Source organism: Bacillus sp. AY2-1 (assembly GCF_008368965.1).
Taxonomy (GTDB): Bacteria; Bacillota; Bacilli; order Bacillales; family Bacillaceae_G; genus Bacillus_A; species Bacillus_A thuringiensis_S.
In genome coordinates this window covers 1-47,773 of sequence record NZ_QPEL01000123.1, presented here as the reverse complement: position 1 = coordinate 47,773, position 47,773 = coordinate 1, and the positions used below count along the sequence as shown (strand labels likewise).

Sequence of the window (47,773 nt, the reverse complement as noted above, 5' to 3'; positions counted from 1 at the left end):
GTTTATCACATGGAACATCCAGTTGGAAAAAATAGAATTGAAAATTTGTCTAAAAATATGCACTATTTCTGTGAAATATATTCTGAGCACTTAGATCCCAAATTATTTGTAAAATTTCTAAATAATCAAATATCATTAGAGGAATTTTATAACTCAAATAATGCTTTAAAGCTACACATTAAAAATAGTTCACAAACCTATTTTAAAATGATTAGGTAATGAAGAACTGGAGAGTAGGAGGAAAATAAAATGAGGGTTTTAGGATTGGGTGGATCTTTACATGATTTTTCAGCATGTTTAGTTGATAATAGTGAAATTAAGGTTGCTGTAGAAGAGGAAAGGTTAGTACGGGTTAAATATGCATATAAGCTAGGTGAACGTGTTTCGAGGTGTAAGGCTGCAAAATATTGTTTAGATTCGGAAGGAATTTCTATTGATGATGTAGATTTAATAGTGGCAAATGATTATCTAACACCTGGTTATTACCTTAAATATAGAAAAAAAGTTAAGTTAATTAGTCATCATCTTAGTCATGCAGCTAGTGTATTTTATCCATCGAAATTTGAAAAATCAGCTATTTTAGTTTTAGATGGTGGAGGGAGCCAAATAAATAGTAAGAATCAAATATTTGGAGAAACAATAACATATTATTTAGGAGAAGGATCTCAGATTTCTACTTTAAAGGATATTAAAGGCGAAGTAGTAGGTGAGGATTATGAACAGGTTTATACAAATTCATTAGGATTTTTTTATGGAATAGTTACTAATAGCATAGGATTTAACTCACAGGGTTATATTGAACCTGGTAAAACAATGGGCTTAGCTCCTTATGGTACGGACAAATATGTGAAGGAATTTTATAAATTCTATAATTGTGATATAAATGGGAATTTCAATCAAAGCTTAGAGCAACAGAGAGAAATGGAACAGTACATAAATCACGTATTGGAAAATATGAAAACGCTTAAGAGATTGGAGCAAGCAAAAGCTGATTTTGCTTTTGCAGTTCAATATCATACTGAGGATATTGTAATTAAACTTTGCAATTATTTATATGAAAAAACTCAAATAAAAAACTTATGTATTTCTGGAGGTGTAGCTTTAAATAGTGTTGTAAACTATAAAGTTTTAGAGAATACTCCTTTTGAAAATGTATTTGTAATGCCTGCAACAGGTGATACCGGTACTGGAATTGGAGCGGCCCTTTATGGGTATTATGCTTTAGGAGGAAAGCATAGGAATCCCTCTAAAACAGATTTTTCTCCGTACTTAGGAAAGGAATACACTGAAATAGAAATAAAACAGTCTCTAGAACAATATAAAGAATCAATAATAGTATCAGAACCAAAAAATTTGCATAAAACGGTTGCTAAATTAATTAGTGATAAAAATATTATAGGGTGGTTTCAGGGGAAATCAGAAGTAGGTCCAAGAGCATTAGGAAATCGTAGTATATTAGCAGATCCTAGATATAATGATATGAAGGACCTTATAAATACAAGAATTAAGCATAGAGAACCGTTTCGACCATTTGCACCTGCTGTTTTAGAAGAAGAACAAGATAAATATTTTTCTATGAAAGAAAGTTCTTACTATATGTTGTTTGTTCCGAAAATCCATAATTCTAAACAAAAGGATGTACCTTCAATTACTCATATTGATGGGACTGGAAGAATGCAAACAGTATCAAAGGATATGAATCTGAATTTTCATAAATTAATTTCTGAGTTTAAAAATTTAACAGGTATTCCAATTCTTTTGAATACTTCATTTAATGATAATGGAGAACCGATAGTTGAATCACCAAATGATGCTATTAAATGCTTTTTAAATATAGATTTGGATTATTTAGTAATCGGAAAGTATTTAATTCAAAAAAATAAAAATTAGGAGAGAATGCCGTGTGCATATAAAAGAATACGAACTAAGTAGTTATGGGCGACTAGTGACATATACTAAATCTTCGATGACTGAATTACTAGAAATATACCATAATACTATTATAAAAGTGAATTTAATACGGCAGAATACAGATCTGCCTATACTAAAAGTATTTAATACAAAATTACCTGATTATTTCCTAGTTAGAGAAGCAACTTTAGAAAGTGAAGAAACAGGCGAAATATTCTTATATGCCATTTCTATTGTATTTATAGAAAAGTTTCAAAAAGAAGTTATGGAAGATTTGATAAAAGGGGTTGAGCCAATCGGAAAAATTTTAGATAAGTATAAGCTAGATACCAGTAGGAAAATTGAAAATGTAAATATATATCAAGAAGAGGGGATGGCTAAACATCTTCAAATAGGGTGTGAAGACAAAATTTTAGGGAAAACCTATACTATTAACAGTGAAAAAGAACCACTGTTTCTAATTTCTGAATTTTTCCCTTTAAAAAAACTAATTGAATAGGAGAAAATAATGGGTAAAAAAAAGTTGCCAATAGAAAAACCACCAGTTTATGGATATCAATTTTACGCCTATCCATTAGCCATTATCTTAAATCACGAAGAAGCGTATCCATGGTTCTATAGTAATTACATTCAAGTAGCATTTGATAAGGAATTTAAATCACCGGTACCATTTTGTTTTTATATGTATGATCATACTATTTGTCCATGGTTAAAAGTACAGAAGCTACAAAGAGATTTAATTAAATTTACAAATCAGGACATAATAGATTTTGTAATAAAGTCCCTGAATGAAAATTATTATGTGTATTTGAATGTAGATGAATATTATATTCCGGATAGACGTACCTATAAAAAGAGACATTTTTCTCATGATATATTAGTATATGGTTATGACATAAATTCAGAGACGTTTGATGTATTAGGGTTTAATAAGAATGTTTCTTTTAAGAGTTCAAAAGTAAGTTTTTCTGAATTTAGAAAATCCTATTTATACCTAGAGAATATAGAGAATGAATGTAATCAAGTTTACTTATATAAGTTTAATCCAGAAGGAGAATATGAATTTAATAAAAAATTAGTGATTGAATCTTTGGAAGATTATCTTCATTCGAGAAATACTTCTGAGAAGTTTAGTATGTTATTGGAACCCTGGGAAAGATTTTATGGTATGGAATCTTATAAGCAACTTTATAATTACTTCGAAGCATTAATCCAGGGAGAGGTATATATAGATATAAGAAATACACATATTTTGTGGGAGCATAAAAAGGTTATGGCCTCCCGGATTAACTTTATGTTAGAAAATCAAATAATAGAAACGAAAATATATCAAGATGCAAAGAAAATTGAAGATCGAGCATTAATTATACGCAATATGTTTGTTAAATATAGCTTAGTAAAAGATAATGATATTATTTTGAAAATTGTAGATAGGCTAGAAGAATTAAAAAATGATGAGGAAAAATTGATAAAAGATTTGATTAATGCATTAAAAATATAGATAAATTTCATTATTTCATTAGGTAGCTTCTTGGGCATGAATCCGATATTGTATCGGACTCATGCCTTTTAGTTTTGCCTTAATTCTTTTATGATTATAGTACGCTATGTACTTTGTTAGTTCGTGTTTAAAGTGGTCTATATTTTTAAATTCTTTTCGGTATAGAAATTCAGACTTCATGATTCCAAAGAGATTTTCAATTACTGCGTTATCGTAACAGCTGATGCATCCATATCAAAATTAAAATTGGTTATTAAATATTTAGGCATTAATTTATGAAATACAGTAGAATTTGAAGGTGCTTCAGCTCTTATGTGCAGTTGAGATAACTAACTCAATTGGGAAATCAATAACACAGCTGTAATTACAACTATACTCCATTTTTTGAATAGATTTTGGCTCGTTTCTAGGATTCACATCGTTAAATAATCCATCAATTTTCTGAAAATAGATAAATCAGAAATTCATTAATAAGAATATTTGTAATTAATAAATGATTAACTTGAATTCATTTTACATACCTTCACAAATGTAATTAGCCGTACATAAGGATATTGTAGTAGATAGGATAAGGGTATAACCAGTGTTATATTACGCTATAAGAGTGATTATGAATATTCATTTTTTAGTTTTTTACATTTATTCAATAATTATTTATTATTTTCATACCCTAAAATCTACAAAGATATCAGAGTGTTAGGAAACCTAAAGGGTTTATCTAAGCACTCTTGTTTGTTTATTGGTGATTCAGGAGTTATATAGATTGGTTTAGTGGATACGTAATATAATGTCGAATACTTTTTCACTTGCATTACCATCACTTGAGTGGTAAAGTGATAGTAAGATGAACGCTAGGAAGTGATGAAACATGCGTGATAATACGATAGGATCATTAATATGGTTACGTTTAATACGATTTACGAACCAAAGTAATCAAATGTCAAATGAGTTTTTAAAACGTTTTGATTTAACGACAGCTCAATTTGATGTGCTTTTGCAAATACGTACGTATCAACCACTAACACAAATGGAGTTAGCTGAAAAGGTAACTGTTACACAAGGTGGCATTTCTCGAATGTTAACTCGTCTTGAAAAAGAAGGATATATTGTACGAAAACAAGATTGGAAAACGAAAACAATTAGTCTTACAGAGCAAGGAGAAGCAGCTTTAGAGAGAGCATTGCCAGAGCAACTTGCATTTCAATCTTCGTTTTTTGATGATGTATTAAATGAAGAAGAGCAGAAAATATTATACGAGCTGATGACGAAAGTTCATAAGCATAGCGAAAAAAAAGAATTACCGCAAGAGTAATTTTTTTTACATCATCAATTGACTAATCAAGTGATGAGATAGGTAATACGGAGATATACTTGACTTACCAACGTTTTTAGAAGAAAAACTAATACTACTTTATTAAAGGGGAGAGTAACTATGGAAAAATACCGTATAGATACAAGAAAAGGAATTGAGTTTGGGTTATATTCAATTGGCGATCATGTATTAAATCCACATAATGGGGAGAAAGTTACGCCAGAAAAAAGAATTCACGAACTAATTGAAACAGCTAAGTTAGCAGATGAGGCAGGGCTTGATGTGTTTGCTGTAGGTGAAAGTCATCAAACGCATTTTACAACGCAAGCTCATACAGTTATTTTAGGTGCGGTCGCGCAAGCTACGAAAAATATAAAAATTGCAAGTTCCGCAACGATATTAAGTACATCTGACCCAGTTCGAGTATATGAGGATTTCGCTACCATTGACTTGATTTCTAATGGTCGTGCTGAAATCGTAGCTGGTCGTGGATCTCGTATTGGAGGATATAGTTTACTTGGTTATGACGTGAATGATTATGAAGAATTATTTGAAGAGAAGATGGATCTTTTATTAAAAATTAATAACGAGGAACATGTAACATGGAATGGACAGTTCAGAGCACCGCTCGCACATGCATCGGTTATTCCAAGAGCGAAAAATAATAACTTACCAATTTGGCGTGCAGTTGGAGGTCCACCAGCTAGTGCAATTAAAGCAGGACGTGCAGGTGTGCCAATGATGATAACAACACTTGGTGGTCCAGCAATTAACTTTAAAGTGTCAGTAGATGCTTACCGCGAGGCTGCTCAGCAAAGTGGATTTGATCCAGCTAGTTTACCAGTTGCGACAACGAGTTTATTTTATACGGCAAAAAATTCACAAGATGCACTTAGTGAATATTATCCTCACATTAATGCTGGTATGCTTACACTGCGCGGTGGTGGGTATCCGAAACAGCAATTTACAAATGCAATAGATTACCGTGATGCTTTAATGGTTGGTAGCCCACAACAAATCATTGAGAAAATGCTTTACCAATATGAATTGTTTGGCCAACAACGCTTTATGGCACAAATTGATTTTGGCGGTGTACCATTTGATAAAATTGAGAAAAATATTGAATTAATTGCTACTGAAATATTACCAGCCGTTAGAAAACATACAGCAAAACAAATAAAAAAGCTGAGAGTCTAATTGACTATCAGCTTTTTTATTTGTTATGGAAAAATGACAAAAGAATGAACTTTTAGTCGAGGAAGAGGGAAGCTATTTTCTATTTTTGAATAACATTATTTCGAGTTTGAATTTTGGAAATATATTTTTCTCTTGACAAAAAATAAGCATTTATCGAGGGTGGTTGTGAGGACATTTTTTCGGGTGAAAGTCAAGTGTATGAAGAAAAAACGATTGTTTTATAGATATAAAAGTAAGCCGTATATTGAAAAAACATATTTTGCTAATGAGGAAAATATGATTCAAAAAAATGACAAAAGACATATTTCAGACAAAATGATGTCAATAATACGTCAAAAATAACCTGAATTTACTATGCAGGTATATTATACAATTCGATTAACGAATAAAACACTACAGAAATAGTGAAAAGGTAAAAATTAGCATTGAAATAGTTTGAAAAACTGAAACTTCGTATTTTTCGACAATACATACAAAATGTTTTTGTCTTTTCGTATTTCTTAATAATTGAGTTTGATAAGATTGCTCAATTAACTTTGATTATAAAAACTATGAAGGAAGTGATTTTAGTATGGAAACGCTCGAATTGGCACGAATACAGTTCGCATCAACAACGATTTTCCATTACTTTTTTGTTCCGCTGTCAATTGGTTTAGCTTTTATTATTGCGATAATGCAAACGTTGTATGTGGTAAAAGGGCAAGAAGTATATAAGAAGATGGCAAAGTTTTGGACGCAATTATTCCTTATTAACTTTGCAGTAGGTGTAGTAACAGGTATTTTACAAGAATTTCAGTTTGGTATGAACTGGTCAACGTATTCACGTTTTGTAGGTGATGTATTTGGTCCCTCACTTGCAATTGAAGGATTACTGGCATTTTTCATTGAGTCTACATTCCTAGGTTTATGGGTATTCGGTGAGGATAAATTACCGAAGCGAATTCACTTAATGTGTATTTGGCTCCTTTCAATTGGAACGATGTTATCAGCATTCTGGATTTTAACTGCAAGTGCATTTATGCAGTCACCTGTCGGGTATGAAATGGCAGCTGATGGTCGTGCACAAATGAATGATTTCTTAGCCATTATTCAAAACCCACAACTATGGGTGCAATTCCCGCATACAATTACAGCAGCAATTGCAACAGGTGCATTCTTTATTGCGGGTGTAAGTGCATGGAAAATTACAAAAGGACAAGAAACTGTAGTATTTAAAAAATCTTTCCGAATTTCTATCATTGTTGGAACAATTACAACGGCGCTTGTATTATTCTTCGGTCATGCACAAGCGCAACAATTAATTAAGACACATCCAATGAAGATGGCGGCAGCTGAAGCACTATGGAATACAAGTGAGGATCCAGCGCCATTTACAGTATTTTCGAAAATTGATACAGAGAAGAAAGAAAATTCGTTTGAAATTCAAATCCCTTATATGCTAAGTCTATTATCGTATGATAAGTTTAGCGGTCAAGTTGAAGGGATGAATCAAATTCAAAAACAATATGAAGAAAAATATGGACCTGGGGATTATATTCCTCCAGTGCATACAATGTTTTGGAGTTTTAGAGCGATGGTAATGAGTGGAACATTCATGCTTCTTCTAGGAGCTTACGGATGGTTCTTATCAAGAAAAGATCGTTTAGCTGAAAAAACGTGGTATTTAAAATTAATGGTGTATGCAATTTCTCTTCCATTCATCGGTAATACAGTAGGGTGGATTATGACTGAAATGGGTCGTCAACCTTGGGTTGTATTTGGTGTAATGAAAACAGAAGATGCTGTATCACCAAATGTAACATTCGGTGAAGTATTATTCTCACTTATTTCATTCACATCAATGTATTTAATTATGGGTGGAATTTGTGTGTACTTATTTGTTCGTACCATTAAGGGCCACACGAATAAGAAAACGAAAAAGGATTATCAAAGCCATGATCCATTTGATAAGGAGGAAGAGTATGTTATCTCTTAATGAGTTATGGTTTTTAGTTATTGCAATCTTATTTGTTGGATTCTTCGTACTGGAAGGTTTCGACTTTGGGGTAGGAATGGTTTCGAGGTTTTTAGGAAAGAATGATTTTGAAAAACGAGTTTACTTAAATACAATAGGACCGTTCTGGCACGCGAATGAAGTATGGCTTGTTTGTGCTGGTGGAGCCATGTTTGCGGCATTTCCGCACTGGTATGCAACTTTATTTAGTGGTTTTTATATTCCGTTTGTATTTATGCTTCTTGCTTTAATTTTAAGAGGTGTTTCCTTTAAATTTCGTGCGAAAATAGATAATCATAAATGGAAGAGTGCGTGGGATTGGGGGATGTTTATTGGAAGTATGTTACCTCCTATCCTTTGGGGAGTTGCGATTGCAAACTTTATGGTAGGTGTACCTATTGATGAGAGTAAAAATGTTGTAGGTGGATTCCTGCAATTACTTCATCCATTTGCGTTACTTGGGGGAGTAATGTTTCTCCTACTATGTATTGTTCACGGATTACAATTTCTTACGATACGTACAACTGGTAAATTGAGAGAACGTGCACGAATTGCTGCAATAAAAATTGCACCATTTTCATTAATTACACTTCTTGTTTTTGCTGGTGTGGGGTTATGGAAAACCGACATTTTCACTGCTCATGGAACAGAATGGATTATGGTACCAATCGGAGCTTTTGTAGCACTATTAGTGTCCACTTTATTAAATAAAAGAAGAAGAGATGGTTGGGCTTTCTTTATGACGAGTTTAACAATCATTTTACTAAGTGCGAGTGTATTTATCGGTATGTTCCCACGTGTTATGATTAGCTCTTTAGGAGCAATGAATGATTTGACAATTTACAACGCAGCATCAGGAGCTTATGCATTAAAACTTATGACTTACTTTGCGATTGCTATTTTGCCTTTCGTTATCGGAAGTCAAATATGGAGTTATTATGTATTTAGACAACCTGTTAAGTCAGACAACGATTTGGAGTACTAATGAAAAGAAAAAGAGGACTTCCGTCTTATCCCGGTAGCCGTATTTTATATGTAGCGTTAACGATTATTAGTATTTTAGAAGCTTTTAGTATTATTGCGCAAACAATCTTTTTAGCACGAGCTATTACGTTTTTATTTCATGGAGAGACAGTACAAACAATATTAAGTGAAATTGTTTATTTTGGTATCGCGTTTGCAGCGCGTAACATAGTAGTTCGAACATCACAAATATTAGTGGAACGTTTTGCCGAAAAAACAGGGTCGTTACTAAGAAAACAATTGATAGAGGCATATTTCACATTAGGTCCAAGGTATGTTCAAACGGTTGGAACTGGTCATCTGGTTACCTTATCAATTGAGGGGATTGAGAAATTTAAAACATATATTGAATTAACGATTCCTAAAATGATTAGAAGCAGTATCGTTCCAGGTCTAATTGTACTATATGTTTTTACGCTAGATATTGAGTCTGGAATCATTTTAGTTGTAACGATTCCTATCGTGATCATATTTATGATTCTTCTCGGATTAGCAGCGCAAAAAATGGCAGATAGTCAGTATGAGATATATCGTGTACTTTCGAACCATTTTGTAGATACGTTAAAAGGTTTAGAAACATTAAAGTATTTAGGGAAAAGTGAACAGCACGAAGGAAAGATTGAAAAAGTAAGTAAAAGATATAGAAAAGCAACGATGCGTACTTTGCGAGTTGCTTTTCTTTCTTCTTTTGCATTAGATTTCTTTACGAGTTTATCAATCGCGTTTGTGGCAGTTGGATTAGGGATACGCTTAATAGATGGAACGATTATACTATTACCAGCCCTTACAATTTTGATTTTAGCTCCGGAATATTTTCTGCCGATTAAACAAGTGGGAGCAAATTATCATGCGACATTAGATGGACAAATTGCGATGGAGCAAATAGAAGAGATTTTGCAACAACAAAAAGGAATAGAAAAGAAAGATTTAAATGAAGATATAGTATGGAATGCCTCTAGTAGCTTGAAATTACAAGATATCAAAGTTAATAATACTGAATCTGAGAAGGCTATATTAGAAAGGATTAATGTTACTTGGGAAGGTAACGGTGCTATTGGTGTTATTGGTGAAAGTGGTGCGGGGAAATCGACGTTAATCGACGTATTAGCCGGGTTTTTATCTCCTTCGAGTGGAAAGATGTTAGTAAATGGTCTAGAAGTTGATGGATCTACTCGTGAAGATTGGCAAAAAAATATTGCTTACATTCCGCAGCAACCTTATATTTTTCCGCTTTCATTAAAGGATAACATTCGTTTTTATGAAACAAATGCAACAGATGAAGAAGTTGAAAGAGTTATTAATGAAGTCGGCCTTCGTTCACTCGTTACATCACTTCCAAATGGGATGCACGAAAGAATTGGAGAAGGTGGACGTATGCTAAGTGGCGGACAAGAACAGCGTGTTGCTATGGCGCGTGCACTTTTAAGTAAAAAACCAATCATTTTATTAGATGAGCCTACGGCACATCTTGATATTGAAACCGAATTTGAAATAAAGCAAGCGATGTTACGTCTATTTAATGGAAAATTAGTATTTTTAGCAACCCACCGTCTACATTGGATGAAACAAATGGACCATATCCTTATTTTAAATAAAGGGGAAATGAAAGAAAGTGGGACGTATGAAGAACTTTTAGAGAATGAGACATTACATTTTCATAGGGAAGAGAGGGGAGAGAAATGAGCAACTGGGTTAAACCTTATATAAAACAAAATAAAGGTAGAATGACTTTAACTATTTTCCTTGGTCTTCTTGGAGTTAGTTCAGGAGCGATGTTACTTTTTATTTCAGGTTATTTGATCTCAAAATCTGCCCTTAGACCAGAAAATGTAATGGCTGTATATGTTCCTATTGTTGCAACAAGAGCGTTTAGTATAGGGCAAGCTGTGTTTCATTATATAGAGCGCTTAGTCGGACATGATGTCGTACTACGTATATTAGAAAAAATGAGAACGAAACTATATAGAATAGTAGAACCACAGGCGTTATTTTTTCGTTCTCGATTTCAAACGGGTGATATGTTAGGAGTGTTATCCGAAGATATAGAGCATTTGCAAAACCTATATTTACGTACAATATTCCCTAGCATATTAGCGCTAGTTGTTTATAGTATCTTCGTACTTGTTATCGGTGCATTTGACCTTGTGTTTGCACTTATTGTAGGTTGTATGTTAGCTATTATCGTGTTTCTTCTTCCGTTTGTATCATTACTTTTAATGAAGAAACACCATGTTACTTTGAAGCAAGGTAGAAGCCGTTTGTATCAACAACTGACGGATGCTGTTTTTGGATTATCTGATTGGCAGGCGAGTGGTCGTAAAGGTGAATTTATTAATGAGTATGTAAAACAAAATGATCAGTTGTTAAAAATAGAAAAGAGAGTGAAACGCTGGTATCATATTCGGGACAGTATCATTCAATTAGTAGTAGGTATTGTAGTTATTTCGATGATTATATGGACTGGGAATGAAGCGGCAAGCGAACAAATTGCTCCAACCGTAATCGCAGCTTTCGTATTAATGACTTTATCTGTAACGAACGCGCTTATTCCTATTGCAGATGCCATCGATCGAATCCCGTCGTATGTAGAATCTACTCATCGTCTTAATCGCGTAGAAAGTGATAGTGTTTTACATGATGAAATGGATTTGCAGGAGGAGAAAGATTACATTGAACCAAAACATGTAGATATTGAACTGAATCACGTATCGTATAGTTATCCAGATAGTAACGAGATTGTATTAAAAGACGTATCATTACAAATAAAAGCAGGGAAGAAAATTGCTATTTTAGGCAGGAGTGGGACAGGGAAATCTACTTTACTAAAATTATTAACAGGTGCGTTAAGCCCAGTAAATGGCAAAGTTGTATTGAATGGTAAACGAGCTCATACGAATCTTTTATCTAAATATATTTCTGTATTAAATCAAAAGCCACATTTGTTTGATACGACAATTGGAAATAATGTGAGAATCGGCAAACCAGAGGCGACGGATGAAGAGATATGGAAAGCTTTAGAGAAGGCACAATTAGCTTCACATATTACTTCTCTTCCAGCCGGATTACAAACAAAAATGCATGAAATGGGAAAACGGTTTTCTGGTGGGGAAAGACAAAGGGTTGCTTTTGCTAGAACTCTTATGCAAGAAACACCAATTATTGTACTTGATGAACCGACTATCGGTTTAGATCCAAAAACAGAATTGTCTTTAATTGAAACAATGTTTTCTGCAACGGAAGAAAAGACGGTTATTTGGATTACGCACCATCTTGTAGGAATAGAACATGTAGACGAAGTAATATTCCTTGATCGTGGCCAAATTGTCATGCAAGGTAGCCATAAACAACTTCTGAAAGAAAATGAAAAGTATCGTAAACTTTATGAGTTAGATAAAGGAATATGATTTGAATAAGCAATAATTGTAAAAATAGCTACGCCTAATGGTGGAGCTATTTTTTTGTTAGATTGCAGGTGTATATGATTGTTACGAATTAAAAATGAATTTCATATTATACATATAATGGAGGGGATGTACATGAAGGAGCAATTTAAAATCATTGTTTTAAGTGATGAATTATCAGGGGATAGGATTCGAAATACGTTAGACAAAAATAAATGTAAAACAATAGTTCATGTTGTAGACGTTTCAAATGTTGTTCGTATAGAAAGTTCTTTTCAATATATAGTCATTTGGAGAGGGGACGCAGAAAAACTTACAAATGACTTGATAAATAGGGGCGTACAAAGTTCAAAAATTATTAATTTAACAAAATACATGTATGAATGGAAGGATAAATTAATTTCTATCTATCAAATAAATCCGGATCTTATGTCTTTATACATTTCTATAAAAAAAGCAAAGAGTGATCCGACGTATGAATTGTTTGCTACCGGTTTGTCTTATCCACATTGTGGCATAAGTACGGAGCTCCTCTCAAAAAAGTCAATAAAATTAACACTTCCATCTCAAGATCTATACTATGATTATTTAATAGCGTCACAACTTCTATCAAACACTCATTCATTTCAATATTGTTTAATAGGAATAGCTTATTTCTCGTTTTACTTTGATATGTCGTTATCATCTGAATCATATAGAATTCACAAAGTATATTATCCATTGTTTCAAGATGGTCATCATACTGTAGTTTATTCTCCTTTACCCACGGATGGATTCTTACATCTAAATACTCCGAAACCACTTTTTTCTATTTTTAATTTGCATTTTGAATATATTTTATTAGACGAACTAAAAGATGAATCATTGATACTGCCTTGGATAAATGCTGAGTGGAATACCACTCCTCTTCACATTCCTTTTGAAGAACACGGGAAAATAAGAGCAGCTTCACACGCTAAATTGGCGTATCCTCATACTTTAGTTGAAAATAAAATGATTTTTAAGAAATATTTAGAATTACTATTAAAAAACGATATAAAGCCATTAATTGTTGTATTCCCTGTTACTTCACATTATTTCAATTGTAGTAGTAAGAAATTAAAAGAAGATTTTTATAAAGTTATAAATGAGTTTCAAACTCAATATTCTTTTCAAATCATAGATCTATTTGATTCGCCATTATTTTGTGAGGATGATTTTTATGATAGTGATCATATGAATAAAAAAGGTGCAAATAAAATGTCCGCGTTATTAAATATGTTTATTCAGGAACGAAAAGTATGATATTTTGTTTCATGTTTGCATAAAAGTATATAGGCTCCATACAGTTAAAGTAATGTGATTTTTGTGTCGCGTATATAAATAATATGCGAAGAGGTGAGAGAGTTAAAATGAGAAATCGTATTGAAAGAATTGAAGAGGTCGTAGAGCAACTTCCGTTGGTAAGTGTGTTAATTCCTACGTATAATCGTCCTCGCTACTTTGAAAAGGCGTTATGTAGTGTGTTAGAACAAACGTACCCTAATATAGAAATTATAGTTGGAGATGACAGCACGAATGACGAAACAGAAAAGGTGTTACAAAAATATTTATGTGATCATTTAAATATTATTTATATAAAAAACAGATCAACTCTCGGACAATTTGAAAATGCGCTAATGTTATTTCATGAAGCGAACGGTGAGTATATAAATTTTTTAATGGATGATGATATATTTCATGTGAATAAAATTGAAAAGATGATGAAGTATTTTTTCAATGATCTAGATAATGAAATTAAGCTAGTAACATCTCATCGTCAAGTAATTGATGATAAAGGGAAAGAACTACGACATATTTATTCAACTGTCCGTTTATTTGAAGAGGATACGATTATAGAGGGAATAGAATTAGGAAATAAGGTAATTGTGGATCAAAAAAATTATATTGGAGAACCAACAACAGTTTTATTTCGTAAAAATGAGTTACAAGAACCGTATGGGATTTTTGATAAGAGGCGGTATTTATGTAATGTAGATATAGCTTCATGGTTATCTTTATTAAGTGAAGGAAAAGCAGTATATATAGCAGAGACACTTAGTTACTTTCGATTACATCCAGATCAACAGTTAAATGAATCTAATAAAATGATGGATGGGTTAGAAGATTTTTCACACAGTATTATAGCGGGAGAAAAATATGGTTTCTTATCCAACGAAAAAGATTTAGACAAAGCGATAACTAATTTTCTAGATTATGCAAGAAGGATAGTTCCATCATCGATATTATATACATTAGACTATTACCAAAAAATTAGAGGAAAGAAAATAAATATAGAAAAGAAAAAACAGCATATAAATAATAATTCTTCTTTACCGAAAGTAAGTATACTTATTCCTGCATACAATAGACCTTATTACTTGGAATTAGCGCTCAACAGTGCTCTGAATCAAACATATGAAAATATAGAAATTATTATTTCTGACGACAGTACAAATAATGAAGTCAATGTTATGATTCAACCGTACTTACGTGAATATGAGTGTATTACATATGTTAAAAATGAAACGCCATTAGTTGCTGAAAACTTTAATAAGTGTATAGAACTTGCGAATGGGGATTATATAAACTTTTTATTAGATGATGACTTATTTCATCATGAAAAGATCGAGAGAATGATGAAATACTTTTTGGCATTAGAAAACATTTCATTTGTGACGTCATATCGTGAACTGATTGATGAGAATGGAGAGATATTACCACCTTCAACATTGAATATGAAAATCGCGAAAGAAACAACACTTTTTGAAGGAAAAGAATTAGGGAATTATATGTTAAAAAACTTAAAAAATATAGTTGGTGAGCCGACAACTGTTTTGTTTAATCGGGATTTGTTTGAAGGTAAGTTTGGGTATTTTAAAGGAAAGGCTTATTCTGCTATTAATGATATTGCAACTTGGATAGATATGATGAGAAAAGGAAAAGTAGTTTATATACAAGAACCTCTTAGTTATTTTAGACAACATAGTGGACAAAATCAAAAACAAATGCATTTTATGTTAATGACAATTGAAGAGTGGATTGAATTAATTATAGATGCATATAATAGTGGATTTTTAAGTTCTGAAAGTGAGTATAAAGAGAGTTTATCTTATTGTTTAGAAAATGCGGGATTTATAGTTAAGGATGCAGTAAGAAACGGCGAAATAGATCAAATTTATAATGAAAAGATAAAAAAAGGGTTACACAAATTAGTTGCTCACATGTTTGAGAAAGAATTCTGTTATTGTCAATATTGCAATCAACAATTTGAAAAATTTTCACCTTGGCCAGCACATTATGATTTTCCGAAATATAAATTTGAGATGTGGAATAAAGATACAGGGATATGTCCAGTTTGTAATTCGATGGATCGTGAAAGATTGTATCGTACATACATTGAAACGGAAACAGACTTGTTAAATAGAAACTATACTATGCTTCATATTGCACCTGAAGCGAAGTTAAGAGATTGGTTTAACGAGTATAAAAATATTACGTACGTATGTGGTGACTTAGAACCAAAGGATCCATTAATGAAGGAAATTGATGTTACAAGGATTACATATGATAGTAATACCTTTGATGTAATATTATGTAGCCATGTGTTAGAACACGTTCCTGATGATGACAAAGCAATGCGAGAGTTATATAGAGTGTTAAAGCCAAATGGATGGGGAATTATTCAAGTACCAATCGTAATGAATGTAGATTTTATTGTAGAGAATGAATTAATTGTAACACCACAATTGAGGAAATTAGCTTTTGGTCAAGAAGATCATGTGAGAATTTATAATCAATCGGGATTTATTCAACGATTAATGAATGCAGGATTTAAGGTGGAATTATATAACATAGCGGAAAAACAAGGAATGAAAAGTGCTAGGAAATTTGGATTATCTGAAACAGATATGCTCTATATTGTCCGAAAATGATAGGAAGGAATAGATAGATATGGAGAATATTCCTTTTTTACGTGCTTCAACTGTACCTGTAATTGAGTATTTGGACGAATTGAAGGAAATTGATACATCTCACATATATACGAATTATGGACCTATAAATCAACGTTTTGAGGAAACAATTATGTCGGTATTTTTTCAAAACAGGGGAGCTGTTACAACAGTAGCAAACGCAACGTTAGGGTTAATGGCGGCTATTCAACTAAAGAAAAGAAGAAAGGGAAAGTATGCTCTCATGCCTAGCTTTACATTCCCTGCGACTGCCTTAGCCGCTATTTGGTGTGGATTGGAACCTTACTTTATTGATATTTCAATAGATGATTGGTATATGGATAAAACGGTACTTTTGGATAAGATAGAAGAATTAAAAGAAGAGGTTGCGATTGTTGTCCCGTACGCCACTTTTGGATCATGGATGAACTTAGAAGAATATGAAGAATTAGAGAAGAAGGGGATTCCGGTTGTCGTAGATGCGGCACCGGGATTTGGATTAATGAATAGAGGGATGCATTACGGTCAAGATTTTAGTGGAATGATCGTATATAGCTTTCATGCAACAAAGCCGTTCGGAATTGGTGAAGGAGGGCTCATATATAGTAAAAACGAAGAAGATATACAACGTATTAAAAGAATGGGGAATTTCGGATTTGATAAAAATCGTGAATGCACGATGATGGGGTTTAATTGTAAAATGTCTGAATACGCAGCAGCTATTGGGATTGCGACTATAAAAAAGTGGGATCAAAAATTAAAAGAACGCACCCGTATTTCTGAATGGTATAAACAGTTGTTACAAAATACTGGGTTAATGAAAAAAGGGTGGAAAGTCCAAAAGACAGAAGCAGTTATTCACCAATTTATGCCTATCATTTGTCCAGAAGAAGTTCGCAACATACAAGTAATAGAAGAACTGAAAAAACAGAAAATAGAAGCTAGATTATACTTTTCACCATCTTGCCACCAACAAGTTCTTTTTAAAAACTATAAGTCTACAGATTTAACAAAAACGAATAAAATAGCTAAACGAATCGTAAGTTTACCTTTATGGGAAGGAATGACGAAAGAACTAGTAGAGCAAATTGTAATCTGTTTAGAGCAGAAGGTGGTGTTGGTAGATGAATAGTTTTTATAGTCAAGAAGAACTAAAGAAAATTGGGTTTTTATCTGTTGGGAAAAATGTATTGATTAGTAAAAAAGCAAGTATATATAATCCGGGTGCTATATCAATTGGTAATCATGTAAGAATTGATGATTTTTGCATTTTAAGTGGCAAAATCACAATTGGAAGTTATTCGCACATATCAGCGTATACAGCGTTATATGGAGGGGAAGTTGGGATTGAAATGCATGATTTTGCAAACATCTCAGCTAAAACAATTGTATATGCAGTACTTGATGATTTCAGTGGAAATACATTAATGGGGCCAACCGTCCCGAATCAATATAGGGATGTGAAAGCAGAAAAAGTTATTTTAAAAAAACATGTGATTATTGGTGCTAATTCTATTGTTTTTCCAAATGTAACTGTAGGAGAAGGTACGGCAGTCGGCGCGATGAGTATGGTAAAAGAGAGTTTAGATGATTGGTATATTTACGCTGGAGTTCCCGTAAGGAAAGTAAAACCTCGTCAAAAAAAGATGCTAGAGTTAGAAATTGATTTTTTAAAAAGCATTCATTCTTAACAAAAAAGAATGAATGCTTTTTATTTTTATCCCGCTATTTGCCGGTAAAGATTCGACTGGTGAGGGCTAATTAAAGTTTCACTTTATGATAGAGCAGAGTGTATCTTAACTTATTATGTTTTAAATTTTGCTGACCAAGGCAATACTGAGCCATAGTGAATGTAAAGTTGGAGGGCGAGCGTATATGTTTGATGAGGATGGGATTGTATTAATTATGGAACCAGCTGATGAAAGAAACTTGAGGAGATTTATTTTTTCAGTGCCAAAGTCAGTGTATGAAAAGAAGGGGCTTACATTACACTATGGAACAGCTATAGGACAAGGATATATGGATATAATTGAAGATATTATAAGCGTACATATAGAAATAGATGTTGTAACGATAATAGGGCATGTAAGAGGATAAATAGCTATTTGAAAAAGGTTATAAACAATTTAGCTAGAAGTTATGTATAGAGAAAACTACAGACAATTATAAAGACGAAGGGAGTCTAAAATGAAAATAAAATCAATTTTATTAGTATTTATAGTTTCAATTGGTTTAATGGGATGTTCAATAGTGGAGGAAGGAAAGAACTCGATAGATTATGCTCAAAAGGCGACAGACTATGTAAATGAAATAAGTGCATTTGCAAATGATGCACCAGCATTAGCAGAAAAGGCCGTTAATGATAGTGAGGCTCGAAAAGAATTAGAAACGAAGCTTAGTGAAATTAAACAAGATATACCCGCATTCAATGAATTAACGCCACCTGATGTAGCAAAGGATCTTCATCAACAAATCGTCGGATATAACGAAAAGTTAAATACGTTAATTGATACGGCGATGACAAAGATAGAAGAAGGGAAAGTGGATGTAGAGCAATTTAAAAACTCAGAGCTTATGCAGACGGTAGATCAAGTTCGAGATTTGAAAGATAAGGTGCAAAATTTAGGTCAATAGTAAAAAGCTCCGTTTGTGATAAACGGAGCTTTTTACTATTGGATACAATAAACGGTTAGATAAGGTGCAAAATTTAGGTCAATAGTAAAAAGCTCCGTTAACGGAGCTTTTTACTATTGGATACAATAAACGATTACACCAAAGATAATAATCATGTTACCGATGAGTTTACGTTTCGTTATTTTTTCCCCTAGGAAATACCAACCGAAAATTAATATGATGATATAACTTAAGGATTCTAATGCTGATGCTTGTTTTAATTCCATGCCCTTCATGGCGATTACATTTAATCCAGCGTTAAGTACAAATAAAGAGTAGCCGATAATAACATAAGGATTCACATATTCTTTTATTCTAGAATCGTATTGTTGTAAAGTAGCTTTTTTTAATAATATTTGTGAGTAATTAGCTAAAATTATCCCGAAAATAAATAATAACATATAACTATTCATCTTTTGTCACCACCACAATTCCGACGATAATAATAGCTGCACCAAGTAAATGATTCCACTGAATCGTATCTCCAAATAGAAATACTGACCAAAGCATTGACCATAGTATAATAATCCCGCGATGTGAATATGCTTTTGAAATTTCGAAATGTTTAATTACTTGTTGCCATAAAATTGCATATCCGAATAAAAGTACAACTAGTCCGAAATAAGCAATAAAAAATGAGATTGAAGCAATTGGAAATTGAGCTGCCCATTTCATGTAAACCATAATGATAGAATATATCAAAAAAGCTACATGTAAAAATACATAATTTTTAATAGTTGGTTTCATTTATTCACTCTCTTTTGCATATAAATATATATTTATACCTAATTTTTCTAATGATAGATATTGGAACGTATTTTGTTTAATCTTTCACATTCCAAAGTATATAGTATCATGGCTTTTATTGTAAAACAATAGAAGCCATGCATTCATTTTTTCCAAGGTTCTACAATATGTATCGTTTTATTTGTTGCATCTAACTCTACTTGAACACCGATAGGCATGGTAATCATTGGATGTGTATGACAACAATCGAAGTCGGCTAGAAAAGGAATTCTTTGATTTTGAAGTACTTCTAATAGTATTTCAAAAGGTTTTCGATTTGTACCACAATCATCAAATTGCTCATGTTTTCCAAGAATGATACCTGAAATTTTATCGAATACACCGTTAATTTTAAGGAATGAAAAGCTTCTTTCGATAGTAGCTGCATCTTTTGAACTGTCCTCAATAAAGAGAATATCGCCCTCTTGAATATGTGGCATATAGGGGCTACCAAAAATTCCTTGTATCGTGTTTAAATTCCCGCCAATAATACGCCCAGTAGCTTTTCCATCAATTACTGAAATCCAATTGTTTGGTCGAAGTTCTTTCTCCTTCGTCTTTTTTTCCCAATTAATAAATTCATCTGACCAAAATAATGGTTGTTTTATATGATAAGGAAGAGATTGATCATGTAGTAAAGTTTCTGCAAAATATTTGTATGTGCAATTAACAAAAGGTTCAAATTCGCCAAAGGAAGGGACGAGAGCTGGCCCATAAAATGTAGGAATTCCTGTTTTAACATAAATTCCTAGTAATAAAGCAGTTGCATCTGAATATCCAATCATTATTTTAGGGTTATTTAGAAAAGCATCATAATCAATATAAGGTAATAGTGAATTTGAATTCATCCCACCAATTGTTGACATAATACAAGAAATATTAGGATTTCTTATCAAGGCATTTAGTTCCTCAGCGCGCTCTTGTATACTACCAGAACGATAAAAATCATATCGACCTGTTAATGAACCTTCTAATATATGAAACCCTTTCTGTTGTAAGTAAGATTTTGCTCGTTCAAATCTTTTTAGAGAAGTGTAAGTTACTGGTGAAGAAGGGGAATAGATCCCAATTGTGTCTCCGTATTGCAATGATTTTGGAAGTAGCATTTGAATGAATCCCTTCTATTAAATAGTTTATCCCGCTATTTGCTGTGCAGTAAGATCCCCACCTCAAAATTCAGTGAAAGCGAAGAAGTTAGGTGGGGGGCGGGCTGCCCGTAAAAGCCCGATTGGTGGGGCTGATTAAAGTTTCCTTTATTTACGAGAATTTATTATTGAATATTCTTACGTTTCAATATTGTAAGTTTACCATAAATAAATTAAAATAATCATTGCTGTATATGAATAAACATACCTTTTTGCCTTGACTGTATAAAGGAATTGTTGTTAAGGTTAAATGTGAGTGTATAAAAGGTTTGCTAAAGGAGTTTTGAAATGAATCGGTTAAAATGGGGAAGGATGACAGTCCTATTAGTCATTATTTTAGGGGTATGTTGGTTCTTATTCCAAGGAAATCAAAAGAGCGTAGCAAATGTAGAGGGACAACCTTTGCAAGTGGCAGAACTACCTAAAGCAGGATTTTCTGAAAAAGTAGTCCCGCCAAAGTACATCCCACCAGAAATTAATGCAAAAGCAGCTATGATTATCGATGCGAGTGATGGAGATATTATTTATCAATATAATGAAAATGAAGCTTTTGCACCGGCTAGTATGTCTAAGATGATGACAGCGTATCTCCTACTAGAGAGTATACATAACGGGAAAGTTCGCTGGGAAGATCCAGTTAAAATGAGTGCGAAGGCGGCACAAACAGAGGGAGCGAGAATCCCAGTACAAGTTAATGACACATTAACTGTTAAAGATTTATATCATGCATTAATGATTGAGTCAGCTAATAATTCAGCTGTGGCTTTAGCAGAACATATGGCAAAATCGGAGAAAGATTTCGTTCAGCTTATGGATGCAAAAGCGAAACAGTTAAAAATGTCGGAACATGCTAAATTTGCAAATGCTTCTGGATTACAAGAGCCAGATGGAAGTGAAACAAAAATGACGGCTGCTGATGTAGCACAATTGGCGTATCATCTTATAAAAGATTACCCGGAAATATTAGAAGTGACTCACTTACGCCAAAGTCAGCTAGCATTTAATAATATTAATGTTATAAGCACAAACGACATGTTAAACAAAAATAATAAAAGTTTATATATAGAAGGAATGGACGGACTAAAGACTGGATTTACAGATAGTGCAGGATACTGTTTTACTGGGACTGCCAAGCAAGGTGATAATCGAATTATTACAGTGGTCATGGGGACATCAAGTAAAACAAAACGTTTTACAGAGACGAATAAGTTAATGTCGTATGCATTTGGATTAGTTAATTAAGTAAGTAAAATACCAATCTAGATCGCTACATAAGTAAGACTGTTTGTTGTTACTAATTTTAGATAACAACAAACAGTCTTTTTATTTTAACTTTAAAAAGGGAAAAGATTCTAAATACAAGTGTTATCATTTGAGTTTATTTATTGCTGTGATATTATAAAGTTATAAGCTTATTAATAATAAGCTTGAGGGGCGTAATATGATGTATACATATGAAATAGCCTCAATTGAAAATTGGAGGGAATTATGATGGCAAAAGATTTTTACTCAGCAATTGAAGACAGAAGATCTATTTATGCAATTAGTAAAGAGCAAGTAGTTTCTGATGAGAAAATTCAAGAAGTGATTTATCATGCTGTAAAACATACACCTTCAGCTTTTAATTCTCAAAGTGCTCGTGTTGTTGTTTTATTAGGAGAACAACATGATAAATTATGGGATATTACGAAAGAAACGTTAAGAAAAATTGTACCTGAAAATAACTTTGCACCTACTGAAGAAAAAATGAATGCATTTAAAAGTGGTTATGGAACGGTTTTATATTTTGAAGACAGTGAAGTAGTGGAAGGCCTTCAAGCAAACTTTGCATTATATAAAGATAATTTCCCAACTTGGTCTCAGCAATCATCAGGAATGTTACAATTTGCAATTTGGACAGCTTTAGAAATTGAAGGGTTTGGTGCTACGTTACAGCATTACAATCCGCTAATTGATGAAGAAGTGAGAAAAGAGTGGGATGTTCCAGAAAATTGGAAACTCACTGCGCAAATGCCATTTGGTAAACCGGTAGTACAAGCTGGTGAAAAAGAATTCCAACCGTTAGAAAACCGTGTGAAAATTTATAAATAATTTGATAAAAGGTGAACAGGAATATAACCTGTTCGCCTTTTTTTATAAGTAATAAGGGTTTTTTTGTCCTTCATTTTTTATCTGATTTTTCAATTCATCTTTACGTGTTTCAACAACTGATACTTTTTGTAATGTTATCATTGAAACGAATTGAATAAAAGCATAGTACATCTCTATATTTTTTTGTATAGAATCATCTATTATATGTCTCACAAATATGCCTCCTCTTTTTATTAGGATATGTATATAATACTATGGTTATCCTATAAATTCTATAATTAGAAAAAGAGAACAATTGGTATAGTGTGTGCTTTCTTTAAAGGAGAAATGGTTTTTATAAAATAAATCTTACAATTCGTCAAATTATTTCAAAATTGTAGATAGTATAGAAAATTAGTTTTCTAAAAATATTATACTATTGATTAATAGAGTGATTTTTGTCATGATGAAAGTATACTTTATGTAAGGAGCTTTATAAGGAAATACATAATGTAGTTTGTATTAGGTTAATAGAATTTTTTATAGAAGATAGAAAAGGGATATTTTATATTGAGATATTAAATGAAATGTCGAATTTTTATGCGATATATAAGAAATTTGAAAAAATCATTGCAAAAACACTATGTTTAATGATAAAGTTCACATGAAGTTCACACGGATTTCACTTTGTTCATTTAAAATGAACTCTGTGTGAAAAATAAAACTCTTGCTAAAAAATGGAACTGGATGAATATTTTACTTTGATAATATTGTAAAGTATTAAAGTTTTAAGTTTTTTTAAGAGGATAGTAGGGAAAGGAAGTAAAGACAACTTATGAAAAAAGTAATTGCAGGTTTAGCAGCAGCTTCTGTAGCTGGCGTTGCAGTTCCAGGAATGGATTCTGCTCATGCACAAGTTTCAAATGAAGCGCTAAAAGAAATTAATGGACAAACTCAAACTCAAACTCAAACTCAAACTCAAACGACTGTAACTGAAACAAAAACTGTAGAAACAACTTCTGAATTAAAATACACAGTAACTGCTGATGTATTAAATGTTCGTTCAGGTGCTGGTACAGGACATAACGTTATTTCTAAAGTAAAATCAGGCCAAGTGCTACAAGTAGTTGGACAAGAAAATGGTTGGTTCAAAGTAAACGTAAATGGTCAAACAGGTTATGTAAGTGGTGACTTCGTAACGACTGGTGGCAAAACAGGAACGACTGTTCAACAAGGAACAGGTACTTACACAGTAAACGTTTCTTCACTTAACGTACGTACAGGCCCAAGTACATCTCATACAGTATTAGGTTCTGTAAACAAAGGTAAAACAGTACAAGTTGTAGGTGAAGTACAAGATTGGTTTAAAATCAACTTCAATGGTGGAACTGGATACGTAAGCAAAGACTTCGTAACAAAAGGTGGTTCTGCTGTATCTAACGAAACACAACAACCAACTACAAACAACAATACTACAACAGTTCAAACTGGTGGTTCTTATGTTGTTAACACTGGTGCTTTAAAAGTACGTACAGGCCCAGCTACATACAACGCTGTAATCGGTGGAGTAACAAATGGTAAAGTATTAAACGTTACTGGCGCTGAAAATGGTTGGTACAAAATTAACCATAACGGCCGCACAGGTTACGTAAGTGCAGACTTCGTTAAGTTTGTAAAAGGCGGAGTAAATAACGTTACAAATAACAATAACAATAACGTTACAAATAACGTTCAACAACCAGGTAAAGACGTACAAAAACCAACAACAAGTGGAGATACATCTTCAATCGCTGGATTCGCTAGATCTTTAAATGGTTCACCATACAGAACTGCTGGTACAACACCTGCTGGTTTTGACTGCAGTGGATTCATTCACTACGTATTAAATCAAACTGGTCATAAAGGCGCTCGTCAAACAGTTGCTGGATACTGGAGCTCTAAAACAAAAACTAGCAATCCACAACCAGGTGATTTAGTATACTTCCAAAATACTTATAAATCAGGTCCTTCTCACATGGGTGTTTACTTAGGAAACGGTCAGTTCATTAGTGCAGAAACAGATGCAACTGGTGTACGTATTAGTTCTGTAAGTAACTCTTACTGGAGCAAGCACATTTTAGGTTACACAAAAGCATACTAAGAAAAAGTAGTTTTATATACTTTTCGTATAGAGAAAAGGCTTTCCAAGGAAACTTGGGAAGCCTTTTTATAGTTGAATAAATTGGAAGTTTAATAGTTTTTATTTTAACTTTCCATTTAAAAATCGATCATATAAGTCGTGGAAATAGTTAGGACGAAATAAGTTCGCTGCATGTCCTGCTAAAGGTATTTCCTTGTATAGAACGTTAGGTAAAATAGATTTCAAATCAAATAGACAAGATTTATAGAGATGATCATGCTCTCCCATTACCCATAGTATAGGGTGAGGGAGTGATTTTAATTTAGATTTTAAATCGAATTCTAACCGATGTCGTAATGACTGGGCAATTATGGATGAATGTAATTGTAATCCGAAACGGTAGTAAATATTTCTTGAAATGACTGCGAATGGATTTGCTTTTAGTATACCACTTGGAAAAATAGTATTTGCGTATTGAGAGAGCCATTTAGAGTATTCATCTCCTCGCTTCTCCCAAAAATTTTGAAATACATTATATAAACGAGAAGGGTTATTGTAATGTCCTCCAATATGACAAATACTTAATACTTTTTCTGGATGCATTTGTGCAAAAATTGTAGAGATGTAACAGCCGTAACTTAGTGCACAAATATGAGCTTTTTTAATATTTTCTTGTTCATATAAGTTTAATAATTGATCTACGAGGCGCTGTAATGAAAAGTCGATTGCTTCTCCTTTATCATCACCGTGACCTAATAAGTCATAAGTTATAATGTTGTAGGAGGCAGAAAATCGTTTTTGCTCCTTTTTGAAGGCGCGACGATTACCAACTAACCCATGAATAAAAATAATTGTTTCCTTTTCAGAATGTATATTTGTTTGCAAAAAGGATACTCCTTTCACTAACTGGAGATTTATATCGTGTTGTAAATTATTTATAATTTACATAGAATAATATTAAGTACCAGGTAATAATATCAGATGTTTATATCTGTTGTAAAGATGAGTTTTTATGTATATTTTGTAAAAATAGAAAAAGTGTGTTTACATTCAGTTTACATTTGTATCGTATTCTAATTTTAGAAAGAACAGATTTGTTTAACACGAGGAGATGAACAGGAATGGAAGTTAGAAATGAAATGAAGAAAAAAGGGAGTTGGAGGCAGTTTTTACGCCTTATTCAAGATACAAATCCTCCGAAAGGAATTTTAGTTTTTGCATTATTAATGAGTTTGCTTTCTACGGGAGCGAGTTTATTTATTCCCATGCTAACAAAAGGATTAGTAGATAATTTTTCGCTTTCTTCAATTAGTGCAGGACAAATTGTTGGGTTAGTTGCTTTCTTTGTAATGCAAACTATTGCGGCAGGGTTATCTATATATTTACTAAATTATATTGGGCAGAAGATTGTAGCGGGACTAAGAGAACGTTTGTGGAAAAAGGTACTTATCTTGCCGGTATCTTATTACGATCAAAATAGAACAGGTGATACGATTAGCCGTATGACGAATGATACAGGTGTTGTGAAAACGTTAATTTCTGAGCATTTGTCAAACTTATTAACAGGTGGTATTTCAACTGTTGGATCGTTAATTGTATTATTTGTTTTAGATTGGAAAATGACTGCGTTACTTTTAACGGTTATTCCGTTGTCTGTATTAATTTTAGTTCCACTTGGACGAAAAATGTATAAGATTTCAAAAGCGCTTCAAGATGAAACGGCATCTTTTACAAGTGTGTTAACGCAAGTGTTATCGGAAATTCGTTTAGTGAAATCTTCAAATACAGAAAAAAGAGAATATGAAACGGGTAATACAGGTATACAAAAGTTATTACAATTTGGTTTGAAAGAAGGAAAAGTGCAATCATTAATTTCGCCAGTTATGTCGTTTGTTTTAATGGCACTACTTGTTATTATCGTAGGATATGGCGGGATGCGAGTTTCTAGCGGTGCATTAACAACTGGTGAACTTGTAGCGTTTATTTTGTATTTAGTTCAAATTATAATGCCGATGAGTCAATTATCTATGTTCTTTACACAATTTCAAAAGGCAATCGGTGCAACGGAAAGAATTAGTACGATTTTAGAATATGAAGTAGAAGATCATGAAACTGGTGTGAAAGTGGCAAATGCTAAGCAGCCGATCGTTCTTGAAAATGTACATTTTGAGTATAACGAAGAAGAGCAAGTTTTGAAAAATATTGATTTCATAATTGAATCTGGAAAAGTGACAGCGATTGTAGGACCAAGTGGTAGTGGGAAAACAACGTTATTCTCATTACTGGAACGTTTTTATGAGCCAACTAGTGGTGCCATTAAATTAGGAAAAGAATCAATTACGAGTTATTCATTACAGTCATGGCGACGTCAAATCGGTTACGTATCACAAGATAGTCCGTTAATCGATGGAACGATTCGTGATAATATTTGTTACGGTGTTGAAGGCGAAGTAACGGATGAAGAAATTGAAAAAGTAGCAGCAATGGCATATGTTGATGCATTTATTCATGACTTACCAAACGGTTATGCAACAGAAGTTGGAGAACGCGGTGTGAAGCTTTCTGGTGGACAAAGACAGCGAATTGCCATTGCCCGAGCGTTACTTCGAAATCCGCAAATTCTTATGCTAGATGAGGCAACTTCAAGCTTAGATAGTAAATCTGAGTCTGTCGTTCAAAAAGCGTTAAATAACTTAATGAAAGGCAGAACAACGTTAGTGATTGCGCATAGACTTTCTACTGTTGTAGATGCAGATAAAATTATCTTTATTGAGAAAGGGAATCTTACAGGTAGTGGTACGCATGATGAATTATTACAGACGCATGATATGTATCGTGAGTTTGCAACGCAACAATTGAAAATTAAAGAGGGTGCATTTTAAAAAAATATATTAGATGCTAAGTAGAAAGGAAATGGTTCCTTTGATACCTAAAATTTTAATAGTAGACGACGATCCACACATTAGGGAACTCGTTTCTGTATTTTTAGAACGAGAAGGTTTTCAAACATATGAGGCAATTGATGGAGTAGATGCACTTCGGAAAATGGATGACGTAAAAGTCGATATGGTTATTCTTGATATCATGATGCCAAATATGGATGGATTTGATGTATGTTTTGAATTAAGAAAATACTATGATATCCCGGTTCTGATGCTAACTGCCAAAGGGGAAACATCACAAAAAGTAAAAGGATTTCACCTTGGGACAGATGATTATCTTGTAAAGCCATTTGACCCTATAGAACTAGTAGTGAGAGTAAAGGCATTATTGAAACGTTACCAAATTACAGTTTCACAATCGATTCAAGTTGGAAATGTATTATTAAATCGTAAAACATTCGAAGTTACATCTGGAGAACAAACGGTTACGTTACCGTTAAAAGAATTTGAGCTGCTCTTTACTTTAGGGTCTAAATCGGGAAGAACTTGTTCGAGAGAGCAATTAATTGAAGAAATATGGGGATATGATTTTGAAGGGAATGAACGTACACTAGACGTTCATATTAATCGGTTACGTGAGAAGTTTCAAGAAGAGCAGTCGAAATTTAGTATTAAAACGATAAGAGGATTAGGGTATCGCTTAGAGGTAAGTAAATGAGAAAAAGAAAACGAATGAGTAAGTTGAAGATGCTGAAAGTATTTGGAGCGGTATTAGCGCTCTTTTCTTTTCTTACTATCATTTGGTCTATCGCATTTTATGTAGCAACTAGTATATTGAATGCTTTTGACGTAAACGTATCGCCATTTGTTGCCTTTCTAATTAGTGATATGGTCGGTTTTGTATTTATTATTCTTATTTGGACATTAATTGGAATATTAATGAGGCCAAAACGAGAGGCAATGATTTGGACTATTATTGAACCGATACAAAAAATTGCAAAAGGAGACTTCTCCGTAAAAATACGAAATGAAGAAAAGTATGATGGAGAAATTGGCGTGCTCGTAAAAAGTATAAATGATATGACAGATGAACTGAATACGATGGAGAAAATGAGACAAGAATTTGTATCAAATGTTTCTCATGAAATACAGTCACCATTAACTTCTATAAAAGGATTTGCTAGAGCACTACAAGACGATAATCTTTCTGAGGAAAAAAGAAAGCATTATCTTACAATTATTGAAACTGAAACAACGAGATTATCTAAACTAAGTCAAAATTTACTAAAGCTAACTCTTTTAGAATCCGAAGAGTATACACCAGAGAGAGTGAGCTATCGATTAGATCAACAGTTAAAGCAAATTGTGTTAAATAGTGAACCACTCTGGGCTGAAAAAGAAATTGAATTAGATCTTGATTTAGAGAAAGTCCATGTAACTGCAGACCAAGAAAGTATGAGTCAAGTGTGGATTAATTTAATTCATAATAGCATTAAATTTACTCCAAGCGGTGGTACAATTACTATTCAGTTAAAGGAACATGAGACAGTAGTGGAAGTGCGTATCTGTGATTCAGGAATTGGTATATCAGAAGAACAGAAACAACATATTTTTGAGCGTTTTTATAAAGCGGATTCTTCACGAAATCGTGCCTCTGGAGGAAGTGGCTTAGGTTTAGCTATTGTAAAGAAAGTACTCGATCTTCATCAAGGAGAGATAAAAGTGGAGAGTGAGGAAGGAAAAGGTACTGAATTTATTGTGCGTATTCCTAATTATGAAGAAAAATAGTGTAGTGATAAAGAACCATTTTTTATTTCATACGCAGACACTCTTTTATGAGGAGGGTGTCTTTATTTTGCATGAATAATGATAAATACGTGCAATGAATGCATAGTAATTTTCTATAGTTACCTACAAGTAACCTACGCACATGAAAGTGCATCATTGCCTTTTTACATAAACATAGATACAATTTTAATATAATACATAACTGAGATGATTAAGGAGTGTTATACTTGGCAGAATTATTACAAGGCAAAAATGCTTTAATTACAGGAGCAGGTAGAGGGATTGGTCGCGCTGTCGCAATTGCATTAGCGAAAGAAGGCGTAAATGTAGGCCTATTAGCTCGTTCAGAAGAAAACTTAAAAGCTGTAGCGAAAGAAGTAGAAGCAGAAGGCGTAAAAGCTGTTATTGCAACTGCTGATGTTTCTTCATACGAAGAAGTGACTACTGCGATTGAAACGTTAAAAAATGGTTTAGGATCTATCGATATTTTAATTAATAACGCTGGTATTTCTAAGTTTGGTAAGTTTTTAGAACTAGACGTTGCTGATTGGGAAAAAATCATTCAAGTAAACTTAATGGGTGTATACTATGCAACTCGTGCTGCTTTACCGAGCATGATTGAACAACAATCTGGTGATATCATTAACATTTCATCTACAGCAGGACAAAAAGGTGCACCTGTAACAAGTGCATATAGTGCTTCTAAATTTGGTGTTCTTGGTTTAACTGAATCGTTAGCGATGGAAGTTCGTAAGCATAACATTCGTGTAACAGCTTTAACACCAAGTACAGTAGCAACTGATATGGCTGTAGATTTAGGATTAACTGATGGAAACCCTGATAAAGTAATGCAAGCAGAAGATATTGCAGAATTTATCGTAGCGCAGCTAAAATTAAATAAACGTACATTTATTAAATCTGCTGGGCTTTGGTCTACTAATCCATAGGAATTAAATTTAACTTTAAAAGAAGGGATATCTATTCTGTAAGGGGGAGATGTCCCTTCTTTATTTTTTGTATTTGAGACAGAATTTTCGGTATAATTAAAAGTGAATGGTAGAAAGCGTTGGGAAATTGAAAGGGATGGTATTTACATGAGTACAATTGAGAAATGGACGGCTGTTGATCAATATATGAGTGATGTATTAATACCGAAAGATTCTACATTAGAAAGGGTCCTTCAAGCGAATGCTGCAGCTAATTTACCGGCACATGATGTATCGCCAACGCAAGGGAAGTTTTTACAACTATTAGTACAAATTCAAGGAGCTCGAAACATTTTGGAAATTGGTACTCCAGGCGGATATAGCACGATATGGATTGCAAGGGGCTTACCATCTGGAGGCCAAGTTGTTACATTGGAAGCAAATGAAAAACATGCAGAAATTGCACGTAGCAATATTGAACGTGCTAATTTGAATGATAAAATTGAAATACGAACAGGATTAGCGTTAGATTCTTTACAACAAATAGAAAATGAGAAGCATGAACCTTTTGATTTTATCCCGCATTAACGGGCAGTAAGACTCCCACCTCAAAGGTCGGCTGGAGCAAAGAAGTTAGGTGGGAGATCAACTGCCCGTTAATGCCCGATTGGTTCAACTAATAAGATTGGTTCAACTAATAATCAGTGGGGATGAACCCCCCACTGATTAAAGTTTCACTTTATTTTCATAGATGCTGATAAACAAAATAATCCGACTTATTTTTGAATGGGCACTGAAACTATCACGCCCTGGTACCGTAATTATTGGAGATAATGTAGTACGTGAAGGAGAAGTTATTAATGATACTAGTAACGATCCTCGTGTACAAGGGATACGTCGTTTCTATGAATTAATAGCTGCAGAGCCACGTGTTAGTGCTACAGCGCTTCAAACTGTCGGAAGTAAGGGATACGATGGATTTGTAATGGCAATCGTAAAAGAATGATGTAAGGAGACAGGTGGAATGAAAAAGATGTTTGAAAAATTATAACATGTATCGTGTATAACGAGATTAGCTCGTGGCCCTCCAGTATAGCACTATATTATATATTAAAAAATTGGAGGTTGTGAGTAGATGAGAACTGAAAAAGAAATGTTAGACGTAATTATAAATACAGCAATAGAGGATGAAAGAATTCGAGCAGTTATCATGAATGGATCGCGTGTAAATCCAAATGTGAAAAGAGATTGTTTTCAAGACTATGATATTATGTATGTTGTAAATGATATACAATCTTTTACGTCTAATCATAATTGGGTTCATAGATTTGGAGAAATAATGATAGTACAAATGCCAGAAGAAATGTCGTTAGTTCAACCAGATGAAGATGGAAAGTTTCCGTATTTAATGCAGTTCATGGATGGGAATCGGATTGATTTAACGCTAGTTCCAGTTGAGTTAATAAAAAAGTTCGTTGGACAAGATAGTTTAAGTAAACTGCTTCTTGATAAAGATAATTGTCTGGAAGAATTCCCACCAGCAAGTGATAAAGATTACTTAGTAAAAAAGCCTACAGAAAAAGAGTTTTTAGATTGTTGTAATGAATTTTGGTGGTGTAGTACGAATATCGCAAAAGGGTTATGGCGAGAGGAACTTTCTTATGCAAAAGGAATGCTTGAAGGACCAGTGCGAGATATGTTCATCGTAATGCTAGAATGGTATATTGGTATGAAAACAGACTTTACAGTTAATACAGGGAAGTTTGGAAAGCATTTCGAGCAATATATTGAAGAAGATATGTGGGAGCAATTTAAAAGGACATTTTCTAATGCAGAATATGAAAATATGTGGGAGTCATTCTTTGTTATGGGTGATTTATTTAGAGAAGTGGCGAACGAAATTGCTAACACATATGAATATCAATATCCGCAAGATGATGATAAAGTGACGAACTATTTAAAACATGTGAAAGCTTTGCCAAAAGATAGTACATCAATTTATTAATAATATAAAGCAGTAAGACTGTCCTAATTAAGGACAGTCTTATTTTTGTTTATGAATAACAATTTCTCTAACAAAGTGCAGATGAATCACATATGAAAATTTAGGGAGGTTTTTTATCATGTATTATTTTTATTCGCCAGAAATGTTTGCTCCATATCAATGGGGACTAGAACGAGATGTTTCGTATGCTTATATGCCATATAACTCACTTTATTATGGAGAATATATAAGCGCATTGCCATACGCATATATCCCTCAAAGCTATGAAGTACAAATGAAAGTAGATGATCGTGGATCGTGGACACCATTTTCATGGGTTGAAAAATATGCGTACGCATTTTCAGGACCGTATAATAAAGCGGAAGTAGCTCTTACATTTGATGATGGACCAGATTCAGAATTCACGCCAAAAATATTAGATAAGTTAAAACAACATAATGTAAAAGCTACTTTTTTCTTACTTGGTGAAAACGCAGAAAAATTTCCGAACGTAGTAAAGCGTATTGCAAATGAAGGGCATGTAATTGGTAATCATACGTATAGTCATCCAAATTTAGCGAAAGTAAATGAGGATGAGTACCGTAATCAAATTATAAAAACAGAAGAAATATTAAATCGTTTAGCTGGTTATGCACCAAAGTTTATACGTCCGCCATACGGTGAAATACTTGAAAATCAATTGAAGTGGGCGACAGAGCAAAATTTTATGATTGTACAGTGGAGTGTTGATACAGTTGATTGGAAAGGTGTAAGCGCTGATACGATTACAAATAATGTATTAGGGAATTCATTTCCAGGAAGTGTCATCCTTCAGCATTCAACACCGGGTGGGCATCTACAAGGATCTGTAGATGCACTAGACAAAATCATTCCGCAGTTAAAAACGAAAGGGGCACGTTTTGTAACACTTCCGAGTATGTTCCAGACATCAAAAGAAAGAAATTGAATGCGTTATAAATTGGAAAAAAAGGGGTCGTGTCGTATAATGAGGGTGTAAGTTAGGGGGGGTATAATTGATCTATGCATTAGTAAACGTAGGAATAAGCATATTGATCGGTGTTATATTTATACTTGCTGCAATTATCCTTCAAAAAAATCCACCAACGGATATTAACGCAGCATATGGTTATCGTACGAAACGATCCATGAAAAATAAGGAATTATGGGATGCGGGTAATAGGTATAGTGCAGAAGTGATGAAGCAAAACGGATTCATCATGATGTTAATTGGAAGTATTATTAGTATACTGTTTAGATATCCACATACAACAGCAGTGATTATGGCGGTCATGGTATTGTTAATCATTCACTTATTTAGGCGAGTAGAGAAGAGATTAAAGACAATTGAACAATGATGATAAGGAAAATAGGACTCTCAGTCAACGATAGATAGGAGTCCTATTATATTTACAAACTATTATTTTTTAGTAGTTCTTTTCCTTGTTCAACAACAAATTCATAGTATGCAAGATCATACGGATAAATATCTTCAAATGTTATCGTAATCGGTTTATTGTTTAGGACTGAAATCGTCGTTAAAGATGAAATCTCTCCTTTTAATAGTTGTAGAAAAGGAGTTGTATGTACTTTCATCACATCGTCTACTTCTTCACCTGGTGCGAATGGAAGTGGATTGTTGACATTGTGAAAATACATATGACAAAATTCACGATCAGTAAGATTTGAAATTTCATAATCTATTTTAAAGATGCCTTTGTATATTAAATCAGTAGTTTGAAAGGAAAGCCCCAATTCTTCTTCGATTTCACGAAGGCCACCAATTTGTACATCTTCATCATGCATAATATGTCCAGCTGAAGTAATATCCCATATACATGGAGCTTCTTTTTTATTTTTAGAGCGTAATTGGAAATATAAGAACATATCTTCAGCATCTTTTTCTACAAACCAACAATGAAATGTTTCGTGCCAATCACCGTCACGATGCACTTCGTCACGTAATTTCTTCCCAAGTGTATTTCTTTCAGGATCAAATATTGTTAACCACTCTGTCATTTTAATTCCCCTTTCCTCAAATTTTATTATACAATATTTGTATTGAATTTTGGGAAAATAAAGAAAAAGGAGTAGTTATAAGTGGAGATAGAGCGTATGGAAATAAAATCGATTATTTCAACAGAGGAAGAGTTACGGAAAATATTGGGGCAACCAAGTGAGCGAGCGTTAAAGAAAGTTATTTCATCATTAGACCACCATTGCGTAGATTTTCTGTCTAAATCTCCTTTTCTAGTATTATCTACTGCAAATAAATTAGGAGAGTGTGATGCTTCGCCGAGAGGAGATGCACCTGGATTTGTATACGTATTAAATAATAATAAAATTATCATTCCAGAAAGACCGGGCAATCGTCGTATAGACTCCATTTTGAATATTATTTCAAATCCACGTGTAGGACTAATCTTTTTTATTCCAGGTCTTGGGGAGACACTCCGGATAAATGGCCGAGCGTATATTACAAACGACGAAGAAGTTTTGAAAGAAATGCAGGCGAATGGACGTAATCCGTTGCTTGGAATTGTTGTTGAAATAGAAGAGTGTTATATTCATTGTGCAAAAGCTTTTATTCGTTCTAAGATGTGGGATCCAGAATCTTGGTTAAATAAAAAAGAGTTACCTTCAGCAGCAAAAATGTTGCTGGAGCATGCGAAAGTGAATACTTCAGAAGAAGATGTTGCACGTTCTTTAGAAGAAAGTTATACAAAAAGATTGTATTGAAAATTTTATTGATATAGTTTTGTAAGGTGGATATGTACGGGTTTTAGAATGGGGAACTTATCCCGCATTAACGGGCAGTAAGACCCCTACCTTAAAATTCAGCGTAAGTAAAGAAGTTAGGTGGGTATCAACTGCCCGTAAAAGCCCGATTGGTTCAACTAATAATCAGTGGGGATGAACAAAATCCCCACTGATTAAAGTTTCACTTTATATATGAACCGTTGATTTATAAACTGGAGAAATAACAAAATAGGTAAATTGAGTGGCGGTTGCATAATGCTATTGTAAAATATAATAAAAAAAGTTCTTGAAAATAGTTAGTAAAAATAGGCTTGCTTTTTAAAAAGTTGATAACTATAATAAGTTAACAAATAGACATGAACGAAAAAGTAACGATAAGGACAAGAAATCATTTTTACGGTTTACAGAGAGGGAAGCCAAGGGTGTGAGCTTCCTAACACGAGAAATGATTTTACCACCTTTGAACTTCAATAGTGAACGAGTAATCTAGTAATTATTGACGGTATCAGCCGTTATCTGAACTTGAGCAATCTAGAAGGAGATATGTCTAGATTGGAACAAGGGTGGAACCACGAAAACACATTCGTCCCTTTCCTAGGGATGAGTGTGTTTTTTTATAGTTTTTGAGACCGAAAATTTAAAATAATTGAAAAATATTGTTGATTTTGTTTTTTATGCGAGTATAATGAGTTAACAAATAAACATGAACGAAAAAGTAACGATAAGGACAAGAAATCATTTTTACGGTTTACAGAGAGGGAAGCCAAGGGTGTGAGCTTCCTAACACGAGAAATGATTTTACCACCTTTGAACTTCAATAGTGAACGAGTAATCTAGTAATTATTGACGGTATCAGCCGTTATCTGAACTTGAGCAATCTAGAAGGAGATACGTCTAGATTGGAACAAGGGTGGAACCACGAAAACACATTCGTCCCTTTCCTAGGGATGAGTGTGTTTTTTTATTACTTTGAAAGGAGGTGCTTGTAACATGAAACAATTTGTACGTACGGAAATAACCACCACCTGCATGGCCAAAGAGCAGAATAAGGTGATTTATAGGTGTAACAATTAAACTTTTAGGAGGAGATTAGAAGATGAATAACGTTATAAATGTTGGGGTATTAGGTTTAGGTACGGTCGGAAGTGGTGTTGTTCATATTTTGAAAGAACATTATAAAAAAATCGCTCTTGATACAGGATACGAAGTGAAAGTGAAAACAGTCGTTGTACGTGATTTGGAAAAAGAACGCGATGTTTGTATTGACGGAATTGCAGTCACAAGTCATGCAGATGAAGTTCTAAATGATTCAAATATTGATATTGTAGTAGAGGTAATGGGCGGAATTGAAGAAGCAAAACAGCATATTGTTAAGGCTTTAGAAAATAAAAAACATGTCGTAACAGCAAATAAAGATTTAATGGCTGTATATGGTGCAGAGCTTCTTCAACTGGCAAATGATAATGATTGTGATTTATGTTATGAAGCGAGCGTAGCAGGCGGTATTCCAGTGTTAAGAGGACTAACTGACGGGCTAGCATCAGATCAAATTGAAAAAATAATGGGAATTGTAAATGGTACAACAAATTATATGTTAACAAAAATGAGTCAAAATGGGTGGTCTTATGAAGAGGCTTTACAGGAAGCGCAAAAATTAGGTTTTGCAGAATCGGATCCGACAGCAGATGTAGATGGACTAGATGCGGCGAGAAAGGTAGCAATTCTTGCAAACTTAGGTTTTTCGATGAATGTTTCATTAGATGATGTGCAAGTAAGAGGGATTCGAAAGGTCGAAAAAGAAGATTTACAAATGGCTGAAAAGTTAGGATTTACTATGAAGTTAATTGGGAAAGCAGAAAAACAAGGATCAGCCATTCATTTAAGTGTAGAACCGACACTTTTACCAAGTCGTCATCCATTATCGAATGTAAATAATGAATTTAATGCAGTATATGTTCACGGTCAAGCGGTAGGAGAAGTAATGTTTTACGGACCTGGAGCTGGAAAGTTGCCAACTGGTTCTGCTGTAGTAAGTGATATTATTTCCATCGTTAAAAATATGAATCAAGTGCCGAAAAATAAAAGTGCGTTAAAAGAACCAGTTCCTTATGAATTACAAGGTGATGAAGAAGTAGTTTCGAAATATTTCTTGCGTATTTCATTACGAGATGAGCCTGGGATGTTGCAAAAAATAACAGAATGTTTCGTTAATTATTCTGTAAGTTTAAAAGAAGTTATTCAATTACCTTTAAACCGTGAACTGGCAGAAGTTGTTGTTGTGACACATCGAACTTCCAAGTATCAATTCGAACGAGTTTTAGGAGCGATAGAAGCTGTCGCAAGTGAAATAAACAGTTACTACATTATTGAGGAGGAAAAACAATATGTATAAAGGACTATTAAAACAGTATGCTTCTTATTTACCGGTGAATGAAAAAACACCTGATGTGAGCTTAATGGAAGGAAACACACCTCTTATTCCGTTATTAAATATATCAAAGCAATTAGGGGTTCAGCTATATGGTAAGTACGAAGGAGCGAATCCGACAGGTTCTTTTAAAGATCGTGGTATGGTGATGGCAGTTGCTAAGGCGAAAGAAGAAGGTTCAGAAGCAATCATTTGTGCATCAACAGGTAATACATCAGCATCAGCTGCAGCATATGCGGCACGTCTTGGGATGAAATGTATAATCGTCATACCTGAAGGAAAGATTGCACATGGGAAATTAGCGCAAGCGGTCGCTTATGGAGCTGAAATTATTTCAATAGAAGGGAATTTCGATGATGCACTTAAGGCTGTAAGAAATATTGCTGCAGAAGAGCCGATTACGTTAGTAAACTCAGTAAATCCTTATCGAATTGAGGGGCAAAAAACGGCAGCATTTGAAATTTGTGACCAATTGCAAAATGCACCAGATGTTCTAGCTATCCCTGTTGGGAACGCAGGAAATATTACAGCATATTGGAAAGGTTTCTGTGAATATGAGAAAGAAAAAGGTTATAAGAAGCCAAGAATTCATGGCTTTGAAGCAGAAGGAGCAGCTGCAATTGTAAAAGGGCATGTAATTGAAGAGCCTGAAACAATTGCAACAGCAATTCGCATTGGTAACCCAGCAAGTTGGTCGTATGCAGTAGAGGCTGCCGAGCAGTCTTGTGGTGAAATAGATATGGTATCAGATGAAGAAATTTTATATGCGTATAGGTTATTAGCAAAAACTGAAGGAGTTTTCGCTGAACCAGGATCAAATGCTTCATTAGCCGGCGTAATTAAACATGTTCAATCTGGAAAAATCAAAGAGGGAGAAACAGTTGTTGCAGTATTAACTGGAAATGGTTTGAAGGATCCTGATATCGCTATTTCTTCAAATCAACTAGACATCGCAAGTTTGTCAAATAATATAGAACAAATTAAAGATCATATTAAAGGGGTGATTATGTCGTGATACCATTAAGCGTTCGTGTCCCTGCTAGTACGGCGAATGTTGGTCCTGGATTTGATTCAGTTGGAATAGCTTTGTCATTGTATTTAGATGTGGTGGTTAAAGAAAAAGCTGATAAGTGGCAAGTAATCCATTCCTTTGAAGAATCAATTCCGACAGACGATAAAAATTTAATCGTTAGCACGGCATGTAAAGTATGTCCTTCTATATCACCCCATATAATAGAAGTTACTAGCAATATCCCATTAACGAGAGGGCTAGGAAGTAGTGCATCAGCGATTGTAGCTGGGATAGAGGTTGCGAATCAACTAGGTGATTTGAACTTAACTGCTGATCAAAAAGTTCAAATTGCTACAAATTTTGAAGGACATCCTGATAATGTTGCTGCTTCTATATTAGGTGGAACTGTAATCGGAGCACTTGATGGAAAGGATATTTCCGTCGTAAGAATTGAGAGCAAGGAATTAGGGGTAATTTCTCTTATTCCGAATGAAGAATTAAATACAGATGAAAGTCGATCTGTATTACCAAAGATGTTTCCGTTTCATGAGGCAGTTAAAGCTAGTGCGATAAGTAACGTATTAGTAGCTGCATTATGTCAAAAGCGGTGGGAAGTTGTAGGTGAAATGATGGAGAGAGACCATTTTCACGAGCCATATCGTTTAGAACTCGTACCGTTATTACCATCTATTCGTAAATGCGCAAAAGAATTTGGTGCGTACGGCACAGCACTTAGCGGTGCGGGACCATCTATTTTTATATTAACGCCATATGAGAAACGTCAAGAAATCGCTGAGCAATTAGCGAGAGTATTTACAGATATGAAAGTATGTGAGCTTGAAATCGACCATAAAGGTATTATTGTAAATAAGGAAGAGCATATTGGATTATAAAGAAAGCTGGCATGGCTAGCTTTCTTTACGTTGCAAACCTATTTTAAATTGGGTTTTTTCGGAAAAAAATATAAAACAAATGTTGATTTTGAATAATGTAAGTAAAGAGTGCATTCATTTTGGAGGTGATTAAATGAATAAAGAGTCACCAGAAGAAAAAAGAGAGCGTATGAGACAAAGTGAATTAAAAAGTAATCCTACGGGTTCTTTACATGACGGACTCAATAGAGCGGAAGCAGGTAGTCTAGTTGATATAGCCGGCGGTATGAATTGGAAAGGTACAGGGATAATCATTTTAGTACTACTTTTAGGATACATTGTATACACTTATTTTTTCAGTTAAAGAATGCTTGTTAAAATTTTGATTTGTTTAGTTTCATAATTGTTGAGAAAAAATGCAGTTACTGTATTACATATCTTCTAAGCGAATTATAGTTGTTCATATCAACTTTTAATACTCCAAATAGAGCTAGCAAAATGCTAGCTCTATTATTTTTTGCCACATTTCTGTAACAAACCACCTGTATATTCATTGGTGGAGGTGCAGAGGATGAAAAAAATGATAGCGATATGTCTTCTAACAACTATGCCATTTTCGACTTTAGTCGGTTGTGACGTAAAAGGTAGTAATGCTGTACAAGAGTCTAAAATAAAGAAAGCGACGTATAAAGATTTTACTTATGATGTAAATCCAGAAACATTCACAGTAACTGTAGAACATGACGGTGTAAAGGAACAGGCATCACAACCCCTACCGAAAATGAAGGTATCGAATGTAAAAAAAGAAAAGGATCGTACATCGTGGGAATATCCAGATCAAAAAGTAAAAATAAAATTAGAAAAGAAAAAAGACCACTTAAACATTGAAGTGGAATCGACTGGTGCAGAAAGTTTTACATGGCCGAAAGTAGAAGCTGAAAATTATACACTTCCGTTATGGGAGGGTAAGCAAATTCCGAGCAATGATGAGAATTGGAAGAAGTTTTTAAAGGATGATGCATATTCATTTGCTGAATCATTTTCTATGAAGTTTTTCGCATTAAATGGTTCGAAATATTCAATTGTATATATTGCAAACAATATGTTTAATAATGAATTGAAATTTCATTCGGATCCGAAAATAGGATTTGATTTTACACATGAATTTCCGAGCATAAATAAAAATAAAACATATGGATTTCAATTATATGTGACAAATAATGATGCGGTAAGCATTGCTAAACTGTATAAGGATGATATTGTTCGAAAAGGTGAATTTAAAACATTACAAGAAAAGGCTAGAAAAAATAAAGAAATCGAAAAGTTATATGGAGCGGCGCATTTTTATTTTTGGAATCAAAATGGTTTATCAGAAAATAATATAAATTGGCCAAAACTAAGGGAGCAAATAAATAGCCCGCTGTTTAGTCATATAAAAGAACTTATTCAAAAGAATAGTTCAGAGCCTGGGGAACTGAATGTATTAGATCAAGTAAGTAAACAAGATTTCATTGATAAGTATCAAAAAAATGTTATTTTACGTTATATAAACGAAGTATTATCCATGAAGGAATTTTATAAAGAGGATATTTTTCAAAACGTTGACCAGGAAGCTAGTGTGCTATTAAAGAAAGGTGTAGGTCACTTAACGAATACAGAATTGTATAGCTTAAATAAGCATTTATTAAAGTCGCTACTTGGCGATGCGGTTGAAGAGGTAAGTAAATGGGGTAATGCAGATGGAACGGACATACTAAAGGAAATGACAGAGGCCGGAATAGAAAAAGCGTGGATTGGTCTGCCGAACTGGGAACAAGGATTTATGCAACCGAATTTCGTGGCAAAAGCGAAGGAAATGGGGTATTTAGTTGGTCCGTATGATTCATATCATTCCATTCACGAAAAAAGTGATAAAAATTGGAACACAGCATCCTTTAATGACCCATCATTATACGAAGAGGCTACTGTAACGAAGAAAAACGGAGAAAAGGTGCAAGGCTTTTTAGGCAGAGGTCGCAAGTTAAACCCGACTTTATCGCTGCCTAGTGTAAAGGAACGCATGAATGATATATTACAAAATGGTCCTAAATATAATTCATGGTTTATTGATTGTGATGCGACAGGTGAAATTTACGATGACTATTCAGCGAAACATATAACGACACAAGAGCAAGATTTAAAAGCACGTTTAAAACGAATGGACTACATTGCACAAGAAAAGGGTATGGTCGTTGGTTCTGAAGGTGGAAATGATTTTGCTAGTAGTACGATTGCATTTGCACACGGAATTGAAACACCTGTTATTAAATGGGACGATGAAGATATGCGGAAAAATAAAACAAGTCCGTATTATGTCGGTGGATATTGGTCACCAAATCAAAATGTTCCCGAAAAATATGCAAAACAAGTACCATTGAAAGAAGAATATAAACAAGTATATTTAAATCCAGTATATTCGGTACCATTATATAAATTAGTATACAATGATTCCGTTATTACAACGCATCATTGGGAATGGGGAAGTTTAAAGGTAAAAGATGAAGTTGGAAATCGAATGCTGTCTGAATTATTGTATAATGTTCCTCCGTTGTACCATTTAGATGAAGTAGAGTGGAATAAACATAAAAAAGAAATTACAGAGCATCTAAAAGTTTGGAATGAAGTTCATGAAAAAGCAGTAAAAGAAGAGATGACGAATTTTGCGTATTTGTCAGAAGATAAGCTAGTACAATCTGTTTCTTATGGAAAAGATATTAAAATCATTGTGAACTTCTCAAATGAAGACATGGAAGTAGAAAAAACGAAAATAAAAGCAAAGTCGGCTTTTATTGATAATCAGGGGAAGAAAAGCATGTATACGCCGTTTGAGAAATAATAACGTGAAATATACTGTATTCATAGAGGTTTTATTATTAGCTGGACTCTTTATTCATATCGTTTATCTGGAAAAAGATATCCTAATTTAAAATGAAAGAGTTAATGAATTTATAAATTTGCATGTTGCGAAGTGCTAAATTTTTGAAATTGGTAAATAGTGACTTGCCAAAAATAAGTACGAGAGTATAATGTGAAATGGAATACATATTGGGTTTAAGTAGTAACCTTACAAAATTGTAAGGTTAATGAAAGGAAATTCAATATGAAGATAAATAGACTTACATTATACTTGGTAAAGAGAAAGAGAGGCGAATGGGTATGAGCTCTGAATTAGAACAAAATACGAGAAGTAATAAAAAGCGTTCTAAAAGAAAGTCAATAAAATGGTTCATATTAATTCCATTTTTCCTACTTATTTTTGGAGGAGTAGGATATGGTTCGTTTATATATAATAAAGCAAAAGCAGTTGTAAATGATGCATATGCAAAAATTGAAAAGTCATCAAAGCGTGATAAAGAAGTTGAACCTTTAAAGGATAATATTTCAATATTAATCATGGGTGTAGATGGAAGTGAAATGAGAAAAAGCCAATATGGCGAAGCAGTTCGAACAGATGCACTTTTATTAGCAACAATTAATAAAGATGATAAGTCTGTTAAGCTAGTAAGTATTCCACGTGATTCACGTGTTTATATTCCAACTAGAAAAAAATTAGATAAAATTACTCATGCTCACGTATTTGGTGGCGTAGAAAGCACACGCGATACAGTGGAAAGATTTTTAAATGTCCCTGTTGATTATTATGTGAAGTTTAACTTTGAATCATTCGTACAAATTGTCGATTCAATTGGTGGTATTGATATTGATGTACCAGTTACTTTCACTGAACAAGATAGTAAAGACCAAGCTGGTATGATCCATTTAGAAAAAGGTTACCAACATTTAAATGGAGAACAAGCACTTGCACTTGCAAGAACGCGTAAAATTGATAGTGACGCAATGCGTGGACAGAGACAGCAACTTGTAATAGAAGCAATTGCCAAAAAAGCGATGTCTGTTCAATCAATTAGCAAAATGGGCTCTTTACTAGATGCGGTTGATAAAAACATGAAAACGAACTTAACATTTGACGATATGCTTGCCATTACAAAAAATATGGCAGGAACTAATTTGGAAATGGAAAAAATGCAAATAGAAGGTACAGATAAACGTATCGGTGGTATTTATTATTACATTCCAAATGAAAAAAATATAAAAGATATTTCAAAAAAATTAAATGATCATTTAGGTGTAACGCCAAAATCAGTTCGAAACGAATAATAAAAAAAGATTGGCTTTTGCCAATCTTTTTTTTGAAGTGGATTAGCAACTTTTTAATAACGTTTTTTTGTTCTAGAAAAATTATACTAAAATCATTTTAATTTATATAAACAAAAGGTGTAATTATACGATATACTAGAGGGGACTATTTGGAAATTAGCTCCTAAAGTTGAAGGAAAGGAAATTCAATTTATCACTATTTATAGAACAATTGAATTGGTGGAAATTGAAACAGGTTAAAGAAAGACTGTTCAAAATGCAATTACATATTCATACACATTGAAGCGATTAAGGTGAAAGATGAAGAGATAGTAATTGCGAAAGATCATTTATCATATATTGACCAGCTATTTTGCCAGATTAATAATTATGTAATAGGTGAAAATATGGTTTAGCTATCGTCAAAAAATGGTGGATCTTCATGGAGATACGTTGAGTCTTATAAGCACATGGAACAATACTTTTGATAAAACTCCCAGTATAATACAAAAAAATCTGTTTACATGGTGAAATAAAAATAAATAGATGTATAATTATATTGGGCGATTTATATATAAGATTAATAGGGAGAGGAATTCGATAGAATGGAAAAAGCTTTAAAAATTAAACAAATAGTAGTCGTTTTAATAGCGATTGCCGCAGTAGCTATTGGGTATTACATGTTCCAATCAATTACTTCACCAGCAAAAGCTGTTGCGAAACAAGAAAATGTAGTGCAGCTTGCAAGTGAACAGCCGAAAGTTGAAATGAATAAAACGGCACCAAGTCGTTTTAATGGAAAAGAAAGAAAAGTTGCTTATCTTACATTTGACGATGGGCCAGGGAAATATACGGCTGAATTATTAAATACGCTAAAACAACATGATGCGAAGGCGACGTTCTTTTTAATTGGAGCGAATGTCAAAGAATTTCCTGATTTAGTGAAACGTGAAAATGCTGAGGGTCATTATGTAGGCATGCATAGTATGACACATAATTTCGCAAAGTTATATAAAAATGGCGAGTATGTAAATGAGATGAAAGAAGATCAAGGTTTAATCGCTAATATTATTGGGAAATCACCTAAATTAACACGTCCTCCATATGGTTCGATGCCTGGATTGAATGAAGGTCTTCGAAATAAAGTGGTAGAAAGCGGATTTAAAGTATGGGATTGGACAATTGATTCATCAGATTGGAAATACAATAAAATGCCAATTGATGCAGCTGCAGCACAAATTGCTCAAAATGTATTAACAAACGCAACAAAACCACAAGAAGTAATTTTAATGCATGATATTCACCCGCAATCAGTTGCTGCTGTGCCAGCAATTTTAAAGGGGCTAAAAGAAAAGGGTTATGAGTTTGAAGCTTATCATGAAGAGAATCACTTCCCAGTGAACCTCTGGCATGATAACCGTATGTAATGGAGGAATGAACGTTGAAGTATGGAAAAGTAGCAGTAGTAGGAGTATTATCAGTAGGACTTTTAACAGGTTGTTTCGGTGAAAAGCCAGAAGAAAATCTATATACAGCTTTTGAAACAGCAGCAACACAAGAAAAATCTTTAGTGGATGAAGCAAAAAAATTAGAGCAGTTAGAGAAACAAGGGCAAGAATTATATGCTCAAATTTTGCAAGAAGGTAAAGATCATAATGAAGCAGTTGTAAAGAAAATAGAGCAAGCTACTGCAAATGTAGATGATCGTGAAAAAGTATTGAAAAGTGAAAAAGAAATGTTAGAAAAAGCACAGAAGGAAACAAAATCTGTTCAAAGTAATATAGAGAAGATTGAAGATAAGAAGTTACAAAAACAAGCAAAAGCAGTAGAAGAGTCGTATAAAAACCGTTATGATGCATTCAAAAAGATGAATGAAAATTACACGAAAGTGTTAGCGACTGAAAAAGAACTGTATGAAAAATTAAAAGTAAAAGAAACGAAATTAAAAGAAATCGGTGAAAAAGTTAAAACTGTTAATGAATTAAATGTGGAAGCACAAAAGTCGAAAGAGCAGTTTAACAAATTTACAAAAGAGTATAATGACAGTAAATTAGCATTCTACAAAGATGCAGAAATTAAGATTAAAGATCAGAAATAAAGAAGAATCTAAAGTGTAATAAAAAGCCGGAGAAACATCGTTATAAATGTTTTTTCGGTTTTTTACGTTAAATGAATAGAAAAGACTGGAATTGATATCATAAAAGAGTTATAGTGAGTTATTCTAAGGGAAACATTGTAAAGTAAGGAGAATGGAAATATGTCATATGAATTTTTACTCAAATTAGGTTTAGCACTCTTTTTAGGATTATTCATCGGGATAGATAGGCAGCTAAAGAATAAACCACTTGGTGTGAAAACAAGTATGGTTATTTCTGTAGCAAGTTGTTTAATTACGATGGTTTCAATTGAATCTGTGCATGTATATTCTGTTCCAGGACATACAAATATGGATCCGATGCGACTGGCCGCTCAAATTGTTAGTGGAATTGGTTTTCTTGGCGCAGGTGTCATTTTACGAAGAAGTAATGATGTTATTTCTGGATTAACAACAGCTTCTATGGTGTGGGCTGCTTCAGCTTTAGGGATCGCAATTGGTGCGGGATTTTATTTACAAGCGACAGTTGCTATGGTTTTAATTATTTTAGCGATTAATGTACTTCCGCAACTTGTGAAAATTGCAGGACCGTATTCATTAAGACAAAAGGATTTATCTATAAAAATTACTGTTAAAGAGCATCATGAGTTAGATGGTATATTTAAGCAAATTAAAAATTTAGGCATGCATGTGAAACGCGTGAAAATTAAAGATATAGATAGTGGAGCATTTCAGCAATTGGAAATGGTTATTTTAGCTCCAGAAGATTTATATACAACAGAGTTATATAGTTCCCTGAAAGAGATTGATCGAGTAGTTTCAGTTGAAGTGGAAAGTAGATAATTGTGATAAAAAAGAGTGAAGTGAATTCACTCTTTTTATTTGGATTTTTAAGGAAATAAATTGATATAATGATGAATAACAAGGGGGAGAAATGATGGAAATACATATTAGAAGAGCTATAAAAGATGATATACGAGGTATAGCAAAGGTGCATGTTGATAGCTGGAAAACAACGTATAAAGGTATATTTGCTGACGAATTTTTAGAAAATATAACATATGAGCAACGAGAAAAACAATGGGAAAACATTTTTCAACAAGAAGATACATGCCAATATAGATTTGTAGCAGAGACGTTAAATGGAACGATAGTCGGATTTATTGATGGGGGAGTTGAAAGAAGCGGTGCATATAATTGTGATGGGGAATTATATGCAATCTATCTTTTACAACAGTATCAAGGATTGAAAATAGGCCAAAAGTTATTTCAAGCGTTACTATCAGAATGTGTAAAGAATGATATGCAATCTCTTTTAGTTTGGGTCGTTACGAATAATCCTTCTAAAAAGTTTTATGAAAAATTCAACCCTGAAAAAATTGATACGAAATTTTTAGAGAGAGTAAAGGTAGAAGAAACAGCGTATTGTTGGAGAGATTTGAATTTGTTACAAAAACAAACAGCTATATAGATTGATGCATATAATAGTATTATGTAAACATATCATAGGGAAAGGTATACCTCATTTGGTGTACCTTTTTATTAATCCATCAAAAAATGGATTAATAAAAGTAGGTAATTAGTTTGAAAACAAGAATTTTTCTAGTGTACTTTTAACTAGATTAAAGAAAAGAAAGAAAAAAAGAAAAATTTTATTTGATAAAAAAATTCTGAAATATACTCTTGAATTGAATATCATTATCAATTAGAATCATACTTGATAACGACAT

General features: G+C 33.4%; 43 protein-coding genes, 3 pseudogenes and 2 other annotated features. Of the genes and pseudogenes, 39 read left to right on the top strand and 7 right to left on the bottom strand.

The features are described 5' to 3' along the window. The 4 genes from DN403_RS31555 to DN403_RS23900 form a co-directional block, all read left to right on the top strand. The coding region (locus tag DN403_RS31555) for a hypothetical protein (RefSeq protein WP_218948248.1) at positions 1–219 on the top strand (219 nt) is incomplete at its 5' end. 30 nt (positions 220–249) lie between these two features. Beyond that, positions 250–1,890 (top strand): carbamoyltransferase family protein, encoded by a 1,641-nt coding sequence (locus DN403_RS23910; protein ID WP_149185817.1) that lies wholly within the window; start codon positions 250–252, stop codon positions 1,888–1,890. Positions 1,891–1,903: 13 nt separating this feature from the next. Further along, positions 1,904–2,410, top strand: a complete 507-nt coding sequence (locus DN403_RS23905; protein WP_000547679.1) for a chorismate--pyruvate lyase family protein — start codon at positions 1,904–1,906, stop codon at positions 2,408–2,410. Between the two features lie 9 nt (positions 2,411–2,419). Then, positions 2,420–3,412, top strand: a complete 993-nt coding sequence (locus DN403_RS23900) for a cysteine peptidase family C39 domain-containing protein (RefSeq protein WP_000516762.1) — start codon at positions 2,420–2,422, stop codon at positions 3,410–3,412. A gap of 18 nt (positions 3,413–3,430) precedes the next feature. Here the strand turns inward: DN403_RS23900 and DN403_RS23895 are convergent. After that, positions 3,431–3,634 (bottom strand): annotated as a pseudogene (locus DN403_RS23895) (IS3 family transposase); the annotation flags it as partial. Between the two features lie 646 nt (positions 3,635–4,280). Here DN403_RS23895 and DN403_RS23885 point away from each other — a divergent pair. From DN403_RS23885 to DN403_RS23830, 12 genes are all read left to right on the top strand, one after another. Then, positions 4,281–4,724: a MarR family winged helix-turn-helix transcriptional regulator gene (locus DN403_RS23885; protein WP_001205523.1), complete on the top strand. Its 444-nt coding sequence runs from the start codon at positions 4,281–4,283 to the stop codon at positions 4,722–4,724. A 120-nt stretch (positions 4,725–4,844) separates the two neighbouring features. Next, positions 4,845–5,921 (top strand): LLM class flavin-dependent oxidoreductase, encoded by a 1,077-nt coding sequence (locus tag DN403_RS23880; RefSeq protein WP_000417554.1) that lies wholly within the window; start codon positions 4,845–4,847, stop codon positions 5,919–5,921. Between the two features lie 571 nt (positions 5,922–6,492). After that, the gene (gene cydA, locus DN403_RS23875) at positions 6,493–7,896 is read left to right on the top strand and encodes a cytochrome ubiquinol oxidase subunit I (RefSeq protein ID WP_000448870.1); all 1,404 of its coding nucleotides are present in this window, start codon (positions 6,493–6,495) and stop codon (positions 7,894–7,896) included. After that, positions 7,883–8,899 (top strand): cytochrome d ubiquinol oxidase subunit II, encoded by a 1,017-nt coding sequence (cydB, locus tag DN403_RS23870; protein WP_000950083.1) that lies wholly within the window; start codon positions 7,883–7,885, stop codon positions 8,897–8,899. Before cydA ends, cydB begins: the two co-directional genes overlap by 14 nt. Continuing rightward, complete coding sequence (cydD, locus tag DN403_RS23865; protein ID WP_000824030.1) at positions 8,899–10,620, top strand: thiol reductant ABC exporter subunit CydD; 1,722 nt, start codon at positions 8,899–8,901, stop codon at positions 10,618–10,620. The genes cydB and cydD overlap by 1 nt, the downstream gene beginning before the upstream one ends. Further along, the gene (cydC, locus tag DN403_RS23860) at positions 10,617–12,341 is read left to right on the top strand and encodes a thiol reductant ABC exporter subunit CydC (RefSeq protein ID WP_016077848.1); all 1,725 of its coding nucleotides are present in this window, start codon (positions 10,617–10,619) and stop codon (positions 12,339–12,341) included. The genes cydD and cydC overlap by 4 nt, the downstream gene beginning before the upstream one ends. A 132-nt stretch (positions 12,342–12,473) precedes the next feature. Further along, the gene (locus tag DN403_RS23855; RefSeq protein ID WP_000662898.1) at positions 12,474–13,622 is read left to right on the top strand and encodes a hypothetical protein; all 1,149 of its coding nucleotides are present in this window, start codon (positions 12,474–12,476) and stop codon (positions 13,620–13,622) included. A 107-nt stretch (positions 13,623–13,729) separates the two neighbouring features. Continuing rightward, positions 13,730–16,291: a glycosyltransferase gene (locus DN403_RS23850; protein WP_001245915.1), complete on the top strand. Its 2,562-nt coding sequence runs from the start codon at positions 13,730–13,732 to the stop codon at positions 16,289–16,291. A 19-nt stretch (positions 16,292–16,310) separates the two neighbouring features. After that, on the top strand, positions 16,311–17,441 hold the full coding sequence (locus DN403_RS23845) for a DegT/DnrJ/EryC1/StrS aminotransferase family protein (RefSeq protein ID WP_000427951.1): 1,131 nt from the start codon (positions 16,311–16,313) through the stop codon (positions 17,439–17,441). Further along, positions 17,434–18,000, top strand: a complete 567-nt coding sequence (locus DN403_RS23840) for an acyltransferase (RefSeq protein WP_001084172.1) — start codon at positions 17,434–17,436, stop codon at positions 17,998–18,000. Before DN403_RS23845 ends, DN403_RS23840 begins: the two co-directional genes overlap by 8 nt. Before the next feature lie 184 nt (positions 18,001–18,184). Beyond that, positions 18,185–18,406 (top strand): hypothetical protein, encoded by a 222-nt coding sequence (locus DN403_RS23835; protein WP_000459099.1) that lies wholly within the window; start codon positions 18,185–18,187, stop codon positions 18,404–18,406. 90 nt (positions 18,407–18,496) lie between these two features. Continuing rightward, positions 18,497–18,943: a DUF6376 family protein gene (locus DN403_RS23830; RefSeq protein ID WP_000695203.1), complete on the top strand. Its 447-nt coding sequence runs from the start codon at positions 18,497–18,499 to the stop codon at positions 18,941–18,943. A 113-nt stretch (positions 18,944–19,056) separates the two neighbouring features. Here the strand turns inward: DN403_RS23830 and DN403_RS23825 are convergent, their stop codons facing one another. The 3 genes from DN403_RS23825 to DN403_RS23815 form a co-directional block, all read right to left on the bottom strand. Further along, on the bottom strand, positions 19,057–19,395 hold the full coding sequence (locus DN403_RS23825) for an EamA family transporter (RefSeq protein WP_001089871.1): 339 nt from the start codon (positions 19,393–19,395) through the stop codon (positions 19,057–19,059). After that, positions 19,388–19,729 carry an EamA family transporter gene (locus tag DN403_RS23820; protein ID WP_000805128.1) on the bottom strand — a complete coding sequence of 114 codons (342 nt, stop codon included), beginning with the start codon at positions 19,727–19,729 and terminating at the stop codon, positions 19,388–19,390. Before DN403_RS23820 ends, DN403_RS23825 begins: the two co-directional genes overlap by 8 nt. A 143-nt stretch (positions 19,730–19,872) precedes the next feature. Then, the gene (locus DN403_RS23815) at positions 19,873–20,874 is read right to left on the bottom strand and encodes a S66 family peptidase (protein ID WP_000926336.1); all 1,002 of its coding nucleotides are present in this window, start codon (positions 20,872–20,874) and stop codon (positions 19,873–19,875) included. 327 nt (positions 20,875–21,201) lie between these two features. Here DN403_RS23815 and DN403_RS23810 point away from each other — a divergent pair, with 327 nt between their 5' ends. Continuing rightward, positions 21,202–22,155 carry a D-alanyl-D-alanine carboxypeptidase family protein gene (locus DN403_RS23810; protein ID WP_001080883.1) on the top strand — a complete coding sequence of 318 codons (954 nt, stop codon included), beginning with the start codon at positions 21,202–21,204 and terminating at the stop codon, positions 22,153–22,155. 246 nt (positions 22,156–22,401) lie between these two features. After that, positions 22,402–23,004 carry a nitroreductase family protein gene (locus tag DN403_RS23805; RefSeq protein WP_016077846.1) on the top strand — a complete coding sequence of 201 codons (603 nt, stop codon included), beginning with the start codon at positions 22,402–22,404 and terminating at the stop codon, positions 23,002–23,004. Between the two features lie 42 nt (positions 23,005–23,046). Here the strand turns inward: DN403_RS23805 and DN403_RS23800 are convergent, their stop codons facing one another. Continuing rightward, on the bottom strand, positions 23,047–23,217 hold the full coding sequence (locus DN403_RS23800) for a hypothetical protein (protein ID WP_001215914.1): 171 nt from the start codon (positions 23,215–23,217) through the stop codon (positions 23,047–23,049). 601 nt (positions 23,218–23,818) lie between these two features. On the opposite strand from DN403_RS23800, the gene entFM reads away from it, so the two are divergent. Further along, entirely contained in the window at positions 23,819–25,123 is a 1,305-nt protein-coding gene (entFM, locus tag DN403_RS23795) for an enterotoxin EntFM (protein ID WP_098298036.1), read from the top strand. A 99-nt stretch (positions 25,124–25,222) separates the two neighbouring features. Here entFM and DN403_RS23790 read toward each other — a convergent pair whose 3' ends face one another. Next, positions 25,223–25,987 carry an alpha/beta fold hydrolase gene (locus tag DN403_RS23790; protein ID WP_001194308.1) on the bottom strand — a complete coding sequence of 255 codons (765 nt, stop codon included), beginning with the start codon at positions 25,985–25,987 and terminating at the stop codon, positions 25,223–25,225. A gap of 236 nt (positions 25,988–26,223) precedes the next feature. Between DN403_RS23790 and DN403_RS23785 the strand changes: the two genes are divergently transcribed. From DN403_RS23785 to DN403_RS23745, 9 genes and pseudogenes are all read left to right on the top strand, one after another. Continuing rightward, positions 26,224–27,984, top strand: a complete 1,761-nt coding sequence (locus DN403_RS23785) for an ABC transporter ATP-binding protein (protein ID WP_149185816.1) — start codon at positions 26,224–26,226, stop codon at positions 27,982–27,984. Positions 27,985–28,024: 40 nt separating this feature from the next. Further along, positions 28,025–28,702: an envelope stress response regulator transcription factor HitR gene (hitR, locus tag DN403_RS23780; RefSeq protein ID WP_000612415.1), complete on the top strand. Its 678-nt coding sequence runs from the start codon at positions 28,025–28,027 to the stop codon at positions 28,700–28,702. Beyond that, positions 28,699–29,772, top strand: a complete 1,074-nt coding sequence (gene hitS / locus DN403_RS23775; RefSeq protein ID WP_016077844.1) for an envelope stress sensor histidine kinase HitS — start codon at positions 28,699–28,701, stop codon at positions 29,770–29,772. The genes hitR and hitS overlap by 4 nt, the downstream gene beginning before the upstream one ends. A gap of 227 nt (positions 29,773–29,999) precedes the next feature. Beyond that, on the top strand, positions 30,000–30,719 hold the full coding sequence (locus DN403_RS23770; protein WP_000818985.1) for a 3-ketoacyl-ACP reductase: 720 nt from the start codon (positions 30,000–30,002) through the stop codon (positions 30,717–30,719). A 147-nt stretch (positions 30,720–30,866) separates the two neighbouring features. Beyond that, a pseudogene (locus tag DN403_RS23765) lies at positions 30,867–31,271 on the top strand (O-methyltransferase); the annotation flags it as partial. A gap of 165 nt (positions 31,272–31,436) precedes the next feature. Beyond that, positions 31,437–31,704: pseudogene (locus DN403_RS23760) on the top strand (O-methyltransferase); the annotation flags it as partial. A gap of 129 nt (positions 31,705–31,833) precedes the next feature. Further along, positions 31,834–32,703 (top strand): aminoglycoside 6-adenylyltransferase, encoded by an 870-nt coding sequence (locus tag DN403_RS23755; protein ID WP_001258547.1) that lies wholly within the window; start codon positions 31,834–31,836, stop codon positions 32,701–32,703. A gap of 118 nt (positions 32,704–32,821) precedes the next feature. Continuing rightward, positions 32,822–33,649 carry a peptidoglycan-N-acetylglucosamine deacetylase gene (locus DN403_RS23750; RefSeq protein ID WP_000291206.1) on the top strand — a complete coding sequence of 276 codons (828 nt, stop codon included), beginning with the start codon at positions 32,822–32,824 and terminating at the stop codon, positions 33,647–33,649. A 70-nt stretch (positions 33,650–33,719) separates the two neighbouring features. Beyond that, on the top strand, positions 33,720–34,058 hold the full coding sequence (locus DN403_RS23745) for an SdpI family protein (protein WP_025989011.1): 339 nt from the start codon (positions 33,720–33,722) through the stop codon (positions 34,056–34,058). 52 nt (positions 34,059–34,110) lie between these two features. Here the strand turns inward: DN403_RS23745 and DN403_RS23740 are convergent, their stop codons facing one another. Then, positions 34,111–34,719: an NUDIX hydrolase gene (locus DN403_RS23740; RefSeq protein ID WP_000141348.1), complete on the bottom strand. Its 609-nt coding sequence runs from the start codon at positions 34,717–34,719 to the stop codon at positions 34,111–34,113. 81 nt (positions 34,720–34,800) lie between these two features. Here DN403_RS23740 and DN403_RS23735 point away from each other — a divergent pair, with 81 nt between their 5' ends. The 11 genes from DN403_RS23735 to DN403_RS23685 all read left to right on the top strand — a co-directional run bounded on the left by DN403_RS23735 (position 34,801) and on the right by DN403_RS23685 (position 47,514). After that, the gene (locus DN403_RS23735) at positions 34,801–35,439 is read left to right on the top strand and encodes a pyridoxamine 5'-phosphate oxidase family protein (protein WP_000402143.1); all 639 of its coding nucleotides are present in this window, start codon (positions 34,801–34,803) and stop codon (positions 35,437–35,439) included. A 383-nt stretch (positions 35,440–35,822) separates the two neighbouring features. Then, positions 35,823–36,054, top strand: a binding site (T-box leader). 115 nt (positions 36,055–36,169) lie between these two features. After that, positions 36,170–36,401, top strand: a binding site (T-box leader). Between the two features lie 155 nt (positions 36,402–36,556). Then, positions 36,557–37,852 carry a homoserine dehydrogenase gene (locus DN403_RS23730; RefSeq protein WP_001066894.1) on the top strand — a complete coding sequence of 432 codons (1,296 nt, stop codon included), beginning with the start codon at positions 36,557–36,559 and terminating at the stop codon, positions 37,850–37,852. Beyond that, a complete protein-coding gene (gene thrC / locus DN403_RS23725; protein ID WP_000276426.1) occupies positions 37,845–38,903 on the top strand; it encodes a threonine synthase in 1,059 nt (352 codons plus the stop codon). Before DN403_RS23730 ends, thrC begins: the two co-directional genes overlap by 8 nt. Continuing rightward, complete coding sequence (thrB, locus tag DN403_RS23720) at positions 38,900–39,793, top strand: homoserine kinase (RefSeq protein ID WP_000612685.1); 894 nt, start codon at positions 38,900–38,902, stop codon at positions 39,791–39,793. Before thrC ends, thrB begins: the two co-directional genes overlap by 4 nt. Before the next feature lie 133 nt (positions 39,794–39,926). Then, on the top strand, positions 39,927–40,136 hold the full coding sequence (locus tag DN403_RS23715) for a DUF6366 family protein (RefSeq protein WP_001031477.1): 210 nt from the start codon (positions 39,927–39,929) through the stop codon (positions 40,134–40,136). Positions 40,137–40,343: 207 nt separating this feature from the next. Continuing rightward, a complete protein-coding gene (locus DN403_RS23710; protein ID WP_000738097.1) occupies positions 40,344–42,647 on the top strand; it encodes a glycoside hydrolase in 2,304 nt (767 codons plus the stop codon). A gap of 320 nt (positions 42,648–42,967) precedes the next feature. Then, positions 42,968–43,969 (top strand): LCP family protein, encoded by a 1,002-nt coding sequence (locus tag DN403_RS23705; protein WP_002083270.1) that lies wholly within the window; start codon positions 42,968–42,970, stop codon positions 43,967–43,969. Positions 43,970–44,553: 584 nt separating this feature from the next. After that, positions 44,554–45,375 (top strand): peptidoglycan-N-acetylglucosamine deacetylase, encoded by an 822-nt coding sequence (locus DN403_RS23700; protein ID WP_000409486.1) that lies wholly within the window; start codon positions 44,554–44,556, stop codon positions 45,373–45,375. Between the two features lie 14 nt (positions 45,376–45,389). After that, positions 45,390–46,046, top strand: coding sequence for a YkyA family protein (locus DN403_RS23695; RefSeq protein WP_000873575.1), 657 nt, complete (start codon positions 45,390–45,392; stop codon positions 46,044–46,046). A 159-nt stretch (positions 46,047–46,205) separates the two neighbouring features. After that, positions 46,206–46,886: an MgtC/SapB family protein gene (locus DN403_RS23690; RefSeq protein WP_000119510.1), complete on the top strand. Its 681-nt coding sequence runs from the start codon at positions 46,206–46,208 to the stop codon at positions 46,884–46,886. A 94-nt stretch (positions 46,887–46,980) separates the two neighbouring features. Beyond that, positions 46,981–47,514 (top strand): GNAT family N-acetyltransferase, encoded by a 534-nt coding sequence (locus tag DN403_RS23685; protein ID WP_000402427.1) that lies wholly within the window; start codon positions 46,981–46,983, stop codon positions 47,512–47,514. Positions 47,515–47,773 lie beyond the last annotated feature (259 nt).

What these genes read in the sequence shown, in the direction of transcription:
- DN403_RS23910 (WP_149185817.1), top strand. Translation starts at nt 250, where the DNA reads ATGAGGGTTTTAGGATTGGGTGGATCTTTACATGATTTTTCAGCATGT.
- DN403_RS23900 (WP_000516762.1), top strand. Translation starts at nt 2,420, where the DNA reads ATGGGTAAAAAAAAGTTGCCAATAGAAAAACCACCAGTTTATGGATAT.
- DN403_RS23885 (WP_001205523.1), top strand. Translation starts at nt 4,281, where the DNA reads ATGCGTGATAATACGATAGGATCATTAATATGGTTACGTTTAATACGA.
- DN403_RS23880 (WP_000417554.1), top strand. Translation starts at nt 4,845, where the DNA reads ATGGAAAAATACCGTATAGATACAAGAAAAGGAATTGAGTTTGGGTTA.
- cydA (WP_000448870.1), top strand. Translation starts at nt 6,493, where the DNA reads ATGGAAACGCTCGAATTGGCACGAATACAGTTCGCATCAACAACGATT.
- cydB (WP_000950083.1), top strand. Translation starts at nt 7,883, where the DNA reads ATGTTATCTCTTAATGAGTTATGGTTTTTAGTTATTGCAATCTTATTT.
- cydD (WP_000824030.1), top strand. Translation starts at nt 8,899, where the DNA reads ATGAAAAGAAAAAGAGGACTTCCGTCTTATCCCGGTAGCCGTATTTTA.
- cydC (WP_016077848.1), top strand. Translation starts at nt 10,617, where the DNA reads ATGAGCAACTGGGTTAAACCTTATATAAAACAAAATAAAGGTAGAATG.
- DN403_RS23855 (WP_000662898.1), top strand. Translation starts at nt 12,474, where the DNA reads ATGAAGGAGCAATTTAAAATCATTGTTTTAAGTGATGAATTATCAGGG.
- DN403_RS23850 (WP_001245915.1), top strand. Translation starts at nt 13,730, where the DNA reads ATGAGAAATCGTATTGAAAGAATTGAAGAGGTCGTAGAGCAACTTCCG.
- DN403_RS23845 (WP_000427951.1), top strand. Translation starts at nt 16,311, where the DNA reads ATGGAGAATATTCCTTTTTTACGTGCTTCAACTGTACCTGTAATTGAG.
- DN403_RS23840 (WP_001084172.1), top strand. Translation starts at nt 17,434, where the DNA reads ATGAATAGTTTTTATAGTCAAGAAGAACTAAAGAAAATTGGGTTTTTA.
- DN403_RS23835 (WP_000459099.1), top strand. Translation starts at nt 18,185, where the DNA reads ATGTTTGATGAGGATGGGATTGTATTAATTATGGAACCAGCTGATGAA.
- DN403_RS23830 (WP_000695203.1), top strand. Translation starts at nt 18,497, where the DNA reads ATGAAAATAAAATCAATTTTATTAGTATTTATAGTTTCAATTGGTTTA.
- DN403_RS23825 (WP_001089871.1), bottom strand. Translation starts at nt 19,395, where the DNA reads ATGAATAGTTATATGTTATTATTTATTTTCGGGATAATTTTAGCTAAT.
- DN403_RS23820 (WP_000805128.1), bottom strand. Translation starts at nt 19,729, where the DNA reads ATGAAACCAACTATTAAAAATTATGTATTTTTACATGTAGCTTTTTTG.
- DN403_RS23815 (WP_000926336.1), bottom strand. Translation starts at nt 20,874, where the DNA reads ATGCTACTTCCAAAATCATTGCAATACGGAGACACAATTGGGATCTAT.
- DN403_RS23810 (WP_001080883.1), top strand. Translation starts at nt 21,202, where the DNA reads ATGAATCGGTTAAAATGGGGAAGGATGACAGTCCTATTAGTCATTATT.
- DN403_RS23805 (WP_016077846.1), top strand. Translation starts at nt 22,402, where the DNA reads ATGATGGCAAAAGATTTTTACTCAGCAATTGAAGACAGAAGATCTATT.
- entFM (WP_098298036.1), top strand. Translation starts at nt 23,819, where the DNA reads ATGAAAAAAGTAATTGCAGGTTTAGCAGCAGCTTCTGTAGCTGGCGTT.
- DN403_RS23785 (WP_149185816.1), top strand. Translation starts at nt 26,224, where the DNA reads ATGGAAGTTAGAAATGAAATGAAGAAAAAAGGGAGTTGGAGGCAGTTT.
- hitS (WP_016077844.1), top strand. Translation starts at nt 28,699, where the DNA reads ATGAGAAAAAGAAAACGAATGAGTAAGTTGAAGATGCTGAAAGTATTT.
- DN403_RS23755 (WP_001258547.1), top strand. Translation starts at nt 31,834, where the DNA reads ATGAGAACTGAAAAAGAAATGTTAGACGTAATTATAAATACAGCAATA.
- DN403_RS23750 (WP_000291206.1), top strand. Translation starts at nt 32,822, where the DNA reads ATGTATTATTTTTATTCGCCAGAAATGTTTGCTCCATATCAATGGGGA.
- DN403_RS23740 (WP_000141348.1), bottom strand. Translation starts at nt 34,719, where the DNA reads ATGACAGAGTGGTTAACAATATTTGATCCTGAAAGAAATACACTTGGG.
- DN403_RS23730 (WP_001066894.1), top strand. Translation starts at nt 36,557, where the DNA reads ATGAATAACGTTATAAATGTTGGGGTATTAGGTTTAGGTACGGTCGGA.
- thrC (WP_000276426.1), top strand. Translation starts at nt 37,845, where the DNA reads ATGTATAAAGGACTATTAAAACAGTATGCTTCTTATTTACCGGTGAAT.
- DN403_RS23715 (WP_001031477.1), top strand. Translation starts at nt 39,927, where the DNA reads ATGAATAAAGAGTCACCAGAAGAAAAAAGAGAGCGTATGAGACAAAGT.
- DN403_RS23710 (WP_000738097.1), top strand. Translation starts at nt 40,344, where the DNA reads ATGAAAAAAATGATAGCGATATGTCTTCTAACAACTATGCCATTTTCG.
- DN403_RS23705 (WP_002083270.1), top strand. Translation starts at nt 42,968, where the DNA reads ATGAGCTCTGAATTAGAACAAAATACGAGAAGTAATAAAAAGCGTTCT.
- DN403_RS23700 (WP_000409486.1), top strand. Translation starts at nt 44,554, where the DNA reads ATGGAAAAAGCTTTAAAAATTAAACAAATAGTAGTCGTTTTAATAGCG.
- DN403_RS23690 (WP_000119510.1), top strand. Translation starts at nt 46,206, where the DNA reads ATGTCATATGAATTTTTACTCAAATTAGGTTTAGCACTCTTTTTAGGA.
- DN403_RS23685 (WP_000402427.1), top strand. Translation starts at nt 46,981, where the DNA reads ATGGAAATACATATTAGAAGAGCTATAAAAGATGATATACGAGGTATA.